Origin of the sequence: Acidithiobacillus ferridurans (assembly GCF_003966655.1) — a bacterium.
Lineage (GTDB): Bacteria > Pseudomonadota > Gammaproteobacteria > Acidithiobacillales > Acidithiobacillaceae > Acidithiobacillus > Acidithiobacillus ferridurans.
Genome location: NZ_AP018795.1, coordinates 1,677,169 through 1,734,839 on the forward strand (window position 1 = coordinate 1,677,169; position 57,671 = coordinate 1,734,839).

Sequence of the window (57,671 nt, forward strand, 5' to 3'; positions counted from 1 at the left end):
AGGTTTTGAATGGCCCGAAATCCTCGGGAGCGGGCTGGGCATAGCTCTCCAGCCCCGGACGCTCCGTGAAGGGCTGTTCCAGCACGGCGAGCAGCGCTTTGAACGGGGTGAGGTCCTGATCCTGCGTAGCGGCGGCCAGGGCTTCCTCGACTTTGTGGTTGCGGGGTATGTAGAGCGGATTGACCTGATCCATTGCCTTGGCGCGCGCCTCCGCGGTGGTGTTTTCGCGCGCCAGTCGGGCCTGCCATTGCGCCAACCAAAGATCAAACGGCGCCGGGTTGGTAAAGTGGGCGCGGACCTGCGCCGGATCACCGTGCACTGCCGCTGACAAACCGCGGAAGACCTGTGTGTAGTCGGCATTCTGGCCTTCCATGGCGGACAAAAGAGCTTGCGCCAGCGCGAGATCGCCGTCCTCCGCCGTGGCCAGGCCCATTCTGGCGCGCATGCCATCGAGCCAGTGGCGGGTGTAGAGCGTAGGAAACTCGTTGATCTGCTCGGTCAGCAGGCGCACGGCCTCATCGGGGTCGGGGTGAACCAGATCAATCAGGGTTTCGGCGAAGCGCGTGAGATTCCACTGCGCAATCAATGGTTGGTGGGCGTAGGCATAACGGCCCTGCGCGTCGATGGAGCTGAAAACGGTCTCCGGATCGTAGTGATCCATGAAGGCGCAGGGGCCGTAATCGATGGTCTCGCCGGCGATACTCATGTTGTCTGTGTTCATCACACCGTGAATGAAACCGACCAGCATCCAGCGCGCGATCAGGGCTGCCTGTGCGGCGGATACCGCCGCAAACAGCTCCAGATAGGGATTGTCCGCACTTTTCAGGGTGGGGTAGTGGCGGGCGATGGTGTAATCAGCCAGTTGTTTGACCCGGGCGTTTTCGTTGCGTGCGGCAAAAAACTGAAAGGTGCCGACGCGAATATGGCTGGCGGCGATGCGGGTGAGGATGGCGCCGGGGAGCGATGTTTCCCGACGGACGGTTTCCCCTGTCGTGACGGCGGCCAGCGCGCGGGTCGTGGGTATGCCCAGCGCATGCATGGCTTCGCCGATGACATATTCGCGTAGCACCGGCCCCAGTGCCGCCTTGCCATCGCCGCCCCGCGAAAAGGGCGTGCGACCAGAGCCTTTCAGTTGCATATCCCGGCGCCGACCATGGCGATCGACCAACTCGCCGAGCAAGAGGGCGCGGCCGTCCCCCAGTTGCGGAGAGAAGTGGCCGAACTGATGACCGGCATAGGCCTGGGCCAAGGGCAGCGCGCCTTCCGGGACCTGATTCCCGGAAAAAATGGCGGCACCCAGTTCATCGTCCAGCGTGGCACTGTCGAGCCCCAGCTCCTCCGCCAGTGCCTGGTTCAACAGCAGCAGTCGGGGCGCTGGTGCCGTGGCCGCCTGCCAGGGGGCGTAAAAACCCTCCAGATCGCGCGCATAGCTATTGTCAAAACGGAATAATGCCTTATCCATTCGTCAGTCTTGATGCACGGGCACCGGTATTTCCAGTTTCACCTCACCGTTCTCCAGGCGCGCGGTGATTCGCGTGCCCTTGGGTAGGTCGCCAAAGAGGATATGCTCCGCCAGCGGCTTCTTCAGGTGTTCCTGAATCATCCGCGTCATCGGCCGTGCGCCCATCTGCGGGTCGTAGCCCTTGTCCGCCAGCCATTGCCGTAGTTCAGCGCTGATTTCCAGGCTATAGCCTTTTTGCAGCAACTGCTCGTCCAACTCCATGACGAACTTGTCCACCACGTGTAGCACCGTCTCCTTAGAGAGCGGTGTGAAGGGTACGACGGCATCCAGGCGATTGCGGAACTCCGGCGCGAAGACCCGGCGGATGGTCTCCATTTCCTGCCCGCCATCACTCTGGGGGGCGTTCATGAAACCAATATTCGCTTTGCCGCGCGCCTCAGCCCCCGCATTGGTGGTCATGATCAACACCACATTGCGGAAGTCCACCGTGCGGCCGCCGGCATCTGTCAGCTTGCCGTGATCCATCACTTGCAGGAGCACATTGAAGATGTCCGGGTGTGCCTTCTCAATCTCATCCAACAACAGCACCGCATGTGGGTTACGGCTCACCGCCTCTGTCAGTTGTCCAGCCTGATCATACCCGACATATCCTGGCGGTGCCCCGATGAGTCGCGACACCGTATGCCGTTCCATGTATTCACTCATGTCGAAGCGCAGTAGCGGAATGCCGAGCAGGCTGGCCAACTGCCGACTGAGCTCGGTCTTGCCCACGCCGGTCGGGCCGGAGAAGAGAAAACTCCCCACCGGCTTTTCATGGTGGCGCAGGCCTGCCCGTGCCATTTTGATGGCCGCGGCGAGTTCGTGGATGGCCTTTTCCTGACCAAAGATGACAAATCCCAGATCCCGCTCCAGATTCTTCAGGGCCTGCCGGTCATCGGTAGAGACGCTCTTACCCGGAATACGTGCCACTCGGGCGACCATCTCTTCGATGTCATGCACACCGATGCTCTTCTTGCGTCGGGAGGCTGGCAAAAGCGCTTGCGCGGCGCCCACCTCGTCGATGAGATCAATGGCCTTGTCGGGTAGATGACGATCGTGGATGTGCTTGACGGACAGCTCCACCGCCGCGCGCAACGCCGTATCGGTATAACGCAGGCCATGATGCTGCTCGAATTGTCCCTTCAGTCCGCGCAAAATCTGCACAGACTCTTCCTGAGAGGGCTCCGGCACGTCAATTTTCTGGAAGCGGCGGGTTAGCGCGCGATCCTTCTCAAAATACTGGCGGAACTCCTGATAAGTGGTCGCCCCGATACATTTCAGTTCACCGGAGGCGAGAGCCGGCTTCAGCAGATTGGAGGCATCCATGGCGCCACCCGAAGCGGCTCCGGCGCCGATCAGGGTGTGAATCTCGTCGATGAACAGGATGCTGTTGGGTTTTTTGCGCAGTGCCTTCAGCACCCCTTTCAGGCGTTCTTCAAAGTCACCTCGGTAGCGAGATCCGGCGATCAACGCCCCCAAATCCAGGGCATAAATCGTCGCGTTTTCCAGCATCTCCGGCACTTTTCCAGCGACAACAGCACGCGCAAGACCCTCGACGATGGCGGTTTTCCCGACCCCAGGTTCACCGACGAAGAGGGGATTGTTTTTCCGGCGCCGTGCCAGCACCTGCAGGGCCCGGATCAACTCCTCCTGGCGTCCGATCAGCGGGTCCAGCCGTCCGGCCCGTGCCATGGCGTTGAGGTTGCGCGCATAAACTGCGAGCGGATCCTTGCTGTCTCCCTTCTTCTCCGTGGTGCGCTCGACTTCCTCTTCTTCCTCATCCATGACTTCATCCTTGCGCACGCCGTGCGCCAGAAAATTGACCACATCGAGTCGTGTCACATGTTCTTTCTGCAGGAAATAAACGGCGTGGGATTCCCTTTCGGCGAAGATGGCAACAATGACATTGGCCCCCGAAACCGCTTCCTTACCCGCCGACTGCACATGGTAGAGGGCGCGCTGAATGACCCGTTGAAAACCTATGGACGGCTGGGTATTGACGGTGCCCGCTGGACCCATGGCGGGCACTTTGCGTTCCAGAAACTGCCGTAGTTCCACAGACAGATGGGCGCGGTCGGCGCCACAGGCGCTGAGCACATCCATACCGTCGGGGTTGTCCAGCAGGGCCAGTAGGAGATGTTCCACGGAGGCATATTCATGTCCATACTGGCGAGCAATCTGGAAGGCTTGGTTGATGGACTGTTCCAGGGGTTTGTCGATCATGGTTTACTCCTTTTCCATGATACAGCGCAGTGGATGCTGGTGTTGCCGTGCGTCGGCGGTGACCAGGGCCACCTTGGTTTCCGCGAGATCATAAGGAAAAATCCCGCACAATCCCTTACCCTGCTGGTGGACGGTCATCATCACTGCCACCGCCTCATCATGGGGCTTATGAAAATACGCTTCAAGAATATGCACGACATAGTCCATGGGCGTGAAATCATCATTTACCAGTAGTACCCGGTACATGCGGGGCTCCTGTGCCTGCGGTTCGCGCTCCAGGATGGTACTGCGACGATGTTGCGTTCTACCCATGACCTACACTCCATAATGTTTGTTGTTCGCCGTCATTGTGGCGCCTGCCTTTTGCGCTGGCAAGGTATCCCATGAGGCAGTTCCGTATCAGCCGGTTCTTCGAAGGTGGGGGCGGTGGGCGGTAAAAAAAGCGCCGGGGAGATTCCCGGCGCTTTTTGTTGGGGCGATACCCAAAATTACTTGGTGATATTGATCTTCGCCTGGCTGCGCAGGTTGGAGACGAACTTGGCGGCCTCCTGCTGCTGCAGTTGCGCCTTGATGCGATCCTTCATGGCGCTTAGTGTCGGGGGGGTCAGGGCACGCGTTGCCTGCACCTCGATCACATGGTAGCCGAACTGGGTCTGCACCGGGCCAACGGGCTTGTCGATAGGAGCTGTCTCAATGGCCTGAGCGAAGGGCGGAACGACCATACCGGGGACAATCCAACCCAGCTCGCCACCATGAGCGGCGCTGGCCTTGTCGATGGAGTATTTTTCCGCCAGAGCGGAGAACTTCTGACCGGCCTTGAGATCGCCAATGATCTTGTCGGCCTCGGTCTTCGTCTTCACCAGGATGTGCCGCACTTCAAATTCCTTCTTGCCCATGGCCTGAACGAATTTGTTGTAGGCATTCTGAATATCGGTTTCCGGAATGGGGTGCCCTTTCACATACTGTTCGACCGCCGCATCGGCCAGAATCTGACGTTTGGCCATGGCTAAGCGTTCTTTCACGTCAGCGGACTGGCCTAGCTTGTGACTGACGGCGTACTGCGAAAGCACTTCCATGTTGACCAGATTCTGCACCACCTGCTCGCGGGCATTGGGCTCCTTGGCGAGCGCCGGGCTCATGGACATGATGGCCTGCACCTCGCTGTTATCAATGGTGGCGCCATTGACGGTGGCGACGGGGGCAGCAAAAGCGGGTATAGCAAAAGCGCTGACAGTGGCAGCAAGAATGACCACGCGAAGTTTCATAAATTTTCCTTCAGGTTAAGTGATGCTGACCCTATTATCCATAGTGGCGGACAAAGGGGAAGTCTCCGGGGTGCTACGTTGCAGTGGTGCCTCCGTTTCCTGACGTTTTTCAGGACCGAGGAGGAATTCCACCAGGGTAAGGGCAAAATCCATGGCCGTACCGGGTCCGCGGGATGTGATCAGGGGACCGTCGACCACTACGGCATCTTCCCGGTAGGTATAATCCCGGCTCTGCGGATCGAGGGTACCGGGATATGCGGTGACCTGACGGCCATCGAGCAGGTGATGGGCGGCTAGCATGCCGGGTGCGGCACAGATGGCGGCTATGATCTGCCCCTGCCGGGTTCGTTCCTGCAGAAGCCCGAGGAGCGGCTGATGCTTTGCCATGCGCTCCACACCCCCGATCCCACCAGGAAGCAGGATCACATCGATATCAGCGTCGGCCACATCGGCCAACAGTGCGTCTGGTTGCAGGCACAGCCCCCGTCCACCGGTGACCAAGCCGTTTTCCAGGCCGGCGAGGACCACTTGCAAACCCGCCCGCCGCAGGATATCGCAGGAGATCACTACCTCCATGTCCTCAAAACCATTCGCTACGGGGATCAGCACCTGTATCGCAGAAGTCACCGGCGCTTAGCTCCTTTCGAGAAAAAATACATCACCGCCTCCCCACTGACCAATCGGGAAATCACGTTGGATTGGACCACGTTGGCGCAGAATTTATCCATATGCAATGCATATCAGAACAAAATGGTGCTGGCCGGATCACTGTCCCACTGCCTTCGGAAGGGGGATCACCATGGGGACGCTATGCCCCTTTTCCTGCACCGGGACCGCTTGGTTTTGCAGAATGGCGAGCGCTTCGCGCAGAGGATAATCCTTCACCAAGTTCGGTTTCAAGGTGCTGCTGGCGGCTATGGCTTCGTCTGCCGCCGTGGATTCGGAAGCGTCGGTCGGTGTCGCCACCGTGGCGGAAGCCGGCAGGGCGATGGTATATCGGGGTGTAGCCTTGCGGCACTCGTCCGGCGCTTTCAGCACGCCATGTAGTTCCGACTCCTTCAGGAGATCCGCATCCAGTGCGCGCAGCCGCGCATTGGATGGCTGCACCTCGATGTTGGGGACGATGCCCTCGCTCTGGATGGAGCAGCCTGCCGGGGTGTAATAAAGTGCCGTCGTCAGTTTGAGGGCGCCGCCGTTGCTCAGTGGTATCACCGTTTGTACCGATCCCTTGCCAAAGGTGCGCTGACCCATGATCAGGGCGCGGTGGTCATCCTTGAGCGCGCCGGTAACGATTTCCGCCGCCGAAGCCGAGCCGCCATTGATGAGTACGATCATGGGGGCGCCGTGGAGATAATCGGGTCCGTGGGCGGAGAAACGCATGTCGCTGTCGTCGGTGCGCCCTTTGGTATAGACGATCAGCCCTTTGTTGAGGAAGGTGTCCGCTGTTTCGACCCCTGCTCCGAGCACGCCCCCCGGATTGTTGCGGAGGTCAAGGATCAGACCTTTGAGGTGCCCGCCAGCTTCCTGCTCCAGATGCTCCACCGCCTTGCGGGTTGCGCTGCCGGTGTTTTCCTGAAACTGACTGATGCGGATGTAGCCATAACCAGGCGCCAGCATGGCAGAACGTACGCTCCGCACCTTGATGATGGCGCGGGTGAGGGTCAGAGTCAGGGGTTGCGCCTGATGCGGCCGCAAAATAGTCAGGGTTACCTGTGTTCCGGGTTTGCCACGCATCATGTCCACGGTTTTCTGCAGAGGGATGCCCTGCAGGGCCTTATGGTTGATTTTGACGATGATGTCGCCCGATTCGATACCAGCCTTGGCGGCCGGCGTACCGTCAATGGCGCTGATGACCTTGAGCACGCCACGCTCGCCGGTCACTTCGATGCCCAGCCCGCCAAACTTGCCGTCGGTGAACACCTGCATTTCTTTGAATTCTTTAGGCGTCAGATAGGCGGAATGGGGGTCCAGGGCGCTGACCATGCCGTTGATGGCGCCATTCATCAGTTTTTTGTCGGAAGTGGGGTCGACGTAATGAGATTTGACGATCCCGAAGACCTGGCTAAAGGTTCGGATCTGTTCCAGAGGGATACTATCCTGATCCTTTGCAGCATGAACGGTGACGGCAAAACTGGCGCTGACACCCAGAACGAGCCCGACGCTGACGCCCAGCAGGATACCGGAGCGCGGCTTGGGGAAGCGGGGAACGGACATAAGATAAGTCTCCAAAAGTGTGGGTCCAGCGCAGGACGCTTGGCTGAACCGGCAGCATGATTCTCAGTTATGGATGTAATCCAGCGGATTGACCGGGCGGCCAGCATTCCGCATCTCGAAATAGAGACCATCGTTCCCCAGTTCGCCGCCGCTGCCCACGCTGCCGACCTGGCGTCCGGTAGAAACCTGCTCTCCAACGTGGACATCGGTAGCGCCCAGGTGCCCGTATATGGACAACAAACTATGTGCGATCTGCACGATGACAATCTGTCCATAGCCTCGCAAAGGCCCCGCATAAAGTACCATGCCCGGCGCGATGGCGCGAACCTTCGTCCCTACCGGGGCCTGAAAGGTGATACCCTGCCAGTCGAGTCCGCCAGTCACCCGGGGTGCGCCGAAACGCGCGGTAACCGGACCGGTTACCGGCGGGGGGTAATTACCGTGCCCGACGATGGGGGTTGTGGGCAATGCGGGAGCGGGGGCGATCACCGGCGGACGAACTACGGTGGTGGGTGGCTGCTTTTGTGCATTCGCCGCACGTTGAACCTGTCGTGCCCGCTCTGTTTCCTGCGCCCGCAGCGCCCGCTGTTCCGCTTGCCTTTCCTGGGCCAGATGATGTTGCGCGGCAGCTGCCCGTTGCGCGGAGATTGCCGCCGCCCGACGGGCCGCAGCGGCGGCAGCGGCCTTGCGTCGTGCTTCGGCGGCAGCTTTGGCGCGGGCGACTTCTTCCTGATGACGGAACTGAACCGTCAGACGGCTCACCAATCCATTGAGAATATTGGCATTCGCCTGTAATTCTGCGATCTTGGTCTTGTCGGCGGCAATGCGGGCTGCAAGCTGGTTTTCCAGTGCGGCGTGAACCTCACGCTGTTGCCGGAGCGTTTGTTCCTGCGCACTGACCTGTTGCGCCAACTGAGCGAGATGGGTTTCGTGGATTTGCACCTCGTGCCGAGTCTTCCGTATCTGTTGCGCGGTGCCTTGGGTTTTGACGATCAGTGCGCTGCGCGCCCTGGCCAGAGACTCATAAAAGACGCTCATGCGCCCCAGTTCTCCGGGGCGTTCCGTTTGCAGCCAGACGGCCAGTGGGGTAACTCCGCCGAGCATGTATGCGCCGCGAAGCTGCCGGGCGAGGATGCCTTTCTGTTGACTCAGTTCCGCCTGCAGTGCATGGATTTTTACCCGCAGTTCGGCCAATTGTGCCTGTGCCGAGTGTTGTTGCTGCTGGATTCCGGCCAGCTTTTTTTGCGTCGCAACAACCCGCTGATCGAGTGCGCTGATTTCTACGCGCAGTTGCGCCTGGGTTTTCTGCCCCGCCGCGAGATGCGCCTGTATCTGCCCTAGATTCTCGTGTATATGCTCCAGTTTTTTCTGGCTATTTTGTATTTTTTCCTGAAGCGTTGCCGCTCCCGCACCGGCCGGGAGGAGCAAGATCAAGGCAAGCAGCGCGCCGACGCGGGGACGGGACAGAAGGGGCATGGGTCAGAGGAACTGCACCAGGTTTTTGCCGCCCATTTCAGGGGGCACCGGCAAGTCCATGAGCCGGAGCAAGGTGGGCGCCAGGTCCTCCAGCGCCCCCCCGGATAGGATCTCTGCAGGGCGTCCGATGTAGAGCAGGGGCACCGGGTTACAGGTATGAGAGGTGTGCGCCTGGCCGCTCCCGACATCCAGCATCTGCTCGACATTGCCATGATCGGCTGTGATCAGCGCTTCGCCGCCTACGGCGCGCACGGCGCTGACAATACGCCCGAGGCTGCGGTCTACCGCTTCGACCGCAGCAATGGCGGCGGCCAGTTTACCACTGTGGCCGACCATATCGGGATTGGCGATATTGCAGATGATGGCATCGTACTGGCGACTTTCAACGCGGGCGACCAGGGCATCGGTCAGTTCATTCACGCTCATTTCCGGTTGCAAATCGTAGGTGGTGACCTTGGGAGACGGAATCAATACGCGATCTTCGCCGGGGAATATCCGTTCGTCACCGCCACTCAGGAAAAAGGTGACATGGGCGTACTTTTCGGTTTCGGCAATGCGCAACTGATGCAGGCCGAATTGGGATATCCATTCGCCAAAGGTATTTTTCAGACGAGCGGGGGGGTAAGCGACCCGTGCATCAAAATGCTCACTGTATTCTGTGAGGGTGACGAAATCTGCGAGTCGGGGTTTGACCTGTCGGGCGAAGCCGTCGAAGTCTGCCTCGACAAAGGGCCGGGTGATCTGGCGGGCGCGATCGGAGCGAAAGTTCATGAATAACACCGCATCGTGATCGCCGATGCAGGCGGGGTTGGCACCAATCCACGATGGGGCGACAAACTCGTCGCTTTCGCCACGGAGGTAGGCGGCAGCAAGCGCCTCTAAACCCGTGGCATAGTGCTCCCCCTTACCGAGGGTAAGCAGATCATAGGCCTGCTGGATCCGATCCCAGCGGTGGTCACGATCCATGGCATAAAAACGGCCGATCACCGAGGCCAGAGCGCCACCGTAGGTACTTATCTCGGCATTCAGTCGTTTCAGAGATGACTCCGCGCCGCGTGGCAGGGTATCGCGGCCATCCAGAAAGGCATGCACATAGACTCGTTCAGCGCCCCGGCCCCGCGCCAGACGTAGCGCGGCGAGGATATGTTCTTCGTGAGAATGCACCCCACCCGCTGAAAGCAGGCCCAGGATATGGACGGCACCGCCCTGAGCCCCGGCGGCATCCACCGCTGCACAGAGGGCGCTGTTGGAGTAGAAACTGCCGTCGGCGATGGCAAGATTCACGCGCTCGTACTCTTGGTACACCACGCGGCCTGCTCCGATATTGATATGCCCGACTTCGCTGTTGCCCATCTGTCCGCCGGGAAGCCCCACAGACGCCCCGGAAGCGTTGATGAGACCATGGGGATAATTTTGCCACCAGCCATCCCAGTTTGGCGTGCGCGCTTGGGCAATGGCGTTATCTTCAGAATCCTCCCGGTAGCCCCATCCATCGAGGATCAGGAGCAACACCGGACGTGGTTTTTGAATCATCAGTTTCCTCTGCACAGCGAACGCACCCCGTTAATGATGCGCATTAGAACAGATCAGGCGAATGCTGTCATGGGGTCATGACCAGAGGTGTGAGGTGCCAGATGTCCGCGTTGTACTGAGCAATGGTCCGGTCGCTGGAAAAAATCCCGCTCGCCGCAGTGTTGAGAATGCTCAGCCGTTGCCATTCGGTCTGATCATGCCAGACATCTGCCGCCTCCCGTTGCTTGACTTTATAGCTGGTGAAATCGGCGAGCACCATCCACGGGTCATGGGGATGGGTGATGGCGTGGACGATGGGGTCGAAAATGCCCGGTTCGAACGCGTTGAAATAGCCGCTCTGCAACAGGTCCATGACCCGTGCCAAATCGTGGTCCGCCTGGATATATAGCTCCGGATGGTAATGCCTGCGCAATTGGCTGACCTCTTCGGCATTCAACCCGAAAAGGAAAAAGTGCTCGGCGCCTACCGCGTCGCGGATCTCGATGTTGGCGCCGTCCAGGGTGCCAATGGTCAGGGCCCCGTTCATCATAAACTTCATGTTGCCGGTGCCGGAGGCCTCCTTGCCTGCCGTGGATATCTGCTCGGAGAGGTCGGTTGCCGCGCAAATCTGCTCCATGAGGGAGACTCGGTAATCCGGTAGAAAGCTCACCCGCAACAAGCCTTCCGTATCCGGATCATGATTGATGACATTGGCGATATTGTTGATGAATTTGATGGTGCGCTTGGCCATGAAGTATCCTGGCGCCGCCTTGCCCGCAAACAGGACGTTGCGGGGAGTCACCTGGTTCGCTTCGCCGCGCTTGATGCGGTCGTAGAGATGGATGACATGCAGGGCATTGAGCAGTTGCCTTTTATATTCATGGACGCGCTTTACCTGCACGTCCACCAGGGCATCGGGGATGAAAGTGACGCCGGTATGCTGATGCACCAGTGTCGCCAGCCGTTCCTTGTTGGCGCGGCGTACCTCCGCCCAGCGCTTGCGGAACTTCGCATCGTCCGCTGCCGGCTCCAGATCCCGCAGCCGTTCCAGGTCGTGCTTCCAGTCCGGCCCGATGCGCTCGGTAATAAGATCGCGGAGCCCGGGGTTGGCCCATTGCAACCATCGTCGCGGTGTCACCCCATTGGTTTTGTTGTTGAATTTCGTCGGCCAGAGGTGGTGGAAGTCGGCGAAAAGATCCTCACAGAGGAGCTTGGTGTGCAGTGCCGCAACCCCGTTTACCGAGAAGCTGCCTACCACGGCGAGGTGCGCCATGCGCACCATCTGCTCGTCGCCTTCTTCGATGATGGACAATCGTTGCAGCAGGCCGGTGTTGCCCGGTGCGCGCCGTGCCACTTCCTGCAGAAAACGTGCGTTGATTTCCATGATGATTTCCAGCAGGCGCGGGAGGAGCTGCCGGAATAAACGCACCGACCACCGTTCCAGTGCCTCGGGCAGCAGGGTGTGGTTGGTGTAGGCCATGGTATGGCTAGTGATGTCCCAGGCTTCCTCCCAGCTCAGACCGTGTTCATCCATCAACAGGCGCATCAGTTCCGGCACGGCACAACTGGGATGGGTATCATTGAGTTGGAAACAGTGATGTTTGGCAAAATTGCGGAAATCTTCACCGTGGATGGCAACCCAGTCCGCGACCACATCCTGAAGGCTCGCGGAAGCCAGGAAATACTGCTGGCGCAGGCGCAGTTCCTTACCGTTTTCACTGCTGTCATTGGGATAGAGCACCATGCTGATGTGCTCGGCGTTGTTTTTGGCGGCGACGGCTTCCGGGTAGGCGCCGGCGTTGAATTCGCCGAGATCAAAGATGTCGGTGGCCGTCGCCCGCCAGAGACGCAGGGTATTGACCACCTCATTGCGATAACCGGGGATGGGAATGTCGTAAGGTACGGCAAGCACGTCGTGGGTGTCGACCCAACGCTGATGGAACCTCCCCTGGGCATCGTGATATCCGTCGCTGCGCCCGAAAAAGTGAACGCGGCGTATCCGTTCCGGTCGTTTCAGCTCCCAGGGGCACCCATTCCTCAGCCAGTGGTCAGGTTCCTCCACCTGCTCGCCCCCGCGAATTTCCTGACGGAACATGCCGTAGCTGTAGCGAATGCCATAACCCGTGACCGGCAGACCGAGAGAGGCGCAGCTATCGAGAAAGCAGGCTGCAAGACGGCCCAGCCCACCGTTACCCAGACCAGCGTCGGGCTCAAGTTCCATGATGTCCACCAGCTCGCGATGCTCCCAGGTCAACGCCTCGCGCGCCGCGTCTTCCAGACCCAGGTTCAGCAGGGTGTTGCCCATGGCTCGCCCGAGCAGGAACTCCAGAGAAAGGTAAAAGGTGCGCCTGCCGCTTTCGGCGGCCACCTTTTTCTGGGTGTTTTTCCAACGTTCGACCAGGCGGTCACGCAGGCTCATGGCCAGCGCCGTATAAACGCTGTTGACAGGCTCCGCTGTTTCTTCGGCGCCCAATGTGCGCAGCAGATAATGGCAGGTGTCCATGCGCAGACGGAGGGCGTCCATGCCCAAGGGCGGTAGGGGGCAGGCGGTTTTGCTGAGGGGTTGGGAGGGCACTGTTGGAGATTCCTCAAGGACAGATAGCAGACGGGTCCATCATAGAATGATTCTACAAATCAGGGAAGAAAAAACCGTTGCTTGTTTTTTATCATTGCCGTATCCATCTATGTCAGGGATCATTCGAAAAAGGAGAATGTGAGATGGCTACGGTGACTTGGGTACTGGTGAGTAACGCCGCAGAGGCGCGCCTCTTTAAAAGTGAGGGCTGCAATACCGGGCTGCATCTGGTACAGGATTGGCAGCATCCCGACAGCCGCAAGCACCAGGACGAACTGGTGACGGATGCGGGAGGGCGCGTTCAGCAGAGCTTCGCTGCGGGAGCACGGCCTGGTATCGAATGGCAAACCAGTCCTAAGGAGGCGGAAATGCTGCATTTCGCCAATGAGCTGGCGACCTATTTGGGCGCGGCGCGAAAGCAGAATGCTTTCCAACACCTGGTGCTCGTCGCTTCTCCGCATATTCTGGGTTTGCTGCGCGAAAAACTGGATGCACCCACTAGCGCAATGATTTCAGGCACCTTGAGCAAGGATTATACTTATGTCGGTATCGAGGAGCTCAGTAAGCATCTCGCCGAAGTCATGTGTCCATGAGGGCGGGCCGCTTTTAGTGCGATGGGGAAGGTCATGGGGAAATCTCTTGCAGACTTTATACGGGCGGCGCGCCATCAGATTCGCGAAATAGACTGCGATACGTTGGAGGACTGGCTGCGGAGCCGGGACGATGTGCTGGTGGTGGATGTCCGGGAGTCCAGTGCCTTTCTGGAGGGGCATCTGCCGGGCGCTATCCATGTGCCTCGCGGTTATCTGGAGGCACTGGCGGACCCCGATTACGGCCATTGCCATCCGGAGTTGGCCGCTGCGCGCGATGGGGTCGTTGTCCTTTACTGTGACAGCGGAACACGTTCGGCGCTGGCAGCGGTGACCTTGCAGGAGATGGGCTTCACCGAAGTCTATAACCTTGGTGGCGGTATTAATGTCTGGGATGCCGAGGACAAGCCGGTCGTTTCCTGAGCCAGCAGGGCCTAGCCGATCGTCTCGCCGAAGTTCTCGCGATAGCGGGCCTGGAATTCCGGCCAGGTAAAGCGGTGATTCTGGGTGCCTGCTTGTTCAATTTTGTAGGCGCCCATCAGTGAGGCGACTCTGCCGCTGGTTTCCCAGCCGAGTTCGTGTTCCAGGCCGTACAGCAGCCCCGCGCGATAGGCGTCCCCGCATCCGGTGGGGTCTGTGACCGCTTTGGGCCTGGCCGCTGGAATGGTCGTCTCCCGGCCGTCATGATAGATCACCGAGCCGTGCTCGCCGCGGGTGACGATCAGGGCCTTGAGGCGCTGGCGAAGTTCGTTGAGGCCGAGGCCGGTGCGCGCCTGTACCATCTGGCATTCATAATCGTTGATCGTAAGGTAGTCTGCCCGGTCAATCAGGCGGGTCAGAGTTTCCGCATCGAAGAGCGGCAGACCCTGGCCCGGGTCAAACAGCGTGGGAATGCCGGCATTCGTAAGGTCTTCCAGATGCTGCACCATGGCGCCGAGTCCATCCGGTGCGACAATGGCCCAACGCACATTCTCGGGGATACGCCCGGCCAGGTGGTTTTCCTGGGCCTGAAACATCGCGCCGGGGTGAAAGGCGGTGATCTGGTTGTCGTCCAGATCGGTAGTGATGAAGGCTTGTGCGGTGTAGTGGTCCGGGAGAATCCGCAGCAGGGTGGTGTCTAATCCCTGTGCCTTCAGGTGATCAAGATAAGGCGTGAAGTCCTGGCCTGCTGTGCCGACGATCAGCGGATTGGCGCCCAGCAATTTGAGGTTATATGCGATGTTGCCGGCACAGCCGCCGAAGTCGCGCCGCATTTGCGGGACAGTAAAGGACACGTTCAGCATGTGTACCTGATCAGGCAGAATGTGCGCCTTGAAGTGGTCCTGAAAGACCATGATGGTATCAAAGGCCAGAGAACCGCAGACGAGAGTGGACATGAAAGCTCCTTGTTGGTTTTTCGGCAAAACGGACAGAGATTTGTGGTAAATGTATCTAAACTGGGCTATGATCATAACAGGTTTTATTGGGCAGTGCTGCCATATACGAGGTGCAAGGACATGAAGTGGGGGTTGCGCGCGGTGCTGGTGTTCATCGGGCTTGTCCTCGCCGTTCCGGCGTGGGCGGCCGGGCGGCCCGTGCGTGATGAAACCTACATCAACCTCTTTGGAGGGAATACCTTTTATGATGCCTCAAGCGGTCTGGACAACGGTGGCAATGCCGGGGTCGTCGGCTTGCGCATGGGGCGTCGGATAGATGCGCACGTGGGAGTGGAGGCGCAGGTGGCAGCAGCCTTTGCCCATCTGCAGGGCCCTGCACATGCTGTCGGTGCCAATCAGTACAGTGGTGCGATCCTCGGTAATCTTTACGCGCTTGGCAGCCCTGACACCCCCTATCTCTCCCTGGGTTTGGGGGCATCCAGCGACTTGTTTAACCACCAGCTCGGCCGGGGAACCTCGTTGATGGGCGTCTTCGGTGTAGGCTATCAGTATCTCGTAAATGATCACTTGGGGCTGCGCCTGGATGTGCGGGATCAACTGCTCTTCAATACCCCTACGCCGAATGCTTCCAACCTCAACGATGTCCAGGTGACCGGTGGTATTTCCTATTTTTGGGGTGGCGGCAAGAAGTCCTCCTTTCCGGTAGTTGGTCCGGCGCGCTCTTGAGGCCGCACCTCCGCTCCGCTTGAGCCAATTTTGCTTTTGCGGTGAGCGCGTTTCACTTCGCTTGTGGCGCTTTCCTTTGATATAGTGCGCGCTGTCCCTGTCCGCTGCGACAGGTCGGCCTAGCTATTGAGGAGCCCAGTGCATGTCCAAAAGTCATCTTTTCACCTCTGAATCCGTTTCCGAAGGTCACCCCGATAAAGTCGCGGATCAGATTTCCGATGCCATCCTCGACGCGATTCTGGCTCAGGACCCCCGCGGTCGCGTGGCGGCCGAGACGCTGATTACCACGGGTCTGATCGTGCTCGCGGGTGAAATTACCACCACCGCGGTGGTGGACTATGCGGATGTGGCGCGCCAGACCGTGCGCCGGATCGGTTACAACTCCTCGGACATGGGTTTTGACTGGGCCTCCTGCGCGGTGGTGCAGACCTTGGACAAGCAATCCCCAGATATCGCTCAAGGCGTGGACGAAGGTGCCGGCCTTGATCTCGATCAGGGCGCTGGTGACCAAGGCTTGATGTTCGGCTTTGCCTGTGACGAGACGGACGTGCTGATGCCGACGCCCATCTATTTTGCCCACCGTCTGACCGAGCGGCAGGCGATGGTGCGCAAAGATGGTCGCCTGCCCTGGCTGCGTCCCGACGCCAAGAGCCAGGTGACGGTACGCTATGAGGATGGTCGCCCAGTCGCCATTGATACCGTGGTGCTCTCCACCCAGCATGGCCCGGATATCAGCCATGCCGATCTCGTCGAAGCCGTGCGTGAGGAAATCATCAAGCCCGTCCTGCCTCCCGAGATGATCCATAAGGATACCAAGTACCTCATCAATCCCACCGGCCGTTTCGTGATCGGCGGACCCGTAGGTGACTGTGGTTTGACCGGGCGCAAAATCATTGTGGACACTTACGGCGGTCAGGGCAGTCACGGCGGCGGCGCGTTCTCCGGCAAGGACCCCTCCAAGGTGGACCGTTCTTCCTCCTACGCCGGACGCTATGTGGCGAAGAATATCGTGGCCGCAGGCCTCGCCAGGCGTTGCGAAGTGCAGGTGGCCTATGCCATCGGCGTCTCGCAGCCGGTGAGCCTGATGGTGGATACTTTTGGTACTGGCGTGATCGATGACGACCGGATTGCCGCCCTGGTGCAGGAGCACTTTGACCTGCGCCCCAAAGGTATCATCCAGATGCTCGACCTGTTGCGGCCCATCTATACCAAAACGGCTGCCTATGGTCACTTCGGTCGCGAAGAGCCTGAATTTACTTGGGAGCGGACCGACAAGGCCGCCGTCTTGCGCGACGCTGCCGGACTACGGTAAAAATGCCTTGGCGGGGAGTCGTCCCCGCTGGAAGATCGGGTCGAGGGGCGCTGCAGTCGTCATGCCTCCTGCGCTGATCCGGCCGGATGATTCCCCGGCCGGGAAGGTGTCGGAGTGACGATCAGGCTCGGCCTATGCTTCCCATCTGTAAAACTGCGCTCGCTTTCATGCTCAAGGAATGACTTACATGAATGCTGTGCTCAAAAATTCTGCTGATCACAAAGTCGCCGATATTTCCCTCGCTGCCTGGGGACGTAAAGAAATCCGCATTGCCGAAACGGAAATGCCGGCACTGATGACCATTCGCCGCAAATACCAGGCGCAACAGCCCCTCAAGGGTGCGCATATCGCTGGCTGCATCCACATGACCATCCAGACTGCGGTGCTCATTGAAACGCTGGTGGCGCTCGGCGCGGAAGTGCGCTGGTCCTCCTGCAACATTTTCTCCACCCAGGATCAGGCGGCGGCGGCCATCGCGGCGGCGGGCATCCCGGTTTTTGCCTGGAAAGGTGAGACGGAAGATGAATATTGGTGGTGTGTCGAGCAGACCATCACCGGCCCGGATGGCTGGCGCCCGAACATGCTGCTCGATGACGGTGGTGACCTCACTGGCCTGTTGCACCAGAAACATCCGGAATTGCTGACTGGCGTCCACGGCGTCTCCGAGGAAACCACTACCGGTGTGCATCGCCTCTGGGAAATGGCCCGGGAAGGGAGCCTGAAAATCCCCGCCATCAACGTCAACGACTCTGTGACCAAGAGCAAGAACGACAACAAGTATGGTTGCCGCCATTCTCTGAGTGATGCCATCAAGCGGGCCACCGATCATCTGCTCTCCGGTAAGCGCGCGTTGGTGCTGGGTTATGGCGATGTGGGCAAGGGTTCGGCGGCGTCCCTGCGTCAGGAAGGGATGATCGTCCGCGTCACCGAGGTGGATCCCATCTGCGCCATGCAGGCCTGCATGGATGGTTACGAAGTCGTATCGCCCTATAAGAACGGCATCAACGATGGCACGGATGCCTGCATCGATCGCGGCCTGCTCGGCCAGATAGATTTGCTGGTGACCGCGACCGGCAACTTCAACGTCTGTGATGCCGGTATGCTCAAGACCATCAAGAAGGGTGCCGTGGTCTGTAACATCGGCCATTTCGATAACGAAATCGATACCGCTTTCATGCGTAAAACCTGGGCCTGGGACGAAGTGAAGGCGCAAGTGCACAAGGTCTACCGTGATACCGCCGCCGGTAAGGCCTTTGATCCCGATAGCGATGATTACCTGATCCTGCTTTCGGAGGGGCGTCTGGTGAACCTGGGCAATGCGACGGGTCACCCCAGCCGAATCATGGATGGTTCTTTCGCCAACCAGGTGCTGGCGCAGATTCATCTGTACGGCGAGCGTTTTGCCGATCTGCCTGCTGCGGAGAAGGCCGGTCATATCTCCGTTACCGTTCTGCCCAAGGCGCTGGATGAAGAGGTGGCCCGCTATATGGTGGAAGGTTTTGCGGGGGTATTGACCCGTCTGACCGACGCGCAGTCCAGGTACCTCGGCGTGTCTGTGGATGGCCCCTTCAAAGCGGATGCGTACCGCTACTGATGGCGCATTCCGTCGAGTTCTTTCCCCCCAAAAATGCCGCGGGTGAGGAACGTCTGCGGGAGGCGATAACCGCGCTTCTCCCCCTGGATCCCGAGTATGCTTCGGTGACCTTCGGGGCGGGCGGGTCCACCCGTGAACGTACTTTTGCGACAGTGACCATGATCCGTCAGGATTATGATCTGGAGGCGGTGCCGCATCTCTCGTGCATCGGGTCTACGGAAGCGGGGATACGGGAGATTCTCGAAGATTATCGAAAGCAGGGCATACGCCGTATTGTGGCCTTGCGCGGTGATTTGCCGGAAGGTATGGAGAATCCCGGCCACTTTCAGCACGCTGCGGATCTGGTTGCATTTATCCGTCATTTCGGGGGCTTCGAGGTGTATGTGGCGGGCTATCCGGACATCCATCCCCGGGCGACTTCCGCCCGGAATGATGTGATGCACTTGGCAGCCAAGGTGCGAGCCGGGGCGGATGCGATTATCACCCAGTACTTTTTCAATCCCGACGCCTACTTGCAGTTGCGCGACGAGTTGCAACGAGAGGGCGTTGAAGTGCCGTTAGTGGTCGGCGTCATGCCCATCACCAATTTTGAACAGATTTCCCGTTTTTCTGCCATGTGCGGCGCCGATATTCCCCAATACCTGCGGCGGCGGATGGATGCGTACGCCGCCGATCCGCAATCCCAATATCAGTTGGGAATCGAGTTGCTGAGCAGGCAGTGTCAATTACTGCTGCGGGAGGGGGCACCTAGCCTGCATTTTTACACCCTGAATCAGGCCGAGGCGACGGCGGCGATCTGGCGTAATCTCGGTTTTTAGACAATATTGACGAGACGGCACCCTTTGTTACACTGGCGCGAAGGATGTATTTATCCACAGCCCGGGTCGCTGCAGGTTTTCTTCACCAAAGAGGTTATATTTCCATGTCCAAAAAACATCCCGTCATTGCCGTGACTGGTTCCTCAGGGGCGGGTACCACCACCGTCAAACATGCCTTCCATGACATTTTTCGGCGCCTGAAAATCGACCCGGTTGTCATCGAAGGCGACAGCTTCCATCGTTACAACCGCAACGAGATGCGCGAAGCCATTGCCAAGGCGGCGGCCGATGGTAAAACCATCAGTCATTTCGGCCCGGAAGGCAATGATTTTGAGTCCTTGGAGCGCCTGTTCCGCGAGTATGGCGAGAGCGGCCATGGGCAGATGCGCTACTACGTCCACGACGAAGCGGAGGCAGAACTGCGGGGTAGCGCGCCGGGCACCTTCACTCCCTGGCAGGATATCCCCCTGGGGACCGACCTGTTATTTTACGAAGGATTACATGGTGGTGTAAAGACGGGCGCTGTCGATGTAACCAATTACGTCGACCTGCTGGTGGGTGTGGTGCCGGTGGTCAATTTGGAGTGGATTCAGAAGATTCACCGTGACAATGCCCAGCGCGGCTACTCCGCCGAGGCGATTGTGGATACCATCCTGCGCCGTATGCCTGACTATATCCACTACATCACCCCGCAGTTCTCCCGTGCGCACATCAATTTCCAGCGTGTACCGCTGGTGGATACCTCCAATCCTTTCATCGCCCGCGACATCCCGACCCCGGACGAAAGCATGGTGGTCATCCGCTTCCGGGATCCCAAGGAAGAGAATTTCCCCGCCCTCCTGCAGATGTTGCCGGGTAGTTTTATGTCGCGTTCCAACACCCTGGTGATCCCAGGGACGAAGATGGGCTATGCGATGGAACTCATTCTCGGCCCGCGTATCGAGCGGATGCTGGAGGATATGCATCTCACCATTTAGGGCTGCAGGCTTCCTGGCTTTTGAACAATGATCCCGTGGTGGCTGTAGCCGCCGCGGGATTGCTGGTTCTGGCAGGAATATATTGGTGCCCCGAGTTTCCACTAACCACCAGTAATGAACCGATATCTCCTGGAGAAGAAGCCTTGAATGAAAACAATCGGGAGAGGCCATGGTACCGTCAAGCTGCAGAGGTGATACCCAGGCATGCGTATCTCAAATTTGTCGGAACGACGACGTTTATCAGCGTATTTTTCGTTGCTTACTTCTATTTGCTCAAAGATCCGGCATACCCGGTAACGGTGATGCCGAGAATCTGGCTGGATCACCTGATCGGTTTTCAGCCACTCTCATTACCTTTCTACCTATCGCTGTGGTTTTATGTTTCCCTTCCCCCGGCATTATTGGCCACGCGGCGCGAACTTGTTGACTATGCCATGAGCATGGCGGGAACCTGCCTTGTGGGGTTGATCATCTTCTACTTTTGGCCCACCGCGGTGCCCGTGGCCCATATTGATTGGGCTCTGTATCCAGATGTGGATTTCCTCAAAAACATGGACGCCTCTGGCAATGCCTGCCCTTCGCTACACGTCGCCACAGCGGTTTTTTCAGGTATCTGGCTACATTATTTGCTGCGACGCTTCGGTGCGCCGCTGTGGATAGTCCTCTGCAATTGGATTTGGTGTGCGGGCATCGTATATTCCGCCCTGGCCCTACGCCAGCACGTGGCCCTAGATGTGTTGGCGGGACTGGTGCTTGGGGGGCTGGCTGCTTACCTGTCGTTGCGGAAGTCGCAGAGCAGAGACGTCTTTTATTGAATGTCTCTCTCAGGCATGATGCCGGTCAGCCGTCGCGGCGCACTCGGATGCTCTGAAAGTGGCGGTAGGTCACTTGTCCGGGTCCGCCGCCCGATTTACGTTGGACATGGCGGATTTCCGTCCAGTCCACCTCCCCGCTGATGGCGCGGGACTGGCTTTGCTGCAGGGCGATGCGTGCGGTGGCGGCGAGCACCGGCTCGGGCACCGGGGTCTGGCTGTTCTCCCGGCGCAACACCACATGGCTGCCGCCTAAATCCTGAATGTGAAACCACAGGTCCCAGGATTTGGCTGCGCGGAAGGTCAGGCGGTCATTCTCCCGGGCATTTTTACCCCAGAGGACCGTAAAGCCGTCGATGACGGTTTGACTGAATGTGGCATCCTCCGGTTTCCCTTTTTTTGCCGGGTTTCTGGACGTGGGCGACGTGTGGGTTGCCGAACCGTCCACGGATGGTGCATATGACTCGCTACCCGCAAGGCGTTCCAGCAGCTTCTCTGCCTCCTGCAGGCGGCTGGTGATTTCCCGCTGTGCGCGCTGACTGCGTTGCGCCTGCTGCATATACCACTGCGCCTGCTGGTGCAGAAATTTGCCTGGTGTTACGGCAATAGTCAGGAGCGTACCTGCTGCGCTGGTGTGGTCTGGGGCGCTGATCTGCGTGTCTGACGCCATCGTGTCGGGCAGGGCGAAGAGGGCGTAGGCCTGGGTACGATACACCTCCGGGTCCTCCCAGCGCGCCATATCCCGGCGCATGTGCCGGATGCGGTGTTGCAGACGTTCCCGCTGCAAGGCGAGCGCCCGTTCCTGTGCTGAGGGTTGCGGGTGTGCGGCGGGGAGCACCAAGCGCAGCGCCTCCTGTGCCGGGATCTCCTGCATCGGTGCCCAGTCGGGCAGGGGCACGGGGTAGAGGACGGATTTGTCGACCTCCGCCGAAGATCGCCACCAGGACGCGCACGGATCTAACCGCTGCAACCAGACCTCCTGCATGGCCTGCTGCTCGGCCGTGTGCTGCGGGCGATAACGGGGTGCGACGCGGTGCAGCCAGGCGGCGGCACTCGGTAAGGGCTGGTCAAAGGGCAGACTGTCTTCCGGCGGTACATACACCACGCCGGGCAGGAAGCGCGGCGTGGCCTTACTGTCGAGGCTATCCCAGCGCCAGGCCCAGCGAATATGCTGCGTCTCGTCGAGCAGGGCGATATTGCCGCGTCCACCAAAGCATTCGGCAATCAGGCTGACCTGGTCCACCCGCTTGCTGATATGGACACGGCGGCAATCCATGCGCACGATGCGATCCGCCCAGGGCACGCTGATGCGCTGAATGCGAAAACCCGCTAAACGCTGGTTGAGTGGGCTGGTCCAGGTGGTCAGGGCGCCTGGCTTATGGAATGCCTGGTCCTGCCAGAGCCCCAGAGGGGCACGCTGCACGATGAGCGCGATATGCGCCTTGGCGGTATGTAAATAAATCCCGCCCGGCGCGTCGCTGATGCCCTGGATGGCTTGCTGCGCGAGCTCGCGGTCCAGACACTGGGCGGCGGCGGCGAGTTGCAACGTGTCCATCTGTCGAAGCTAAACCGCGCGCACTGGCAACGTGCTCACGCCTCTTTGCGCGCCGCGTTCACGACCGGCTTATCCGTCACCGCGCCCAGTTGGCGCAGCACGCCCATCAGTGCCGCCAACGCTGTCGGCGGCTTTTGCAGGCCGGCGTCCAGTACACACTCCGCCTGCTCCGGCGCTTCGTAGGGGTCGTCCACACCCGTAAAGCCGGTGATTTCGCCGCGCATGGCCTTGGCATAGAGACCTTTGGGATCGCGCTCGGCACAGACTTCCAGCGGGGTGGCCACATGGACTTCGATAAATAGGCCACCCGCTTCTTCCACCAGACGACGCGCATCAGCACGGGCCTGACGATAGGGCGAAATGGCAGCGACCACCGCAATGCCGCCATGGCGTGCCACCAAACTGGCGACGAAGCCGATGCGGCGGATATTCTCGTCGCGGTCTTCGCGGCTGAAACTCAAACCTTTGGACAGAAAACGCCGCACCACATCGCCATCCAGCAAGGTTACGGCGCGCTCATCATCCGCTTCCAGAGTGCGGGCCAGCATCCCCGCCAGAGTGCTTTTGCCGCTGGCAGACAGTCCGGTAAACCAGATGACCAGTCCGCGCCGGTCCGCACCGCGGTAGGCCTGACGCAATATCTGAATGACCTCCGGCGGGGAGAACCACTCGGGGATATCCTCCCGGCTGGCCAGTCGCCGCCGCAATTCCGTACCGGAAATGCCCGCCAGGGCCTCGCCGTTGGCCTCTTCCACCGGCACATAACGGCGCCGGGTGCGGGAATACGCATACTCGGGCAGAAAAATGCCGGCAATACCCATCTCATCGGCGTGCCGGGCAAAAAGCTCCTGTGCCGCAAAAGCCGGGTAGAACAGACCGCCCGCCGCCGCGCCAGGGTCGGCATGGCCACGACCGATGATGAAATGGGTGGCGCCATAATTGCGGCGAATCAGCGCGTGCCAGAGCGCCTCCCGCGGGCCGGCCATACGCATGGCCAAGGGTAGGGGCGAGAGCAGGGCGGTCGCCTGGGGATAATGGCCCAGCACCGCACGATACACACGCATGCGGTAGGATGCCTCCACATCACCGGGCTTGGTGGGGCCGATAGCCGGATGCAGCAGCAGACGCGCGCCCGCACCCGCCCGTTCCAGCCCCGCCTGAGTCACGGCAATGTGCGCGTGATGGAGAGGGTTGCGGGTCTGAAAGGCGACAACCGGGTGCGTTCCGCTCCAGTACCTTTGCAGCATGGCCGGGGTCTGATATTCGGGCGGAAATTCAACGGCGGCGGCGCGAGTCAGGGTGTCTGCATCCCAAGCCGACACGCGCCCTGCCACATAGTAGGGGCCGCGCGCCAGCAACTCGGCTACACCCGGATGGCTGGGGTCGGTCGTTCCATAAACCGCCGAGGCCTCCAGCAGTTTATCGGGACGATAGCAGGCGCTGACGGCAACGGCACCGAGGGGGGTACCGTCACTGCGCTCCAGCCGCAAAGTAACCCCTGCCGCCAAGGACCGGCCGAGTGCCTCGCTGACATCGAGCACCACGGGAATGGGCCAAAGCGTGCCGTTGCCCAGACGCATATCCTGTAGCACGGACTGCCAGTCCGCTGCATCCAGGTAACCTTCCAATGGGGCAAAAGCGCCGGTCAGCAACAGCTCCAGGTCGCAGCGCTGGCGCGCCGTCAGCACATGAATCGATGGCATGGACATGGGCCGGTCCTTACGCGGAGAGCGGAAAGAGCGGCAGGTGCGCCAGGGCAATCACTTCCGCCCATTGGGCTATATCGCCTTCCGTACAAATGGCCGCGACGGCGGCGATCTCTGCCTCGGCTTGCACCATAAGCGCGCGCATGGCCGCCAAGGTCGAGCCAGTGCTGACCACGTCATCCACCAGCGCCACCCGCCGGCCGCTGATCGCCGCGCGATCCTTGGCATCCAGATACAGGGTCTGGGGCTTGCCGGTGGTGATGGACAGAGTCTCCGTGGACAAGGCCTCGCCCATGTAGGACTTGTAGTTCTTGCGCAGGACGATATACGGGCGCCCACTGTGCACCGACAGGGCGTAGGCCAGGGGAATACTCTTGGCCTCCGCAGTGACGATCACATCGTAGGAGATGCCCGCCATGCGCCCGTTCAGCGCATGGGCTGCGGCCTCCGTCAGTTCCGTATCGCCGAGGATGTTGAGGACGGCGATGGCCAGGTCCGACTGCACCTTGAAGAGGGGGAGGTGGCGCTCCACTCCGTTGATGTTGAGGGGGTAGGTGCTGCTATGGCTATCGGTGTGGGTCATGGATGCTCCTTTTACGCGCATTCTGCCACAGGGGAAGGGGGGTGGGTAGCTTGGGGCGGGTGTCTTCCAAGAAAAGTTGTTTGCTGGGGAATCACGGGTTGGATGCCACCTTTACCTCTACCTTAACGTTGGCCATCAGCACCGTGAGCTTTGCGTTTGGATGGCGCGGTTTAGCTGACACCCATGGAACATCATGTTTGCGAACAGATTCGGCCCAACGAATCAAGTTAGATCGTGTGTAGCCCCGATCTTGCTCTGAGGATTGCATATATCTCTGCAGTGGCACTGAAGACCCATAAAAAAAGCCGGCCCCGAAGGGCCGGCTTTCTGACGCTACAGGCGTGAGGGGGTAAGGGCTTAGAAGCCGCCCATTCCACCCATGCCGCCCATACCACCCATGTCACCACCCATATCGCCGCCTGCCTTGTCGTCTTTCTTCGGCAGTTCGGTGACCATGGCTTCCGTGGTAATCATCAGGCCAGCAATGCTGGAGGCCTTCTGCAACGCGGTGCGGGTGACCTTGGTCGGGTCGATGACGCCCATCTCGAACATGTCGCCATATTCGTCGGTGGCGGCGTTGTAGCCGTAGCCGTCTTTACCGTCCACAACCTTGTTCAGAACCACGCTGCCTTCACCGCCGGCATTGGCGACGATCTGACGCAGCGGCTCTTCGATGGCGCGACGGATGATGGCAACACCCATGTCCTGGTCGTGGTTGTCGGTCTTGAAGCCTTTCAGCGCCTGACGGGCACGGACCAGCGCCACACCGCCGCCGGGGACGATGCCTTCTTCGACGGCCGCACGGGTAGCGTGCAAGGCGTCTTCGACACGAGCCTTCTTCTCCTTCATTTCCATCTCGGAACCGGCACCGACCTTGATGACGGCAACGCCACCGGCCAGTTTGGCCACGCGCTCCTGGAGCTTCTCGCGATCGTAGTCGGAGCTGGCATCTTCCATCTGACGACGGATCTGCTCAACGCGCGCCTTGATCTCGCTCTGCTGACCAGCACCATCGATCATGGTGGTGTTTTCCTTGTCGATGACAATCTTTTTGGCCTGGCCGAGATCGGCGAGGGTGGTGCTTTCCAGCTTCATGCCGATTTCTTCGGAGACCACGCGGCCGCCGGTCAGGATGGCCATGTCTTCGAGCATCGCCTTGCGACGATCACCAAAGCCCGGGGCCTTGACCGCAGCGACCTTGATGATGCCGCGCATGGTGTTGACGACCAGGGTGGCCAACGCTTCGCCTTCGACATCCTCAGCCACGATCAGCAGCGGACGACTGGACTTGGCGACCTGCTCCAGGATGGGCAACATGTCGCGGATGGAGGAAATTTTCTTGTCGTGCAGGAGGATGTAGGGATTCTCCAGCTCGGCAACCATCTTGTCCTGGTTGTTGACGAAGTAGGGGGAGAGATAGCCGCGATCGAACTGCATACCTTCGACGACGTCCAGCTCGTTGGCGAGGCCGGAGCCTTCTTCCACGGTGATGACGCCTTCGTTGCCGACCTTCTCCATGGCTTCGGCAATGATCTTGCCGATGGAGTCGTCAGAGTTGGCGGAGATGGTGCCTACCTGGGCGACTTCCTTCTGGGTCTTACAGGGCTTGGACTGCTTCTTCAGCTCTTCGACGACGACGACGACCGACTTGTCGATGCCGCGCTTCAGGTCCATGGGGTTCATGCCGGCGATGACGGCCTTGAGGCCTTCGCGGATGATGGCCTGGGCCAGAACGGTGGCGGTGGTGGTGCCGTCACCGGCTTCGTCGGAAGCCTGGGAGGCGACTTCTTTCACCATCTGCGCGCCCATGTTCTCGAACTTGTCGGCCAGTTCGATTTCCTTGGCGACGGAGACGCCGTCCTTGGTAATGGTGGGGGCACCGAAAGACTTGTCGAGTACCACGTTACGGCCCTTGGGACCCAAGGTGACCTTGACGGCATCGGCGAGTACGTTAACGCCACGCAACATCTTCTCGCGGGCATGTTCAGCAAAGGCTACTTGTTTGGCTGGCATAAATACTCCTCAAAATAGGTGAAATGGTTGGGATATTCAGCAATGCTTACTTTTCGATGACCGCCATGATGTCGTCTTCACGCATCACCAGCAGTTCTTCACCTTCGACCTTGATCTCGGTGCCGGCATATTTGGCGAAGAGCACCTGATCACCAGTTTTGACGTCGAGGGCACGCACTTTGCCGTCTTCGAGAATTTTGCCATGGCCGGCAGCGACGATTTCGCCCCGTACCGGTTTTTCTTTGGCGGTGTCGGGAATGATGATCCCACCGGCAGTCTTCTGCTCTTCTTCCAGGCGACGAATGACGACGCGATCATGTAAAGGACGCAGTTTCATTGAGCATTTCCTCGTTATTTACAAGTGAATGGATGACTTCATCCTGGGTGTTGTTAGCAGTCACACCCATCGAGTGCTAATCATAGGCGCTGAGAATGTCCTGTCAAGGGGCGGGTGTTACAAGGTACTCAGGAGATGCGGTTCCAGAGAGATTGCAGGCTGCGCAGGAGCGTGGCATCGGCGCCTCGTAGGCGATGATCGACGCCCGGTAAGGGGCGGATGGCCAGTTCTGGCGCATGGGTGCGGGCGGCGAACCGATAGCTGAGGGCGATGGGCACGGCTTCATCGGCGCTGCCGTGCAGAATCTCCACCGGGCAGTGCAGGTGCGGCGGAAAGCGCAGCAGGTCGTAGCGCCAGCTGTCCGCGACCAGATCGAAGCGCATGTGCAACTCACCGAGCCCGTAAGGATCCTCCCAACTGCGCAGATTGCTCTCCTCCCACGCTTGCCTTTCGGCAGCGGGCAAACGTCGGAAAATTTCCTGAATGAAGTTGTAAGCGGGGGCAATGAGCAGCAGGGCGCGGATCTGCTCCGGCCATCGGGTGGCGGCGATGGTGCCCAGCCATCCGCCCATGCTGGAACCTACCAGCAGCACCGGGCGATCCTGCAGCATATTATGTAGAATCAACCGGAGGTCGGCCAGGTAACGGGACAGGGTCAGCGCCTGGAAGGGTCCATCGGAGCGACCGACGCCACGTGGATCAAAGCGTACCCAGGACCAGCCTTGCGCCTGCGCGTTGCGGGCGAGGATCTGCGATTTGGTGCCTTCCATATGGGAGGCGAAGCCAGGGAGGAAGATGCCGACGGGGTCGGTGTGGTTTTCGTGAATGAGTCCGCAGACGCGGTCGCCATTGGGGTGAACCAGAGTAAAAGCTCTTTCGGCCGACGGGGACACTGGCTGCTCCATGTAAAAAAGGGCAACCCGGAGTCGCCCTAAAACCACAAAGGAGAAAAGAAACATGCGCTCGCAACCAGCTACTGGCTGCAAGCGAAATATTAGCAAAAGGTGGAAGGACTGGCAAGTTACATTCCGACCGGTCGGATAAAAAGAAAGGGCGGACCAAACGGCCCGCCCAAAACCACCAAAGGAGGAAGAAACATGCGCTCGCAACTATCACAGCCGCTTGCAAAGGATTAGAGAACAGGGGCAGCAGAAAGTTCCATGCGTCTGTGATTTCTTTCCCGAACCCCGTATCCTCAGTGTGGTAACGTAGGCTCAGTGGTCTTCAGGAACGAATCGGCTGTGGAACCTGTCTCTATGGGTGAGGACAAAATGGCGAGGAGCGACGTGGGTATGAGAGCCGGAAACGGGAGAAGGGCCGGTTGGGCCATGGGTGTCCGGTTATGGAGCGGAATTTGCGGTGTCCTGCTGTTGTCCTGGCTGTCTCTCGGCTATGCCGGTACATTTCTGACCCCGGACCAGGCATTTCATTTTGAAGCGCGGCTGAGTGGCCGGCACCAGTTGCAACTGCACTGGGATGTGGCGCAGGGATACCACCTGTACCGCGACCGGATCAAGTTCTCCGTGACGCCGAGCAATGTGCTGCTAGGGCACTATACATTGCCCGCAGGGGTGGAGCTGAACGACCCGGTTTTCGGCAAGACACGGGTATTGGAAGGGAAAAATACCCTCACGGTACCTTTTACCGTTCAGGGAACCGCCCCTGCTTTCATTGAACTGAAATCCAGCTATCAGGGCTGTGCCAATGCGGGTGTTTGCTACCCGGAGCAGGTCAAGACGATCACGCTGGCCTTGACCCGGCAGGCCGTGCCGCCCCAGCGGCGGCGCCTGTCGTGTCCCCGCCGGGGGGGGCGGCTGTCCCGGCTGCGGTGACCAGCCCCGTGAATGATGCCGGGGCGCTGGCAAGGGCTTTGCATGACCGCTTCTGGCTCACCTTGGGTCTCTTTTTTATCTCCGGACTGGGGCTGGCCTTTACGCCCTGTATTTTTCCCATGATTCCTATCCTCTCCGCCCTGATCGTCGGTAAGGAGGCAGGGCGTGGCCCGCAACGGTCACGCGCCTTTGGGCTTTCCGTCGCCTATGTGCTGGGAATGTCACTGACCTACAGTATTGCCGGGGTGCTGGCGGCGGTGAGCGGCGCCTATATGCAGGCGGCCTTCCAGAGTCCCTGGGTGCTGGGGGCTTTTGCCTTTGTTTTTGTGCTGCTGGCGCTGTCCATGTTCGATTTTTACGAGCTGCAAATGCCGAGTGGCATTCAGACACGTCTGGCCGGCATGGGACGGGGTGGGCACCTGATCAGTACCTTTGTCATGGGGACGCTTTCGGCGCTGATCGTCGGGCCCTGCGTGGCCGCCCCCCTGGCCGGCGGGCTGCTCTTCATTTCCCAGACGGGAGATGTTTTTCTTGGCGGGTTGTCACTTTTCGCCTTGAGCCTGGGGATGGGCGTGCCTTTGCTGATCATCGGCACTTCCGCCGGCCATTTTCTGCCGCGGGCTGGTGCCTGGATGAATGCCGTTAAGGCGGTTTTCGGGGTAGTGTTGCTGGGCGTCGCCATCTGGTTGCTGACACGGGTTCTGCCGGGGTCCGTCAGTCTGGCCTTATGGGCAGCGCTGGCAGTCATCAGTGCCATCTATCTCGGGGCTCTGGATGCAATCCCGGCGGGTGCTTCGGGCTGGCGCCGTTTTTGGAAAGGCCTCGGAGTGCTCATGCTGGTGTACGGCCTGGTGATGGGGGTGGGGGCGCTGGGCGGCGGCAGCGATCCCCTGCAACCCCTGGCAAGCTATACTGCGGCGGCGGTGCCGCCCGAAAACCGGGCCGAGGCCCTGCATTTTACTACCGTGAAAACCCCCGAGGCCCTGCAGACCGCACTGGCACAGGCCAGGGGCAGACCGGTGCTGGTGGATTACTGGGCAAGCTGGTGCGTGGAATGTCTGCGCATGGATAAAGTCACGTTTGTCGATCCGCAGGTGGTGGCCGCCCTACGCAAGCGGCGGCTGATCCGCGTGGATGTGACCCAGGATGACGCCGCCAGCCGCGCCCTCCTGAAGCGTTACAACCTGGTGGGACCCCCGGCTTTCATCGCTGTAGCCGCAGATGGCAGGACGACGGCACAGCAGGAGGGATATCTGGGGCCGGAGGCGTTTATGGGGTGGTTGCACAAATCCTAGAGAAGCCAGCGCGGGTTTTTCAGTGCCCGGCCGCCTGCTGCAGCGGCCCGCCCTTCAGCACATAAAGCGTTCCGCAATATGGGCAGCGGACCTCCCCGGTCTCTTCGATTTTGAGGAAAACGCGGGGATGCCCGTCCCAGCGGCTCATGCCGGGTGTGGGGCAGCAGAGGGGGAGGTCTTTGGCTTCGATCTCTGTGTAGTTGCGGTCACAGCACTTGCCGGGGCTGGTCATACGGTCAGCCTACGTGGTGCAACCATTCCGGGTGGTCCTCGCGGCGCCCGGCAACGGTGTCGAAATAGCGACTTTGCAGCATTCCTGTGATCGGGCCGCGACGCCCTTCGCCAATGACCCGACCATCGATTTCGCGGATGGGGGTGACTTCGGCAGCAGTACCGGTAAAGAAAGCCTCGTCGGCGATGTAGAATTCATCACGGGTCAATTGCTTCTCGACGATGGGAATGCCGGCATCGCGGGCAAAACGCAGGATGGTGTCGCGGGTGATGCCTTCGAGGGCGCTGGTCAGCGTTGGCGTATAAAGAACGCCATCACGAATCATGAAAACATTTTCACCGGAACCTTCAGACACATAACCCTCGCGGTCTAGTAACAGGGCCTCGTCGTAGCCGCAGGAGGCCGCCTCACGCTGGGCCAGCATGGAGTTCATGTAGTTGCCGGTGGCCTTGGCCTTGCACAGATGTATGTTGACGTGGTGACGGCTGAAGGAACTCACCTTGACGCGGATGCCCTTTTCCAGTGCCTCCTGGCCCAGATAGCTGCCCCAGCTCCAGGCGGCAATGAGCACATGGACCTTGAGCCCCTTGGCGGACAAGCCCATACCTTCGGCGCCATAGAAGAACAGGGGGCGGATATAGGCGGATTCCAGATGATTGGCGCGGATGACTTCCTTGGTGGCGTCGTTGATCTGGTCCTGCGTAAAAGGGGTATCCATCTGCAAAATCTTGGCGCTGTTAAAGAGACGGTTGGTGTGCTCCGGCAGACGGAAAATAGCGGTACCTTGCGGCGTGGCGTAGGCACGTTCCCCTTCGAAACAGCCCATGCCGTAGTGCAGGCTGTGGGTAAGACCGTGCACGGTGGCCTCCCGCCAGGGGACCATCTTGCCGTCAAACCAGATAAAACCGTCGCGTTCCGCCATGGACATCGTCACATCTCCTTAATCGGTATAACTGCCAATGAGTTCCTGCCAAATCTTTCGCACCCCGTGCGCGGCGGCTTGCAGCATATCCCAGTCGGGGATTTCCGCGGCACGGACGACGGGATCCTGTAAGCCCAGCCAGCGTCGGTTTTCCATCTCTCGGTACAGATGCCAAGCCTGTCCGAGCGCAACGCCCTGCTCCGTGCCCCAGGTGCCGACGCGGGTCAGTGCGGCTATGCCAGCGGCTGTCCCGATACCCTGGCACAGGACGGGCTGCTGCGAACAGGCCCCTAGCATAGCAAATTGTACGAGAAACTCGATATCCGTGAGGCCGCCCGGGCTGAGTTTCAGATGAAAGGTGTCCCGGGCGATGCTTTTGCTCTGGTAAATGCGCCGCCGCATGCTGCGGATATCTTCTCTCAGTTGCCCGGAGTCGCGTGGCCGGCCAAGGATTTCTGTGCGCAGGTCCGCGAAACGAGCGCCGAGTTCGGCATCCCCTGCGACCCAGCGGGCGCGGGTGAGGGCCTGATGTTCCCAGGTCCAAGCCGATTCGCGCTGATAGCGGCTGAACGCATCCAGCGTGGTGACCAGAGGGCCGGATTGACCGCTGGGGCGCAGGCGCATGTCGATTTGATAGAGCAATCCGGCGCGGGTGAGGGTGCTGAGGATGTGGATGAGCCTTTGTCCGAGGCGGGCGAACCAAGTGGGGGCCGGGATCGGGGCGGGACCATCACTTTCGGCATCGAGGGGGGCATCGTACAGATAGACGAGGTCGAGGTCGGAGGCGAACCCCATTTCCTGGCCACCCAGCTTCCCGAAGGCGATGACCGCGAAGCGGGCTACTTGGCCGTTGCCGGCGCGCACGTTGCCGTGGCGACGCTGCATCTCTGCTTCGGCCCAGTCCAGCGCGGTTTGCAGGGTAAGCCGGGCGAGCCCGCTGAGTTGGGATAGCAAGGTTTCCACGGGCATCTGCTTTGTCCAGAAGACGGCGGCGAGACGCAGAACTTCCGCATTTTTGAAGCGGCGCAGTGCATCCATGCGCTCTTCCATATCTGCTGCGAGCTGTAATTGTGCCGCGAGGGTTTGTGGCCAGTGCTCAGGACTGACAGGCGTATCGCTGAGCACGTCATCCAGCAGGATGGGGAAGCGTGCCAGTTCCTGTGCCAGCCAGGGACTGTGCAGTAACCGCGCGATGCGGACGAGATAGGGCGGGTTCTCGGCGAGCAGCGCGAGGTAGTTGGCACGCCCGAGAACGGCCTCGATGAGGGTCAGGAAGCGCTGTAACAAGGCGTCGGTGTCTGGCTGTGTGCTGCACAGGTCGAGGATCAGAGGGAGCAGGCGGTTGAGCCGTTGCCGTCCTTCCGTGGAGAGACGGCTGGCCACATCGCGGCTGTGGGCAAAGCGCCACAGGCTCGTCCACGCGGTTTCCGGGGCGGCAAAGTGCAGGACTTGGAGCAGGTCGCCGGGCGCCGCTTCCATGGCACCGGTCTGGGCGAATTGCCAGAGTCGGTTGGCGTTGTCCTCTGCAGGCGAATGTGGTGTGGGCTTCGGCGCCAGTGTGCGCTGGAAGATCGTGTGGGTCTGCAGGCGGAGTTCGCTCAGGGTCGCACGCAGGGCTGCCACATCCATAAAACCCATAGCGCAGGCCAGGCGCTGCCATTCCGTTTCGCTTTTTGGTAGTTGCTGGGTCTGCTGATCATCGACCATTTGCAGGCAGTGTTCGATGTTACGCAGGAAAAGATAGGCGTGGCGGAGCAGGCCGATGTCCTCAGCGGGCAGGAGTTCGGCTTGGGCGATAGCCGCGAGGGTGTCCAGGGTGTTGGTGCTGCGCAGGGCAGGCTGGCGGCCACCGTGGATGATTTGCAGTGACTGGCAGACAAACTCGATTTCGCGGATGCCGCCACGGCCTTTTTTGATGTCGTTGCCGCTGCCTGCCTGTTCCGCATCCATGAGGGCTTTGACTTCCCGTAGGCCGGCGAGGGCGGTGTAGTCCAGGTAGCGGCGATAGACAAAGGGGCGCAGGGTGTCGAGGAGGGATTGGCCAAAGGCGACGTCACCCGCGACGGGGCGCGCCTTGATGAACGCGTAGCGCTCCCAGCCGCGTCCATGCACCTGGTAGTATTGCTCCATGGCCGCGGCGGAGATGCAGAGTGGGCCGGCATCGCCGAAGGGGCGCAGGCGCATGTCGATGCGGAAACAGAAGCCATCTGCGGTGCGCTGGTCGAGAGCCTGAATCAGCCAGCGGCCGAGGCGCAGGAAATACTCGCTATTGTCGATGGCGCCGGGGCCGTCTGTCTCACCGCCTCCACCGTGGCAGAAAATGAGGTCGATGTCTGAGGAAAGATTGAGCTCCCGCCCGCCCAGTTTGCCCATGCCGAGGATGGTGAAAGGCACTTCCAGGCCGTTCTTGTTGCGGGGGATGCCATGGCGTTGGCGCAGCGTCTGCACGCCGTAATCGTAGGCGTGTTGCAGGCAGGTTTCGGCCAGCGCGCTGAGGGCGGCTACCGTTTCCGGGTAATGCTCTCCGGGTTGACGATCCTGCCAGATGATTTCCACCATGCGCGCATTGCGGTACTCCCGCAGTCCGGCGAGGAAGGTATCGACCGGGACCGCTCCGACGGGCATAAGGGCGTGTCCTTCCCGCCGCGCGAGGTGCGGCAACCAGCCCGGATGGCGCTGCAGAAGGTGCCGTGCAAAGGTGCTGACGCAGGCTATCCGCACCAGATGTCGGGCAAAAGAAGGACCAAGGCGGACGAGTTCGGCCTGTTCTTCCCCGGAAAGAGCGGGCCAGATCGCCGCAAGTGATGCGGCGATGGCCTCCGCTTCCATGGGGGATTGGCGGATGGCCTGTAGGATCTCTGCGGGTAAATCGGACGCTGGCATACCGCGCTCCCTCCGGAGGGGCCTCTCGCTCTGTACATGGGGAGTGTAACTCATCCCCGTTTTGCAATCCGCATAGGGCGATGCGGCGTTTTTGTGCTAGGATTTTGCCCAATATCGCGCGAGTGAGTGTGACGCGGATGGTAACACAGCAGAAAATATCGTAGCAGGGAGCATGTTCATTACCTCATGGTTGTTTACCGGCGTTGACCGGACGGATTGATTGATGCTCCGGATTCCCGGGAGGGGCGTGCCTTGTCGCGTTTGCGCCTGATCCTTGCCGGTCTCCGCCGTTTCGGAGGTTGGTTGCTGGCCGTCGTGCCGACGCTGCTGGTATTGCTGGCAGGGGCTTTTTATCTCCTGGTGGTTCCCCGGCTTGATCTTCTGCGGCCCTACGTTTCACAGTTTTTGTCGCGGTCTTTGGGAGCGCCGGTGTCGGTACAGGGCATGCACCTGGGCTGGAATTGGGGACCATCGCTGGAACTGGCGGCGTTGCGGGTGGGTACGCCGTCCCGGCCCGAACTGACGCTGCAAGGGGTGCATCTGCGCCTTTTCGCCTTGCCCCTGCTTTGGGGGGACTGGGTAGCCCAGTATTTTAGCGTGGCAGACGGGGTGGTGTCTGTCGTTCAAACCGCCGATGGCTGGCGGGTGGCCGGGCAGAAGCCAGGACCCAGTGGAAGGGCGCTGCCACTGGATCTGAACTGGGCACATGTGGATGTCCGACACCTGACCGTGCAATGGCGCTCCCAGCCTCAGGCCAACCCTGTCCCCCTGCATGTACAGTGGCAGAGCAGTGGCGGTTTGCGCCCGCAGATGCAGGTGCAGGTGCGCTGGTCACCCCAGGGTCTGTTGCGTTACACCGGCGCAGTGCGCGGCATCTTCACGCGTCCGGGACGCTCCTCGGGCAGCGGTAAGTGGGTGTTGGAGTCGTTGCCTTTGTCCTGGCTCCATCCATTGGATACGCATCTGCCGGCGTTGACCGGAAGCATGAGCAGCCACGGGTATCTGCAGTGGCGTTATGGCGTGCCGCGCCTGGTCAGCGGGCAATTTGTCCTGCACGACGCCGGACTGGACGCCAGACAGGGGACACAAATCCATGGCCGCTTGGGCTGGAATGGAACGGGTTCCTCCGGAACATTGCAGCTTGCCGACGTAACAGGGCTTGCTGCACAACCCCTGGCCGCGCGATTGGGACTCGACTGGCGCCGTCGCCTGCAATGGCAGATTGAGGCGCCGCTGCTTCCCGCCGCACTCCTCCGGAGCGTGCCGGAAACGGCCCTGCCCGCTTCATTGCGCTGGATACCCCGGCAACAGTGGCGGGGCAGCTTGCGCAACCTGCACTTCCGCTCCCGCGGTACTGGACACCAGGCTGCGGCCTGGCAGCTTCAGGCGGTGCTGCGTGACGTCGCCGTCTCGCCCCATGGAAACTGGTTTGGCGTGCAGGGTCTCAGCGGTGATGTCAGCCTTCGTCCAGAAGCCTTGCAGTTTCATCTAGCGAGCCGGCAGTTCACGCTGGATTGGCCGCAACGTTTCGCGGCACCGCTGCGCCTGCGTGAAGTGTCCGCCCGGATCGTTGCCCAGAAAGCCGGTACCGACTGGTCGATTCGGGCCGATCCCATCGTGCTACAGGGGCCTGGTCACCTGCATGCCAGGGTGGCGGTGCAAGGGCGGGAACTGCGCCTGAGAGCCCGGCTCAACGATATGCCGGCGACGGCGATAGCTGATTTCGTACCCCGGACCGGCATCAGCCCGGCCCTGCGCCAGTGGCTGTTGCAGGCCTTTCAGGCGGGATCCGTGCAGCATGCCGATCTGCAATGGCAGGGGCCATGGAACCACCTGCCGCGCCAGGCGCCGGGTGAGCATTTTTCCCTGCGGGCCGATTTTCGCCACGTCACGCTGCGTTATGCCCCGCACTGGCCAGTGGCATCGCGGATGAACGCACAACTCCTCTGGAGGGGAGACCACCTTTCCGTCCGGAGTCACCAGGGTGACATTTTCGGGGTGCCGGTGGCTTCCGCCAGTGCCGATCTGGACCATCTGTTCGCGCCGCATACCTCGCCGTTGCAGATCACGGTGAATACGCCGGTCGCGCTTGAAAAAGTGCTGCCTTTTTTGCGCGCAACCCCCGTACTGGAAGGCAAGTCCGTGGCGGATATCCCCCTGCGCCTGACGGGTCAGGGGCAATTGCAATTGGCCCTCAGCATCCCTTTCGGGCCGGAAAAGACTGCGGTGAATGGCCGGGTCGATGTCCGTGACATGGGGGTCGGCTGGGACGCCTGGCGGGCCACGGGTTTGCAGGGACCAGTTTATTTCCAGCGGGACAAAATTCAGGCCGGTGCGTTGAACGGCATTTTTGCCGGTGGCCCGGTGCAGGCGAGTTTACGGGCCAGTCAACTGGAAACCGCGCCGCGGCTGGATTTTTCGCTGCGGGGTGCATTGCAGGCGGTGGATCTGCCCGTGCCGCAGCCCTGGCGCGCGGCTTTCCGTGGTGCTGTGCCATACCAAGGCAGTGGTACTTTGCTGAACAACGAGTTACGTTTCAGGGGTGGTGCGGATTTGGGCCAGACGCGCAGTGCCTTGCCGCAGCCTTTGAGCTGGGCATCGGGCAAGGGCGGAAACCTGACCTTCCGGGGTCAGGGGGATGTGACCCGTCATCTGCAGGCCGATTTGAGACTGCCGGTGGGGTCTGCCGCCCTGGCCTGGCAGCGGGGGCCATCGGTCTGGCGATGGCAGGCAGGAGCCGCACGCCTGGGTGGGGGAACCACGCCACCGCTGCCCAAGACCGGATTTTCTCTTCAGGGCAGTGGCAACAGCTTTGCTGTATGGCCGTGGCTGAGTCTGCTGAAGAGCGAAAAGGATCGTGGTACATGGCCGGAAATCCGCATCGACCTGCATTGGCGGCACCTGCTGCTTTTTGAACAGGATTGGCCGGACGTGCGGATGCGCGGTCAGGCTGCGGCGGAGAAGCTGCATCTGCAATTGACCGGTCCCCAGATAGCGGGTGCCCTGCAATATACGCGCGCGGTACCGCCGGCGGGTTCGGCGCAATTGCGCCTGGATATCCAGAAATTAAGCATCGCGGCGCCGTCATCTCCCAAAGTTCCGCCCTCCGGTTTTCCGCAGACGCTGGGGGGAGCAACTGGCAGCCCGCTGGCGCTCCACGCGCATATCGCCCAACTCGATTGGCGTGGCCACAAGGTGCAGGACGTGCTGCTGGATGCCGGGCGATCGGCGACGGGCTGGAAGATCGCCATGATCAAAGGCGACTGGGCAGACAGCCGATGGGATTTCAAGGGATCGTGGCAGGGCGCAGGGGCAGGTCAGTCGGCCTTTCAGGGGAAAGTCCGCAGCGACAATATTGCCCCCGTTCTGCAGGACATCGGCATGGAGACCCTGGACTACGGTCGCGCCGATTATGCGGGACAACTGTCCTGGCCGGGCGCGCCCTGGGATTTTTCGGTGGCGCACCTCAGCGGCAATATCCAGTCGAAGCTGTGGAATGGTCGCCTCCGGCAACTCGGTGCAGATATTTCCTGGCTCGTATTTCTCAATCCCACCACATTGTTCAAAGATGTGATCACCTTTGATTATCGCCCGCTCTTTGGCAGAGGACTGTTCTTTTCGAAGCTTTTTGCCGATTTTCAGATACACCATGGTGTCGCCCGTACCCGCAATATGCTTCTTGAATCCAGCGCTCTGGAAATGACAGGGCGCGGCGCCATCGATCTGGCGCATCAGTCCCTGAATATGGAACTGCAAGTCTACCCGTTGCAGAGTTTCGACCTGCTCCTCGGGAGTTTTCCCATACTGGGCCCCGCCCTCTTTGGGAAATCGGGTAAGGTGTTAGAATGGCATTATCAGGTTGACGGACCCTGGGGGCACCCCGAGGTGCACGAGGTGCATGCACCGGCCACGGCCGGGAAGGACTGAGACCATGAAGGTGCGGGTTGCCGTAGTGCAGATGGTGTCCTCGGATGTCGTGGCGGATAACCTCGCCCGCGCCGGATCCCTGCTGGGGGAGGCGGCGGCGGGTGGCGCGGAGCTGGCGCTCCTGCCCGAAAATTTTGCCCTGATGGGGCGCGATGAAAATGCCAAACTGGCCATCATGGAGAAGGATGGGGATGGCCCGATCCAGTCCTGGCTGGCGGCACAGGCACAGCGCCTGGGCTTATGGCTGGTCGGGGGCAGTATGCCTCTGGCCGCCGCTGACGGACGCTGTTATGCCGCCTGCCTGGTTTTCGACCCGACCGGACAGCGCCGGGCACGTTATGACAAGATGCACCTCTTTGACGTCGATCTGGCGGGCGGCGAAAGTTACCGGGAGTCTCGTACCATCGCCCCCGGCAGCAGTCCGGTGGCCGTGGCCACGCCCTGGGGGCGGCTAGGTCTCTCCATTTGCTATGACCTGCGTTTCCCGGAGTTGTACCGCAGCTACGCTGGAGCCGAACTGCTCGTCGTCCCCAGCGCCTTTACCAGGCAGACCGGTGCCGCGCACTGGGAGTGTCTGCTGCGAACCCGCGCCATCGAGAACCAGGCGTATGTGCTTGCCGCCGACCAGGGTGGTTTGCACGAGAATGGCCGCCAGACCTTTGGCGGCAGTATGATTGTCGACCCCTGGGGGCAGGTCCTGGCCCGTCTGGATCAGGGCGAGGGGGTCGCGCTGGCCCAGGCGGACGGAGAGTTTTTGCAGCGTTGCCGCAGTAATTTGCCCGCCTTGAGGCACGCTCATCCGGCATTTTACGGCGCCTGACAGGCAATGCCCGTGTAACCCTGCTGAAGGGTGACAGGATCCACCGCAGCGCAGTGCTCCCCGTTTTGCCCTGGGCAAACAGGCCGGCTTACCAATTTGAGTGTCTTCAAAGCGCATCCGCGGCAAAAGACCACGGATGGCTGGGCGGGCTTTTTATACCTGTCTGGGGAGCCCCATGCTATCCTCTCGGGCTTTACGGGCGGTGGTGATTGCCCGAGGACGGGTAAAATTTGCGGTAGCGGGCGTTGGCAGATGTTGTCAGATGAGGAGCGCATGAATGCTGAACAGGACTTCTTTGGAGATGGTGCATGAAGCAGTTTAACGGAGCATTCTTTCGTGACCTGTGGCGGATGGTCAAACCTTACTGGTGGCACTCCGAGGAGCGTTGGGTGGCGCGCGGGGTCTTTGCCTTCATCATTCTCCTCAATCTGTTCATGGTGTTTATTTCTTATCGCATCACGGAGTGGTACGCGGTGTTCTGGAACGCCCTGCAGCGCTTTGCGGTGAACGCCGCCTGGCACCAGATGCTGATTTTTCTGGGACTGGCCACTCTCTATATCATCGCCGCGGTCTCCCAGACCTTTTTTACCCAGATGCTGGAGATTCGCTGGCGACGCTGGCTGACGCAGCATTATCTGGATTCCTGGCTCGCCAAAAGTACCTTTTACCATATGCAGGTGCTGGGCGATGGTACCGATAACCCGGATCAGCGTATCAGCGAGGATCTGGCCAGTTTCACCGGGCAGACACTCAACATCGTGATAGGCCTGCTCAGTTCCGCCACGACCCTCGCCGCCTTTGTGTTCATGCTTTGGAATTTGTCGGCCATGATCACCATCCCCTGGCAGGGGAGTGTCTATACCATCCCCGGCTATCTGGTCTGGGCGGCAGTCATTTATTCGGTGCTTGGGACCATCCTCACCGCCCTCATCGGGCGGCCGCTGATCAGTCTGAACTTCAACCAGGAGCGTTATCAGGCGGATTTCCGTTTCAGTATGATGCGCCTGCGGGAGAATAGTGAAAGCATTGCCCTGTATGGCGGGGAAACGGAGGAGCGTCACCACTTTCTGCAACGGTTCGCCAACGTCTATGCCAACTACTGGCGGATTATCTGGCGGTCCATGCGTCTCAACTGGTGGGTGTCCGGTTATGGTCAGGTGGCGATCATTTTCCCGATTCTGGTGAGCCTGCCCGCCTATTTCGTCAATAAAGCCATCGGTATCGGTGGGTTGCAGCAGATTGCCTCGGCTTTTGCCCAGGTGCAGGGTGCGCTGTCTTTCATTGTCAGCAGTTATGGCAGCCTCGCCAACTGGCACGCGGTCGTCGATCGTCTGCGTTTTTTTGAACAATCGATGGACGAGGTACGGGTCATCCGGGAGACCCATTACCAGATCGAGCGCAAGGATGGTCCGCGGCTCATTGTGCAGGCCCTCAACGTGCGCCTGCCCGATGGCCGGGAATTGATTCATCACCTGGATCTGGATGTGCGCCGTGGTGAGCGCCTGCTGATCATGGGCCCGTCAGGCGGAGGCAAAAGCACACTGGTACGCGCTCTGGCCGGTATCTGGCCTTTTGGTGAGGGGGAGGTGAAACTGCCCCGGAGCGATCGCCCGCTCTTCCTGCCGCAGAAGCCGTATCTGCCCCTGGGTACCTTGCGCGATGTGCTGGTCTACCCCTTCGGGGTGCCCGGCGTCGGAGACGCCCGCCTGCAGCAGGTGCTCCATCTGGTTGGCATGGAGGCGTTGGCCGACAAACTGGATGACGCCCGTTTGTGGTCTCATGTATTATCTCTGGGGGAGCAGCAGCGTCTGGCCTTTGCCCGTATTCTATTGCAAAAGCCGCAGTGGGTGTTTTTGGACGAGGCCAGTTCGGCACTGGATGAACCTGCCGAGGACGCGCTCTACCGCATGCTTGTCGAGGAACTGCCGGAAACCGCCATCATCAGTGTCGGTCACCGCTCCAGCCTGTTGCGGCATCATGAGCATTGCCTGCATCTGCTGGGTGACGGATCCTGGCGTTTGGAGGCCGTCGTCCATCCCGTTCCCGGGGGGCAGCAGCCGGCACTGGCCTGATGATTCGAAAGGAGACCCAACATGGCTATGACCGCCAAAGAATTACCCATCGGGAGTAAGCTGCCCGAGTTTTGTCTGCCCGTCGGTGGTCAGGCGGGGCAGTGGTGCAGTGTGCAGGCGCAGGGCAAGCCCCTGCTGGTGCTTTTCATCTGTAATCACTGTCCCTATGTGATCCACATCAGCAAACGCCTGGGTGAGCTGACGCGGCAATGGCAGCAGCAGGGTGTGCAGGTGGTGGGTATCAACAGCAACGATGCCCGAACCTATCCGGAAGATGCGCCGGAAAAAATGCCCGCCGAAGCCTTGCGCGCCGGGTATCATTTCCCCTATTTATTTGATGCAGAACAAGAGATTGCCAAGGCTTTTAACGCGGTGTGCACGCCGGATCTTTTTCTTTTTGATGCTGCGGGCGGGCTGTTCTACCACGGTCAGTTCGATGCGAGTCGTCCTAGGAATGATCTGCCGGTGACCGGTGAAGACCTGTCTGCAGCCGTGGCGGCAGTGCTGGCAGGTGCCCAGCCCCCGGCCGAAGTGCTGCCCAGCATGGGCTGCAGTATCAAGTGGCGGCCGGGCAACGAGCCGGAGGGCTGGGTATGAGTTGGACAGAGGTCTCGCGCTAATCAGTGAAGAATGGTCTGTAGCAATCTGCCGGGTGTTTCCTGCCGCTTTGTGGCAAAGTGGTTAAGCTTGTGGCTTTGGCGCTGCCGGCGTAAACGCAGTAGTCGCTTTTGCAGTTCGCGTTTGATGCGTTGCCGCTCGTGGCCAGCCATAAAGGATGTGTAACTCGGGAAACTGCGTACCCGGCGTAAGGCGGCCAGAAGATTGGCGGTACTGTCCATGTCTGTCTCCATTGTGTTCCGGTGATGAATATCAATGGATAAAGCAATAGTTGTGCCACAAAAATCATCCATTAAAAACAAGGTGACGGCGTTCTTACGCGGGTCGCCGGAACAAAAACCTGTCTCGTTTGGACGACAATCCCCCGTAGCGGATGTGCCAGGGCACGGGTATGTTCTCTGGCAGCGTTGTTTTTGCTGCCCTAATCCTTGTTGCAAAAAGTCCCCATGGTGGTGGTTTGCCGTTACTCTGGATCAGCGGCGCCGGAAAGCATCGAGGACCAGTATCACGGCACCGATGGAGATGGCGCTGTCGGCGACGTTGAAGTAGGGCCAGTAGAGGCTGCCCCAGTGGGCGCCAATAAAATCGATCACATAGCCGAGGCGGATCCGGTCGATCAGGTTGCCGACCGCACCGCCGAGAATCAGGGCAAGGGATATGGCGGTCCAGGTGGCGCCGGGCTTGAGTCGACGCAGGATGGCGACGATGACTGCCACCACCAGCAGGGCGACGCCGATGAGCAGCCAGCGTTGCCAGCCGCCGGCCCCCGCCAGGAAGCTGAAAGCGGCACCGGTGTTGTGGACGAGACGAAAATTGAGCAGCCCCGGAATGATGACAAGGCCCTGCCCCACCCGCCAGATATGGCTTAGCCAGAGTTTGACGCCCTGGTCCAGCAGGATGACCCCGAACGATAACCATAAATAGCGCAGCATCAGCAGAACTCCCGTGTTTCTCCGGGTAAGGCGAGATTCTCTACACAGCGGTCGCAAATGTCCGGATGCCCCGCATGGAGACCGATGTCCGGGCGGTGGTGCCAGCAGCGTGCGCACTTCTGGCCATCACTGGGCAGGACCTGTATGGCGATGCCCGGAAGCGCATCGTCGCAACCCTCCTGGCGCTCTTCATAGGGGCGCAGGGCACACGCGGAGCTCAGCAGAAAAAAGCGCAGCTCCTCACCGAGTGGCGCAAGAAACTCATGCCATTCGCTGTTGGCGTAGAGGGCGACTTCCGCATCCAGGCCCGAGCCAATCTTTTTCCCCTGACGCAGGGGTTCCAGTGCGGCGTTGACGGCGTCCCGCAACTGACCGAGCCGTTCCCAGCGTCCCATCAGGACTTCACTGTCGGCAGGCAGTGGTATTTCCGGATATTGCGCAAAAAACACGCTGGAGAACGGGCGATTGCCCATCCCCTCCCAGATTTCTTCCGCAGTGAAGCTCAGGATGGGGGCCATCCATACCACCATGGCTTCGAGCATCTGCCAGAGCACCGTCTGCGCCGAACGCCGCGCCCGCGAGGCTGCGGGGGTGGTGTAGAGGCGATCTTTCAGCACATCCAGATAGAGTCCCCCGAGCTCCACCGAGCAAAAGTGGAGCAGACGTTGCTGGACGCGGAGGAATTGATATTCACTGTAGGCGGCACGAATTTCTTCCTGCAGGAGCGCGGTGCGGGCCAGCATCCAGCGATCCATTTCCAGCAGGTCCGCCGTGGGCAGGGCGTCCGTGGCTGGATTAAAGTCGTGGGTATTGCCCAGCATATAGCGGGCCGTATTACGGATGCGCCGGTAGCTGTCGCCCAGTTGCTGGAGGATGGTGTCAGAGATGGGGATCTCGCTGCGGTAGTCTTCCGATGCCACCCAGAGCCGCAGGATGTCCGCACCGTAACGGTCGATGATCGTCTGTGGGGCGATGACGTTGCCCACGGACTTGCTCATCTTCCGGCCTTCGCCATCGACGGTGAAGCCGTGGGTCAGCACCGCCCGGTAGGGCGCCCTTCCTCGACTGGCGACGGATTCCAGCAGGGAAGACTGGAACCAGCCGCGATGCTGATCGGAGCCTTCCAGATAAAGGTCGGCGGGGCTGTGCAACTCAGGCCTCTGCTCCAGTACAAAGGCATGGGTGCAGCCGGAGTCGAACCAGACGTCGAGAATGTCCGTGACCTTGTGAAAGTGATCGTGGCCGCAGCCGCCGCAGCGGGCGTCCGCTGGCAGAAAATCGCCGTCCGGGTGGTTGAACCAGGCATCGACCCCACCTGTTTCCACCGCACGGGCGATACGTTCGAAGGTGTCGGCATCGCGTAGGGGTTCGCCGCACCGGGTACAGGAGAAGATCGCGACGGGCACGCCCCAGGCCCTTTGCCGGGAGATGCACCAGTCCGGACGCTGGTTGACCATGCCGGTGATGCGGTCTTTGCCCCAGTCGGGAATCCACCGGGTGGCGTCGATGGCGTCGATGGCCTTCTCACGCAGGTCATTGGCGCTCATGCTGATAAACCACTGAGGGGTGGCACGGAAGAGTAGCGGTGTCTTGTGGCGCCAGCAATGGGGGTAACTATGGCGGATCTTCTCGAAATGGAGCAGGGCGTTGCGCCCGCGCAGGAGTTCTGGGATCCGCTCATTGGCCTCCTGTACGGTGATGCCTCCCAGCCCCAGCGGCAGTTCGTCCTGAAAACGACCGTTGCCGAGCACGGGGCTGTCCACCGGCAGGTGATAACGCCGGGACGCTTCATAATCGTCCGCGCCGTGGGCCGGGGCAGTATGTACGCAGCCGGTGCCCGCCTCCAGGGTCACATGCCGACCGAGGATGACCGGCACTTCATAATCCAGGAAGGGGTGTTTGAGGCGGAGGCCCTCCAGTGTCACACCGGCGAACTCGGCCAGCACCTCCGCTTCCGGGTGACCATAGCGGGCGAGGGCGCTTGCTGCCAGATCTGCGGCGAGGATCAGATGCCGGTTGCCGGAGCGCAGCAATACGTAAGTGTATTCCGGGTGCAGGGCTACCGCCTGATTGGCGGGCAAAGTCCATGGCGTGGTCGTCCAGATCACCACGCTGGCCTCTATGGGTTCAGCGACGCCAAGGCGTTGGCTCAGATCGGCGGCGTCAGCGACGACGAAGGCGACGTCGATGGAAGGATCGCTGCGATCCTGATATTCCACTTCCGCCTCCGCCAGAGCACTGCCGCAGTCCACACACCAGTGTACCGGCTTGGCACCGCGTACCACTTGGCCGTTCACGGTCAGGCGACCGAGCTCCCGCAGGATATTGGCCTCAGCCTGGAAGTGCATGGTCAGGTATGGGTTTCCCCAATCTCCGATGATGCCGAGGCGCTCGAAATCCTGCCGTTGCCCGACAATCTGGCTTTCGGCATAAGCACGGCAGGCATTGCGGAAGGCCTGGGCACTGACTTTTTCGCCGGGACGCCCCAGTTCCTTTTCCACCTGGATTTCGATGGGCAGCCCGTGGCAGTCCCAGCCCGGCACATAGGGCACCCGGAAGCCTTCGCTCAGCTTGCTTTTGTTGATGATATCCTTGAGTATTTTGTTGACCGCATGACCGATATGAATCTTGCCGTTGGCGTAGGGCGGGCCATCATGCAGGATGAACGCAGGGCTTGCGGCACGCGCCTTCTGCAACGCCCCGTATAGATCATGCTCCTGCCAGCGGGCCAGAGTCGCCGGTTCACGCTCCGGCAGTTTTCCCTGCATGGGAAAACCGGTTTTAGGAAGGTTGAGGGTCTGCTTATAGTCCATGATTATTCAAAGTCCTGGGGATGTTCGGCGAAAAAGTTCCGAGTGTTCACGACGTCGCTGTCGATGGCCGCCTTGAGGGTATCGAGATCCATATATTTCTCTTCCTCCCGCAGCTTGTGGTGCAGTTCTACGGAAACCTGCTGTCCGTAGAGGTCGGGGCTGTCCGCATCCAGACAGTGGGCCTCCAGTACCATCTGTTTGCCGCCGACGGTGGGGCGCAGACCGATACTGACGGCGGCGATCCAGTTTCCTTTCGGACTCAACAGGCGTCCGGCAAAGATACCTTTGACAGGCACCGGGCGACGATTCAGAGGGATATTGGCGGTCGGGAAGCCCAGTTCCCGACCTAGATGGTCGCCATGCACGACCCGCCCGCAGAGGGCATAGGGACGTCCCAGCCAGGACGCCGCATGGGTCAGGTCGCCGCTCTGCAGAAAGGCGCGGATGCCGGTGCTGCTGACCCGTTGGCCGTCGAGCAGAAAGGGGGGCTGTTCTTTCACCGAAAACCCATACTGTCGCCCGAAGCGGCTGAGCATGTCCAGATCACCGCGCCGTCTCGCCCCGAAGCGGAAGTCATGACCGACGCTCAGCAACCCGCAGCACAATTGCCTGACCAGTATCTGAGCAATGAAATCCTCGGCGGGCAGGTTGGCCAGCGCCTGATTGAAGGGCAGGCAGGTGATGCTCTGTACCCCATTGCGGCGGAGTGCCACCACCTTCTCGCGCAAACTGCTCAATCGTGGTGGCGCGTCCGTACCCCGGAAAAACTCCCGGGGAAGGGGCTCGAAGGTGAGCACCGCGGTGGGCAGGCCGCTATCCTGCATGGTCTTCAGCAGCGCCTGATGGCCGCGATGCACCCCATCGAAATTGCCGATGCTGACCGCCTGAGGCAGGTCAGCGGCGCGGTTGCTGCGGTGGTGGAGGAAGGAATGCATGCGCTTCGGTGTGTCCGGGTCTGCTGAAAAATGCGGTCATCTTAGCCTAAAAATGTGGATTTCCCTAGGTTGGGGCAGCGTCCGCCCATTCTTCCTCATCATTCCGCAGCTTCGCTGGCCGTCGCCCAACCGGGCGGATGTTCCCGCAGTACGTCCAGCAGGGGGCGGCGCTGGCCAAATCCCTGGTCGTGGCCATTCCGTGTGTCCATCTGAATCAGACATGCAAAGACCTCCGTCTGTATAAGTCGCGCAGTTCCCCGATGCCGAGCCACCATCCACCCATAAGGTATAAAACGGCAGCGAGAATCACCAGGCCGAGCACCCGTAACAGCCGTTCCCAGAGTGGCAGCGACAGCCAGAGGGTCGTGTCCCCCGCAGATACAGCAGGACGATCCCCATGAGCAAGGCTAACCCTCCGGTTTTCAGCAGGAAGACTCGCCAGCCCGGCTGCGCCTGAAAAATCCCGTCGTGCCGCAGGCGACGCCAGAGCATCAAGGCGTTGACCAAGGCCGCCGTACTGGTCGCCAGAGCCAGACCCAGTTGCTGCAACGGCCAGGCCAGGATAAGACTGATACCCATATTGACAGCGACGCTGATCATGGCGAAACGCACCGGTGTGCGCGTATTTTGATGAGCGTAGAAGGCGGGTGCGAGTACCCGTGCCGCAATGATCGGCAGGATACCAAGGCCATAACCTGTGAGGCTCAAGGCGCTTTGCCGAGCATCTTCCGCCGTGTAGGCGCCATAACGAAACAGACTGATCAGCAAGGGCTGCGCCAGAATGAGCAAGCCGACGGTAGCGGGCAGTCCGATGAGCCAAGTGAGACGCAGTGCCCAGTCCAGCGTTTGCGGGAAGCGCGGCGAACGCTCTGCCGCCTGGCGGGAGAGCAGCGGCAGCACGACTGTCCCCAAGGCCACCCCGAAGACGCCCAAGGGAAACTCCACCAGGCGATCGGAGTAATACAGATAGGACACTACATTGGCCCCCACCAGGGAGGCGAGGATGGTGTTCAGAAACAGGTTGATCTGCGCTACCGAAGCGCCGAAGGCCGCAGGCCCCATCAACCGCAGTAGCTGGCGCACGCCGGGATCGCGGCGCCGCAGGCGCGGCCAGTGCAGGTGCCCGACCCGCCTGAGCGCGGGTAGTTGAAAAAGCAACTGCGCCACCCCGCCGATAAGCACCCCCCAGGCCACCGCTATGGCGGGTTGTTGCAGGTGCGGCGCCCAGAATACGGCTGCGGCGATGATGCTGAGGTTCAGGAATACCGGCGTAAAGGCGGGTACCGTAAAATGTCCATAGGTGTTGAGTACACCGCCGGCCAGCGCGACCAGCGAAATAAAGAAAAGGTAGGGAAAAGTGATGCGCAGCAGTTCTACGGTGAGGTGAAACTTGTCCGGATTGTCTGCGAAACCGGGGGCGATGGCATAGACAACGGCGCTGGCCCCCAGCATCCCGACGATGGTAACGATCGCCAGGGCAAGGGCCAGCCACCCGGCCACATCGGCGACAAACGCCCGGACCTCGCTGGCCGGGCGTGTAGCCCGATATTCCCCCAGCACCGGGATGAAAGACTGGGAGAACGCCCCCTCACCAAACAGGCGCCGGAACAGGTTGGGAACGCGGAATGCCACGAAAAACGCATCCGCCATCTCCCCTGCGCCAAAGAGTCGCGCCAGAATCACGTCGCGGGCAAAGCCCAACAGGCGTGACACCATAGTGTTACTGCCGACCTTGAGCACGCTGCGCAGGGGGTGGTGGCCGCTCATGAGGGCGGGGGATATGGGGGATTGGGCATCATCGCTGGATGATGGCATGTGGGCGGGAGGACGCCAAGAGCATCGCCCTGACCACACCCAGGATACCGGTAGGGTTCGCCGTCTTTTGCCCTGCACGTTCGGTACGACAGGTCCGCCGGTTCGGCAGCGCTGCGCCGGGGCACGGTACCCGTGCGTTTCGCTGGGCGGTATGGTGTGGTGACCGTCAAACCCGGCAGGCGTCGGCGCTGGCTGACGGATCCGCCGCCATTACCTCGGCGCGATTGCCCCGCCCGTCATCTTCTGGCATCAGCTCCGGATGCGTCCGTAGGTGTTAAGACCGACGCGCTTGCGCTTCCCGCTTCGGGGTGCCGAATCAGTAACGGCACGGGAGCCGACACGATGGCCTTATCACTCCGATGGAGATCTGTTTCCACCGGGCAGGCAGGCCGACGATGATGGCGCGCATACAACCGCTCCCAGTCGCGGCGGGTCTCAGCGGGTTTGGCGCGCGCCAGCGCCAGCATGGCAAAGCCATCGTCATCCCAACCGCAGTCGCTCAGCACATCCTCTGGCCAGCGTTGCATGTACGCGTCGCGCATGATCCTTCTGCCCAGTTGGGCGAGATCCTCCGGCACTCCCTGAGCTACAGCCCGCGCTTTCCATTCATCCCATTCAAACAGCATCTCTTCAGAATCTGTCATGTGGCACGCTCCTGTAGTTACATCGATACCCTGGCCCGCGAAACCGATGCGTCGACCACTCCGGTCAGGCACCCCGGTTTTTTCGATATAGCCGTGTAGGTTTAGTTCGGGATTCCGGCGGCGTCAAGGTGACTTGCGCCTATTTTGTACATGGCAAGCCGGCGGGGATGTCGCCGGACGGGCGGCCGTATGCTAACTTTACCGAAGGAAGCCCGCTTTCCGCGGGATTGTGCTGGAGATCCGTCAAAATGATACGCAGTATGACCGGGTTCGCCCGCTGTGAAAGTCGTGGGGCTTGGGGCACACTGGCCTGGGAGTTGCGTACTGTAAATCACCGTTTTCTGGACGTCGGTTTGCGCCTTCCCGAGGGCTTGGGCGCCCTTGAAGCAGCGGTGCGGACCCGTCTGCAAAAAACGCTGGTGCGCGGCCGGGTGGATGCCTGGTTACGTTTTCAGCCTGCCGCCGGCGGGTCGTTAAGCCTCAACACGGCACTGGCGACGGAGTTGCGCGGACTTTACGGGGAATTGGCGGATATATGGGAATTTGAAGAAACCGCCTTCAACCCTTGGGATGTACTGCGCTGGCCGGGCATGGTGCAGGCCTCCGGCATCGATACGGAGGTGCTGGAGGCGGAAGTGCTTGCGCTGCTGGACAGTGCGCTGACCGGATTGCAGGAGGCACGCGAGCGGGAAGGCGCCGCCCTGACGCAACTTCTGCTCAGTCGCGTGGATGCCATTGCCGGGCAGACTGCTGCGCTGCGCGATCACCTGCCACACCTGGAAAAGGCGTTGCGCGAACGTTTGCAGGCCCGCTTGCACGATTCGGCGCAGCAGGTGGATGCAGGGCGCTGGGAGCAGGAGTTGCTCTTCTACTTGCAACGTCAGGATGTAGCCGAGGAGTTGGACCGTCTGGACACCCATCTGGCGGAGTTACGGCGTGTTTTACAGCGGCGGGAGGCGGCGGGACGACGCCTCGATTTCCTCATGCAGGAACTCAATCGCGAGGCCAACACCCTCGCTTCCAAGGCCGGAGACAGCCAGGTAACCTTTGCCTCGGTAGAGCTGAAAGTGCTCATCGAACAGATGCGGGAGCAGGTGCAGAATGTGGAGTGAAAGTCAATGACGGGGGGAGCGGAACGCGGTATCCTATGGATTATTTCGGCACCCAGCGGTGCGGGAAAGACCAGTCTGGCCCGGGCGCTGGTGGCGGCGACCCCGCAATTGCGCACCTCCGTCTCTTACACCACACGGCCTCCGCGACCGGGCGAGGCAGACGGAACGGACTATCACTTCGTTCCCATGGAGACCTTCACGGCCATGGCGGAGCGGGGCGAGTTTCTGGAGTATGCCCGGGTGCATGGCAATGGTTATGGCACTAGTGAACCTTGGGTGAAGAGTCAGCTGTTCGCCGGGACCGACTGCCTGTTGGAGATCGACTGGCAAGGTGCGCGGCAGGTGCGGGAAAGACTGCCAGGGCAGGCGGTCAGTATTTTTATTCTGCCGCCGTCTGTCGCCGCTTTGGCGGAGCGTCTGCGTGGCCGTGGCCAGGATTCAGAGGCGGTCATTGCGCGCAGGTTGGCGGCAGCACGTGAAGAGCTGTTGCATTATGACGAGTTTGATTATCTGGTGGTGAATGACCACTTCCAGGATGCGTTAGCCGACTTGCAGAGCATTGTCCATGCGGAACATCTGCGGCTGGGTTATCAGCAGCATGCCCAGCATCAACGATTAAAGAATCTCCTCGGTGTTAACAGTTAAATTGATAAAAGGGTGAATAGACGATGGCACGAGTAACAGTAGAAGATTGTCTGGATCATGTGGACAATCGTTTTGAATTAACTCTGATAGCGGCGCGACGGGCGCGGCAATTGGCCTCCGGCGCTACGCCGGAAGTGGAGCCGGGACGTGACAAAAATACGGTCATAGCTCTGCGCGAAGTGGCTGCCGGCAAGGTGAGCCGGGCAATTCTGGACGAGCAGATGCCGCCACCATTACCTAACTTCCCCGGTGCAGCGAACCGCGAAGCGGCTGGAGCTGAGGATGCCGCTGGCGACTGAAAGCGAGCTAGGCACCATGGTGCCGACCCTGCCCCTGACCACAAGGGTGGGCGATGTGCTGCGCCTGCCGCCGGTCTCTCCGTCTCTGGAGGACCCCTGCGCGCCGCTGCGGGCGTTGCTTCAGCAATACATGACGCCGGAAGAAGTGGCACGTGCGCGTGATGCCTACGAATTGGCCGCCAACGCACATGGCGCACAAACCCGGCGCAGTGGTGAGCCCTATATCCATCATCCCGTGGCGGTCGCCTGCATCCTCGCCGAGCTGCAACTGGATATTTTCACTATTCAGGCCGCCCTGCTTCATGACGTGATCGAGGATTGCAATATCAGCAAGGAAAACATCACCGAACGCTTTGGGTCGGAAGTAGCGGAGATGGTGGATGGGGTCAGTAAGCTGGGGCAGGTACGTTTTGAAACCCGTGAAGAGGCACAGGCAGAGAATTTTCGCAAAATGTTTCTGGCCATGTCGCGGGACATCCGGGTCGTGCTGATCAAGCTGGCGGATCGCTTGCACAACATGCGCACCATGGGGGTGATGACGCCGGAGAAGCGGCGGCGTATTTCCCGGGAAACCCTTGATATCTACGCGCCCATTGCGCAACGCCTGGGTATTCATGCCATTCGCATCGAGCTGGAAGAGCTGGCCTTCTCCCATCTTTACCCCAAGCGTTGGCACACGCTCAATGAGGCCGTAAAGGCAGCGCGTGGTAACCGTAAGGAAGCCGTGCAGAAAATTGAGCACGCCCTGGAGGACCGCCTCCTGCAGGAGGGTTTCGCCGCCCAGGTCAGCGGCCGTGAGAAACACGTCTACAGTATCTACAGAAAAATGCAGAAGAAGGGTATGCCCTTCGGTGATATCCATGACCTCCATGCCTTCCGGATTATCGTTGCTGATGTGGATACCTGTTATCGCGTCCTGGGCCTGGTCCACAGTCTGTATCGACCGATTCCCGGACGTTTCAAAGACTACATCGCCATCCCGAAATCCAATGGATATCAGTCTCTGCACACCGTCCTGCTGGGCCCTTTCGGGCATCCGGTAGAGGTGCAGATCCGCACCGAGGATATGCACCGGGTCGCCGAGGCGGGGGTGGCGGCACACTGGTTATACAAGACGGGCTCAAGTAATGCGCATGCCGAAATGCAGGCGCGCGCCTGGTTGCAGCGTTTGCTGGAACTGCAGATACAGGGGGGAGATTCCCAGGAATTTCTGGAAAGCGTCAAGCTCGATCTTTTTCCCGATGAGGTCTATGTTTTTACCCCCAAGGGCAAAATTCTCAGCTTGCCACGGGGTGCGACGGCGGTGGATTTTGCTTACGCCGTGCATACGGATATCGGTGACCAGGCCGTGGCGGCCAGGGTCAATGATATGTATGTGCCCCTGCGCAGTCCTCTGAACAACGGCGATAAAGTGGAAATCGTCACGGCGGCTTCGGCGCACCCGCAACCTGGTTGGCTGGATGTGGTGGTGACCGGCAAGGCGCGCAGTAGCGTTCGCGCTTATCTCAAGACCATTCAGCGTGGTGACGCGGAAGTGCTGGGCCGCAATTTGCTGGAAAAAGCGTTGCAGAGTCTGGGTGCCGACCTCCAGCAGATCGAAGCGACTGATTTTCAGCGGGTGCTGGTGACGTTCAACGTGAAGGATGAGAGCCAACTGCTGGCGGCCATTGGCATGGGTGAGGTTTTTCCGCTGGTCGTAGCGCACAAGCTGCTGCCCGAGGAGAGCGATCGCGGGCGGCTGGCGCAGACTGCCCGCCGTCTGGGCCATGCCGTCAGCCATCTCCTTCCAAGTCGCCTCACTCGCGAGGAGGCCACGAAAAAGCCCTTGCTGATTCGCGGGACGGAAGGTATGCCAGTGACCCTGGCTCGCTGTTGTCGACCCATCCCTGGCGACCCGATTTTGGGTTTCATCAGTGTCGGCAAGGGTGTGGTGGTACATACCCATGATTGTCACAATATCCGTGAGTGGCGCAAACGCCGTGACCGCTGGGTGGACGTGCAGTGGGATCCCGCAGCCCAAGGCGAGTTCCCGGTAGCGATTCGGGTGGTTGCGGAAAGCGCCCGTGGCGTACTGGCGCGTGTCGCCACCCTGATTTCGGATGAAGATTCCAACATCGATCATGTGGATATCGAGCCGCAGGATGGACTCTACACAGGCATCACCTTTACCATAGAGGCACATGACCGCGACCACCTGGCCAGAATCATGCGGAGTTTGCGCAGTTTGCCCATGGTGTCGCGGGTACAGCGGGTCAAAGGCTAACAGGGAGTTCAATCCATGCCGGTACCAGTAGAAAGCAGTTCCGCACCCCAGGCGATCGGGGCCTACAGCCAGGGTATGATGCATGGCGGCCTGCTCTATCTCTCTGGCCAGATTCCCCTGGATCCCCGCACCGGGCAGATGGTGGAGGGCGACATCGCCCTGCAGATCCGGCAGGTGCTGGATAACCTGCAGGCGGTCTGCAATGCTGCGGGCGGACGTCTGCAGGATGCCATCAAGCTTCAAGTCTACCTCACGGATCTCGGCCATTTCGCACAGGTGAATCAGGCCATGGAGGCAGAGTTTTCCATACCCTATCCGGCACGGGCGGTGGTGCAGGTGGCCGCGCTGCCGCGAGGGGCGCAGGTGGAGATAGATGGCATCGTCGCCCTGGGCAAGGCGGGCTGAGATGGAACGCTCAGAAGCGCTCGCCCAGCCCATGCGCGTACTGCTGCAGGCGCATCCGGTTTTGGTTTCGCTGCTGGAGGAGCGCGGTATTCATTGCGGCGAGTGTTTTATTGCCGAGCGGGAAACCCTGGCGGGGGTAGTTACCATGCACCATGTCGACCTCGACGAACTTCTCGCAGAATGGGCACGTCGCGAGGCCCTGCCGCGCACGGAATAGCATGGCGGGAGTCAAGGCGGGACTGTATCTGCAAAGTTCCGTCTCGGCGTTACGGGGGGTCGGTCCGGCGCTGGTTTCGCGTCTGCAGCACATGGACCTGTGGCGGGTACAGGATGTCCTGTTCCATTTACCCAGCCGTTATCAGGACCGCCGCCATATTGCATCCATGGCGACGCTTCAGGCGGGCCAGGAGCGTGCGATACTGGGCGAGATCGTCCGTGTCGACCACCAGCGCGGAGGACGTGAACAATGGCTGGTGACGGTGAGCGATGGCAGCGGGTGTCTGCAGATCCGGCTTTTTCACATGGCACTGGCGTTGCGTGCGCAATGGCAGGTCGGGCGGCGGCTCTGGTGTTTCGGAGAGTTGCGCGGTGGTTTTCACGGCCTCGAAATGATCCACCCCGAATGGCAGATGGCGGATGTCCCGCAGTTTCAGGCGCCGCATCACCTCACCCCCTTTTATCCCAGCAGCGAGGGCATCACTCAGGCCCAGTGGCGACGCTGGATAGCGCACGCGCTGACTCTCCTCGATCAGCTTCCCGACTACCTTGAAAACCGGCTGCCTCCACAATGGCCCGGTTTGCGCGAGGGGCTGCGCCTGCTGCATGAAAGTGCAGACGAGATTCCCTCCCCGCAACATCCGGCGTGGCAGCGGCTGGCGTTGGAGGAACTGCTGGCGAATCATCTTGCGGTACGCCGGATGCGGCAATCGGGGATGATGCAGAACGCCCCTTGTCTGCGGAGTAAGGGGCAGATGTGGCAGCGTTTCCTGGCGCATTTGCCGTTTTCGCCCACCATGGCGCAGGAACGGGTGATTGCGGAGATCAATGCCGATCTGGCGCGTCACCGGCCCATGCGTCGTCTATTGCAAGGGGATGTAGGCTCCGGCAAGACCCTGGTCGCGGCGGCGGCGACGCTGACCGCGCTGGAGGCGGGATATCAGGTGGCGATGATGGCGCCGACCGAGATTCTCGCGGAGCAGCTCCATGCTCGGTTCCAGCAATGGCTGGAACCGCTGGGTCTGGAGGTGGGCTATCTGGTGGGCAGCCGTTCACCGCGTGTCCGTCGCGAGACGGCGGAAGCGCTTGCTGGTGGCCGCCTGAGCTTGGTGATCGGCACCCAGTCGCTGTTCCAGGAAGGGGTGGCGTTTGCATGCCTCGGACTGGTCATCATCGACGAGCAGCACCGCTTTGGCGTGGAGCAGCGCCGTCAGTTGCTGGAGAAGGGCGCCATGCCCCACCTGCTGGTCATGACCGCCACGCCGATTCCGCGAACCCTGGCGATGACGGTGCATGCGGATCTGGAGGTATCGGTGATCGACGCGCTGCCGCCGGGGCGCACCCCCGTGGAAACCCTGGTGATGCCGGACAGTCGTCGGCCCGAACTGATCGGCCGGATGCAACACATGCTGGAGGCGGGGCGGCAAATCTATTGGGTTTGTCCCCTGATCGAGGAGTCGGAGATTCTCGAATTACAGGCGGCGGAGGCAAGTGTTGCGGATCTGCAGGCGGCCTTGCCGGGCGTGGCCGTCGGTCTGATACACGGGCGCATGCGCAGCGCGGAAAAGGCGGAGGTGATGGCCGCGTTCCAGTCAGGCGCGGTACGCATTCTGGTGGCGACGACGGTGATCGAGGTGGGGGTGGATGTCCCTGGAGCCAGTCTCATGATCATCGAACATGCGGAGCGTCTGGGTCTGGCACAATTGCATCAGTTGCGTGGCCGGGTAGGGCGGGGCGCGCAGCGGAGCAGTTGTATTCTGCTCTATCATCCGCCCCTGAGTGGCAAGGCGCGGGAGCGTTTGCGGGTGATGCGCGAAACCTATGACGGTTTTTCCATTGCGCGCAAGGATCTGGAGTTGCGCGGGCCGGGCGAATACCTGGGTACGCGGCAGGCCGGCATCCTGCAGATGCGCGTTGCGAATATTCTGCGTGACGAAGCATTGCTGGCCATGGTTCCGGCATTGGCGGAACGCCTGCTGCAGGAAGACCCCGAGGCGGTGCAGGCCATAGTGCAGCGCTGGCTGGGGAACCGGGTGGACTACGGGCAGGTCGGATAGTGAAACTCTGTTAGAAAATCATGGATCTCGCGCCCGGACTTCGGGTATATTATGAAACGCCGTGAGTACGAGTATTGGGGAGAAGTAGGGTGATGCGCAAATTCGGGGTATGGGAATTGTCGGGGGCGGTGCTGGGTGTTCTGGGATTGGCGGGTTGCGCCACGACACCTGTGGCCACCGTGCCGGTGCACTCGGTAGCTTACTATGCCGCACAGATTCCCCCTCCGGTCGTTCAGCCGGTAGCGCCCGTGGTCTCTCCGGCAAGTCCCGCGCATGTGGTCCGGTCGGTGCATATTGTCATTTCGACCACTAGTCATTCCCTGAAAATCTTCAAGGGCGGTACCGTGCTGGCGACCTACCCGGTCGCCATCGGCTTCAATGGCGCAGCTCCCAAGCGGATGCGGGGGGATGATGTCACCCCCCTGGGACGTTATCGCATCGGCTGGGTCAGTCGGGGTACACGCTACGGCCCCTTCATGGGTTTGACCTACCCCAACCGGGAGAATGCGGAGTGGGGATTGCGGGAGGGCATTATCAACAAGGCGCAATATCGTGCCATTGTCGATGCCATCGACGCCGGGCAAACGCCGCCGCAAAATACCCCCCTGGGCGGTGAAATAGGCATTCACGGCATGGGCCCGCAATTTTCGGATGACCCACAGGGCAAGGTATTCCCCGGGCGCTGGACGGCTGGCTGCGTGGCGTTGTCCAACTGGGATGCACAGCAGATCGCCGCGCTGGTGCGGGTGGGGACACCCGTGGAAATCGTGGGGGACGCACATGGATTCCGGGGTGGTTTTGACCGGGTCAGCACGGGCTCCCGGTACAAGTCCAATGCCGCCTTCGATACCATGGCGACGCCGAGGGCCGTTGCGAAATCCCAGAATACCGCCATGGACACTCTGGTGTCAGCGCTCGCCCCGATCGCCGCACACTGATATCCCGGATTCAGTGCTGCCAGTGGGCGGCCTGACTGAACTCCCAGGCCTGTTCGATGCAATCTCCCAGGGCGACGCCCCCCTGCCAGTTGGCACGGAAGTGCAGCCCAGGGTGCCCGGCACTCAGGGTGTCGATCCGCTTCATCCGGTCCAGGTGTCCGACCTCGTATTGCGGGATGGCTTTCGGCCAGACCCAGCAGCGACTGAAAACGGGATCGCCACTGATCCCCAGCAGTGGGCCGATCTCGCGTAATACCGTTGCCAGCAGGTCGTCATCGTCCCGTCCGGCAAGGACATTCTGACTGCCACCGATAAAGGCCGTCAGCAATACCTGCCCCGCCGGTGCGCGCCCAGGGAAAAGGGTGGAGGAGAAAAGCACCCCCAGCGTTTCCAGCCCCATGACCCGCGGAATCAGCATGCCGAAGCCATCCAGTGGATGCCCTACCTGTGGGCGCTGAAAACCTATGGACAGGCTGCCTACGGCAGGATAAGGGATGGCGTCCAGTTCCCGGGCAAGCGTAGCGTCGGTTGGCGCGAGCAGTCTGGCCGCGGCGCCTGCGGGCAGGGCGAGAACGAGCCGTTTGCTTTGCCAGGTCTGGTTACCGCTGCCGACCTGCCACATATCGTCGCTATAGGCCAACTGGTCGACCGGAGTATCGCAGCGCAGCGTATCGCCGAGTGTGCCTGCAACCCGCAAAGGGAGGGCCTGCAGACCTTCGCGAAAGGACACGAGGCGGGTTTTGGGGGTGCCGGGCAATTTCTTCTTCCGGGCCCGCAGCGCACCGCGCAGGAGCGAGCCACCATCCTGCTCCAGCGCGGCCAGGCGAGGAA

48 protein-coding genes and 1 riboswitch (2 of these 49 only partly in view) are annotated in these 57,671 nt (G+C 60.6%); of the genes, 22 read left to right on the forward strand and 26 right to left on the reverse strand.

All coding sequences use genetic code 11. The features are described 5' to 3' along the window. The 9 genes from AFERRID_RS08720 to AFERRID_RS08760 form a co-directional block, all read right to left on the reverse strand. A protein-coding gene (locus tag AFERRID_RS08720; protein ID WP_126604948.1) for a protein adenylyltransferase SelO crosses the window boundary here: on the reverse strand, window positions 1-1,462 show its 5' portion. It extends 14 nt beyond the left edge of the window; 1,462 of the gene's 1,476 nt are visible here — the first part of the coding sequence; it begins with the start codon at window positions 1,460-1,462; the stop codon falls past the left edge of the window. Between the two features lie 3 nt (window positions 1,463-1,465). Further along, window positions 1,466-3,724, reverse strand: coding sequence for an ATP-dependent Clp protease ATP-binding subunit ClpA (clpA, locus tag AFERRID_RS08725; RefSeq protein WP_126604949.1), 2,259 nt, complete (start codon window positions 3,722-3,724; stop codon window positions 1,466-1,468). Window positions 3,725-3,727: 3 nt separating this feature from the next. Further along, complete coding sequence (gene clpS / locus AFERRID_RS08730) at window positions 3,728-4,036, reverse strand: ATP-dependent Clp protease adapter ClpS (protein WP_113526848.1); 309 nt, start codon at window positions 4,034-4,036, stop codon at window positions 3,728-3,730. A 176-nt stretch (window positions 4,037-4,212) separates the two neighbouring features. Continuing rightward, window positions 4,213-4,989: a peptidylprolyl isomerase gene (locus AFERRID_RS08735; RefSeq protein ID WP_113526847.1), complete on the reverse strand. Its 777-nt coding sequence runs from the start codon at window positions 4,987-4,989 to the stop codon at window positions 4,213-4,215. Between the two features lie 15 nt (window positions 4,990-5,004). Then, window positions 5,005-5,616, reverse strand: coding sequence for a DJ-1 family glyoxalase III (locus tag AFERRID_RS08740; RefSeq protein WP_126604950.1), 612 nt, complete (start codon window positions 5,614-5,616; stop codon window positions 5,005-5,007). 138 nt (window positions 5,617-5,754) lie between these two features. Next, the gene (locus AFERRID_RS08745) at window positions 5,755-7,203 is read right to left on the reverse strand and encodes a S41 family peptidase (protein ID WP_126604952.1); all 1,449 of its coding nucleotides are present in this window, start codon (window positions 7,201-7,203) and stop codon (window positions 5,755-5,757) included. A 63-nt stretch (window positions 7,204-7,266) separates the two neighbouring features. Continuing rightward, entirely contained in the window at window positions 7,267-8,679 is a 1,413-nt protein-coding gene (locus tag AFERRID_RS08750) for a murein hydrolase activator EnvC family protein (protein ID WP_126604954.1), read from the reverse strand. 3 nt (window positions 8,680-8,682) lie between these two features. Continuing rightward, window positions 8,683-10,212 carry a 2,3-bisphosphoglycerate-independent phosphoglycerate mutase gene (gene gpmI / locus AFERRID_RS08755; RefSeq protein WP_126604956.1) on the reverse strand — a complete coding sequence of 510 codons (1,530 nt, stop codon included), beginning with the start codon at window positions 10,210-10,212 and terminating at the stop codon, window positions 8,683-8,685. A 67-nt stretch (window positions 10,213-10,279) separates the two neighbouring features. Continuing rightward, window positions 10,280-12,766 (reverse strand): glycogen/starch/alpha-glucan phosphorylase, encoded by a 2,487-nt coding sequence (locus tag AFERRID_RS08760; RefSeq protein ID WP_113526842.1) that lies wholly within the window; start codon window positions 12,764-12,766, stop codon window positions 10,280-10,282. Between the two features lie 143 nt (window positions 12,767-12,909). Here AFERRID_RS08760 and AFERRID_RS08765 point away from each other — a divergent pair, with 143 nt between their 5' ends. Together AFERRID_RS08765 and AFERRID_RS08770 are read left to right on the forward strand one after the other, a co-directional pair. Beyond that, window positions 12,910-13,359: a host attachment protein gene (locus AFERRID_RS08765; RefSeq protein ID WP_113526841.1), complete on the forward strand. Its 450-nt coding sequence runs from the start codon at window positions 12,910-12,912 to the stop codon at window positions 13,357-13,359. 33 nt (window positions 13,360-13,392) lie between these two features. After that, a complete protein-coding gene (locus tag AFERRID_RS08770; RefSeq protein ID WP_126604958.1) occupies window positions 13,393-13,779 on the forward strand; it encodes a rhodanese-like domain-containing protein in 387 nt (128 codons plus the stop codon). Window positions 13,780-13,790: 11 nt separating this feature from the next. On the opposite strand, the gene AFERRID_RS08775 is transcribed toward AFERRID_RS08770, so the two are convergent. Next, complete coding sequence (locus AFERRID_RS08775) at window positions 13,791-14,732, reverse strand: carbohydrate kinase family protein (protein ID WP_126604960.1); 942 nt, start codon at window positions 14,730-14,732, stop codon at window positions 13,791-13,793. A 120-nt stretch (window positions 14,733-14,852) separates the two neighbouring features. Here AFERRID_RS08775 and AFERRID_RS08780 point away from each other — a divergent pair, with 120 nt between their 5' ends. The 6 genes from AFERRID_RS08780 (at window position 14,853) to AFERRID_RS08805 (ending at window position 20,974) form a co-directional block, all read left to right on the forward strand. Next, window positions 14,853-15,458, forward strand: a complete 606-nt coding sequence (locus AFERRID_RS08780) for an outer membrane beta-barrel protein (RefSeq protein ID WP_113526838.1) — start codon at window positions 14,853-14,855, stop codon at window positions 15,456-15,458. A gap of 142 nt (window positions 15,459-15,600) precedes the next feature. Further along, a complete protein-coding gene (gene metK / locus AFERRID_RS08785; RefSeq protein ID WP_113526837.1) occupies window positions 15,601-16,770 on the forward strand; it encodes a methionine adenosyltransferase in 1,170 nt (389 codons plus the stop codon). A gap of 36 nt (window positions 16,771-16,806) precedes the next feature. After that, a riboswitch (S-adenosyl-L-homocysteine riboswitch) is annotated at window positions 16,807-16,938 on the forward strand. Between the two features lie 19 nt (window positions 16,939-16,957). Continuing rightward, window positions 16,958-18,364, forward strand: coding sequence for an adenosylhomocysteinase (gene ahcY, locus AFERRID_RS08790; RefSeq protein ID WP_126604961.1), 1,407 nt, complete (start codon window positions 16,958-16,960; stop codon window positions 18,362-18,364). Beyond that, entirely contained in the window at window positions 18,364-19,182 is an 819-nt protein-coding gene (gene metF / locus AFERRID_RS08795) for a methylenetetrahydrofolate reductase [NAD(P)H] (protein WP_113526835.1), read from the forward strand. Before ahcY ends, metF begins: the two co-directional genes overlap by 1 nt. Before the next feature lie 104 nt (window positions 19,183-19,286). Further along, entirely contained in the window at window positions 19,287-20,159 is an 873-nt protein-coding gene (locus tag AFERRID_RS08800; RefSeq protein ID WP_126604962.1) for a phosphoribulokinase, read from the forward strand. Between the two features lie 143 nt (window positions 20,160-20,302). Continuing rightward, the gene (locus AFERRID_RS08805) at window positions 20,303-20,974 is read left to right on the forward strand and encodes a phosphatase PAP2 family protein (RefSeq protein WP_113526834.1); all 672 of its coding nucleotides are present in this window, start codon (window positions 20,303-20,305) and stop codon (window positions 20,972-20,974) included. A 25-nt stretch (window positions 20,975-20,999) separates the two neighbouring features. On the opposite strand, the gene AFERRID_RS08810 is transcribed toward AFERRID_RS08805, so the two are convergent. The 6 genes from AFERRID_RS08810 to AFERRID_RS08835 all read right to left on the reverse strand — a co-directional run bounded on the left by AFERRID_RS08810 (window position 21,000) and on the right by AFERRID_RS08835 (window position 28,058). Continuing rightward, window positions 21,000-22,526 (reverse strand): NFACT RNA binding domain-containing protein, encoded by a 1,527-nt coding sequence (locus AFERRID_RS08810; protein WP_126604964.1) that lies wholly within the window; start codon window positions 22,524-22,526, stop codon window positions 21,000-21,002. A 35-nt stretch (window positions 22,527-22,561) separates the two neighbouring features. Continuing rightward, complete coding sequence (gene sat / locus AFERRID_RS08815) at window positions 22,562-24,235, reverse strand: sulfate adenylyltransferase (RefSeq protein ID WP_113526832.1); 1,674 nt, start codon at window positions 24,233-24,235, stop codon at window positions 22,562-22,564. A gap of 10 nt (window positions 24,236-24,245) precedes the next feature. Then, a complete protein-coding gene (locus tag AFERRID_RS08820) occupies window positions 24,246-24,815 on the reverse strand; it encodes a phosphoribosyltransferase family protein (protein WP_113526831.1) in 570 nt (189 codons plus the stop codon). 357 nt (window positions 24,816-25,172) lie between these two features. Next, window positions 25,173-26,828, reverse strand: a complete 1,656-nt coding sequence (gene groL, locus AFERRID_RS08825; protein WP_113526830.1) for a chaperonin GroEL — start codon at window positions 26,826-26,828, stop codon at window positions 25,173-25,175. 46 nt (window positions 26,829-26,874) lie between these two features. After that, complete coding sequence (gene groES, locus AFERRID_RS08830; RefSeq protein ID WP_009567579.1) at window positions 26,875-27,165, reverse strand: co-chaperone GroES; 291 nt, start codon at window positions 27,163-27,165, stop codon at window positions 26,875-26,877. A 128-nt stretch (window positions 27,166-27,293) separates the two neighbouring features. Beyond that, a complete protein-coding gene (locus AFERRID_RS08835; protein ID WP_225981925.1) occupies window positions 27,294-28,058 on the reverse strand; it encodes an alpha/beta hydrolase in 765 nt (254 codons plus the stop codon). 399 nt (window positions 28,059-28,457) lie between these two features. On the opposite strand from AFERRID_RS08835, the gene AFERRID_RS15600 reads away from it, so the two are divergent. Further along, entirely contained in the window at window positions 28,458-28,997 is a 540-nt protein-coding gene (locus tag AFERRID_RS15600; RefSeq protein WP_232027424.1) for a protein-disulfide reductase DsbD N-terminal domain-containing protein, read from the forward strand. Further along, complete coding sequence (gene dsbD / locus AFERRID_RS08840) at window positions 28,958-30,292, forward strand: protein-disulfide reductase DsbD (protein WP_232027435.1); 1,335 nt, start codon at window positions 28,958-28,960, stop codon at window positions 30,290-30,292. The genes AFERRID_RS15600 and dsbD overlap by 40 nt, the downstream gene beginning before the upstream one ends. Window positions 30,293-30,311: 19 nt before the next feature. On the opposite strand, the gene AFERRID_RS08845 is transcribed toward dsbD, so the two are convergent. From AFERRID_RS08845 to glnE, 3 genes are read right to left on the reverse strand one after another with little or no spacing between them, the layout of a single operon-like run. Beyond that, on the reverse strand, window positions 30,312-30,524 hold the full coding sequence (locus AFERRID_RS08845) for a zinc-finger domain-containing protein (RefSeq protein ID WP_113526828.1): 213 nt from the start codon (window positions 30,522-30,524) through the stop codon (window positions 30,312-30,314). A gap of 4 nt (window positions 30,525-30,528) precedes the next feature. Continuing rightward, entirely contained in the window at window positions 30,529-31,452 is a 924-nt protein-coding gene (locus tag AFERRID_RS08850; RefSeq protein WP_113526827.1) for a branched-chain amino acid transaminase, read from the reverse strand. 12 nt (window positions 31,453-31,464) lie between these two features. After that, window positions 31,465-34,329 (reverse strand): bifunctional [glutamate--ammonia ligase]-adenylyl-L-tyrosine phosphorylase/[glutamate--ammonia-ligase] adenylyltransferase, encoded by a 2,865-nt coding sequence (gene glnE / locus AFERRID_RS08855; RefSeq protein ID WP_113526826.1) that lies wholly within the window; start codon window positions 34,327-34,329, stop codon window positions 31,465-31,467. A 252-nt stretch (window positions 34,330-34,581) separates the two neighbouring features. Here glnE and AFERRID_RS08860 point away from each other — a divergent pair, with 252 nt between their 5' ends. The 4 genes from AFERRID_RS08860 (at window position 34,582) to AFERRID_RS08875 (ending at window position 41,745) form a co-directional block, all read left to right on the forward strand. Then, window positions 34,582-38,256: a YhdP family phospholipid transporter gene (locus tag AFERRID_RS08860; protein WP_126604966.1), complete on the forward strand. Its 3,675-nt coding sequence runs from the start codon at window positions 34,582-34,584 to the stop codon at window positions 38,254-38,256. A 4-nt stretch (window positions 38,257-38,260) separates the two neighbouring features. After that, entirely contained in the window at window positions 38,261-39,076 is an 816-nt protein-coding gene (locus AFERRID_RS08865; protein ID WP_126604968.1) for a carbon-nitrogen hydrolase family protein, read from the forward strand. Window positions 39,077-39,384: 308 nt separating this feature from the next. After that, window positions 39,385-41,148, forward strand: a complete 1,764-nt coding sequence (locus AFERRID_RS08870; RefSeq protein ID WP_113526823.1) for an ABC transporter ATP-binding protein/permease — start codon at window positions 39,385-39,387, stop codon at window positions 41,146-41,148. 21 nt (window positions 41,149-41,169) lie between these two features. Further along, window positions 41,170-41,745 (forward strand): thioredoxin family protein, encoded by a 576-nt coding sequence (locus tag AFERRID_RS08875; RefSeq protein WP_113526822.1) that lies wholly within the window; start codon window positions 41,170-41,172, stop codon window positions 41,743-41,745. A 23-nt stretch (window positions 41,746-41,768) separates the two neighbouring features. Here the strand turns inward: AFERRID_RS08875 and AFERRID_RS08880 are convergent, their stop codons facing one another. The 6 genes from AFERRID_RS08880 to AFERRID_RS08910 all read right to left on the reverse strand — a co-directional run bounded on the left by AFERRID_RS08880 (window position 41,769) and on the right by AFERRID_RS08910 (window position 48,905). Then, on the reverse strand, window positions 41,769-41,987 hold the full coding sequence (locus AFERRID_RS08880) for a hypothetical protein (RefSeq protein ID WP_113526821.1): 219 nt from the start codon (window positions 41,985-41,987) through the stop codon (window positions 41,769-41,771). Between the two features lie 252 nt (window positions 41,988-42,239). Beyond that, entirely contained in the window at window positions 42,240-42,698 is a 459-nt protein-coding gene (lspA, locus tag AFERRID_RS08885; protein ID WP_113526820.1) for a signal peptidase II, read from the reverse strand. Then, complete coding sequence (gene ileS / locus AFERRID_RS08890; RefSeq protein ID WP_126604970.1) at window positions 42,698-45,511, reverse strand: isoleucine--tRNA ligase; 2,814 nt, start codon at window positions 45,509-45,511, stop codon at window positions 42,698-42,700. Before ileS ends, lspA begins: the two co-directional genes overlap by 1 nt. Window positions 45,512-45,513: 2 nt before the next feature. Further along, window positions 45,514-46,446 carry a bifunctional riboflavin kinase/FAD synthetase gene (locus AFERRID_RS08895; protein WP_126604971.1) on the reverse strand — a complete coding sequence of 311 codons (933 nt, stop codon included), beginning with the start codon at window positions 46,444-46,446 and terminating at the stop codon, window positions 45,514-45,516. 306 nt (window positions 46,447-46,752) lie between these two features. Next, window positions 46,753-48,261, reverse strand: coding sequence for a murein biosynthesis integral membrane protein MurJ (gene murJ, locus AFERRID_RS08905; protein WP_232027445.1), 1,509 nt, complete (start codon window positions 48,259-48,261; stop codon window positions 46,753-46,755). A 236-nt stretch (window positions 48,262-48,497) separates the two neighbouring features. Further along, a complete protein-coding gene (locus AFERRID_RS08910; protein WP_225981928.1) occupies window positions 48,498-48,905 on the reverse strand; it encodes a hypothetical protein in 408 nt (135 codons plus the stop codon). Between the two features lie 248 nt (window positions 48,906-49,153). Here AFERRID_RS08910 and AFERRID_RS08915 point away from each other — a divergent pair, with 248 nt between their 5' ends. From AFERRID_RS08915 to AFERRID_RS08950, 8 genes are all read left to right on the forward strand, one after another. Beyond that, window positions 49,154-50,017 (forward strand): YicC/YloC family endoribonuclease, encoded by an 864-nt coding sequence (locus AFERRID_RS08915; protein ID WP_113526817.1) that lies wholly within the window; start codon window positions 49,154-49,156, stop codon window positions 50,015-50,017. Between the two features lie 6 nt (window positions 50,018-50,023). Then, entirely contained in the window at window positions 50,024-50,662 is a 639-nt protein-coding gene (gmk, locus tag AFERRID_RS08920; protein ID WP_113526816.1) for a guanylate kinase, read from the forward strand. A 23-nt stretch (window positions 50,663-50,685) separates the two neighbouring features. Continuing rightward, on the forward strand, window positions 50,686-50,961 hold the full coding sequence (rpoZ, locus tag AFERRID_RS15985) for a DNA-directed RNA polymerase subunit omega (protein WP_113526815.1): 276 nt from the start codon (window positions 50,686-50,688) through the stop codon (window positions 50,959-50,961). Then, window positions 50,945-53,224, forward strand: a complete 2,280-nt coding sequence (locus AFERRID_RS08930) for a RelA/SpoT family protein (RefSeq protein ID WP_172959357.1) — start codon at window positions 50,945-50,947, stop codon at window positions 53,222-53,224. The genes rpoZ and AFERRID_RS08930 overlap by 17 nt, the downstream gene beginning before the upstream one ends. 15 nt (window positions 53,225-53,239) lie before the next feature. Then, window positions 53,240-53,629, forward strand: coding sequence for a Rid family detoxifying hydrolase (locus tag AFERRID_RS08935; RefSeq protein ID WP_113526814.1), 390 nt, complete (start codon window positions 53,240-53,242; stop codon window positions 53,627-53,629). Window position 53,630: 1 nt separating this feature from the next. After that, entirely contained in the window at window positions 53,631-53,846 is a 216-nt protein-coding gene (locus AFERRID_RS08940) for a DUF1858 domain-containing protein (protein WP_113526813.1), read from the forward strand. Between the two features lies 1 nt (window position 53,847). After that, the gene (recG, locus tag AFERRID_RS08945; protein ID WP_126604973.1) at window positions 53,848-55,902 is read left to right on the forward strand and encodes an ATP-dependent DNA helicase RecG; all 2,055 of its coding nucleotides are present in this window, start codon (window positions 53,848-53,850) and stop codon (window positions 55,900-55,902) included. Window positions 55,903-55,994: 92 nt separating this feature from the next. Continuing rightward, window positions 55,995-56,840 carry a L,D-transpeptidase family protein gene (locus AFERRID_RS08950; RefSeq protein ID WP_126605699.1) on the forward strand — a complete coding sequence of 282 codons (846 nt, stop codon included), beginning with the start codon at window positions 55,995-55,997 and terminating at the stop codon, window positions 56,838-56,840. A 10-nt stretch (window positions 56,841-56,850) separates the two neighbouring features. On the opposite strand, the gene hemG is transcribed toward AFERRID_RS08950, so the two are convergent. Next, a protein-coding gene (gene hemG, locus AFERRID_RS08955) for a protoporphyrinogen oxidase (RefSeq protein ID WP_126604975.1) crosses the window boundary here: on the reverse strand, window positions 56,851-57,671 show its 3' portion. The gene runs 520 nt beyond the window's last position; 821 of the gene's 1,341 nt are visible here — the last part of the coding sequence; its start codon lies beyond the right edge, outside the window; it ends in the stop codon at window positions 56,851-56,853.

Excerpts from the sequence above, each read along its gene's own strand:
- clpA (WP_126604949.1), bottom strand. The coding sequence starts at position 3,724 with ATGATCGACAAACCCCTGGAACAGTCCATCAACCAAGCCTTCCAGATT.
- clpS (WP_113526848.1), bottom strand. The coding sequence starts at position 4,036 with ATGGGTAGAACGCAACATCGTCGCAGTACCATCCTGGAGCGCGAACCG.
- AFERRID_RS08735 (WP_113526847.1), bottom strand. The coding sequence starts at position 4,989 with ATGAAACTTCGCGTGGTCATTCTTGCTGCCACTGTCAGCGCTTTTGCT.
- AFERRID_RS08745 (WP_126604952.1), bottom strand. The coding sequence starts at position 7,203 with ATGTCCGTTCCCCGCTTCCCCAAGCCGCGCTCCGGTATCCTGCTGGGC.
- AFERRID_RS08750 (WP_126604954.1), bottom strand. The coding sequence starts at position 8,679 with ATGCCCCTTCTGTCCCGTCCCCGCGTCGGCGCGCTGCTTGCCTTGATC.
- gpmI (WP_126604956.1), bottom strand. The coding sequence starts at position 10,212 with ATGATTCAAAAACCACGTCCGGTGTTGCTCCTGATCCTCGATGGATGG.
- AFERRID_RS08765 (WP_113526841.1), top strand. The coding sequence starts at position 12,910 with ATGGCTACGGTGACTTGGGTACTGGTGAGTAACGCCGCAGAGGCGCGC.
- AFERRID_RS08770 (WP_126604958.1), top strand. The coding sequence starts at position 13,393 with ATGGGGAAATCTCTTGCAGACTTTATACGGGCGGCGCGCCATCAGATT.
- AFERRID_RS08775 (WP_126604960.1), bottom strand. The coding sequence starts at position 14,732 with ATGTCCACTCTCGTCTGCGGTTCTCTGGCCTTTGATACCATCATGGTC.
- AFERRID_RS08780 (WP_113526838.1), top strand. The coding sequence starts at position 14,853 with ATGAAGTGGGGGTTGCGCGCGGTGCTGGTGTTCATCGGGCTTGTCCTC.
- metK (WP_113526837.1), top strand. The coding sequence starts at position 15,601 with ATGTCCAAAAGTCATCTTTTCACCTCTGAATCCGTTTCCGAAGGTCAC.
- ahcY (WP_126604961.1), top strand. The coding sequence starts at position 16,958 with ATGAATGCTGTGCTCAAAAATTCTGCTGATCACAAAGTCGCCGATATT.
- metF (WP_113526835.1), top strand. The coding sequence starts at position 18,364 with ATGGCGCATTCCGTCGAGTTCTTTCCCCCCAAAAATGCCGCGGGTGAG.
- AFERRID_RS08800 (WP_126604962.1), top strand. The coding sequence starts at position 19,287 with ATGTCCAAAAAACATCCCGTCATTGCCGTGACTGGTTCCTCAGGGGCG.
- AFERRID_RS08810 (WP_126604964.1), bottom strand. The coding sequence starts at position 22,526 with ATGGACACGTTGCAACTCGCCGCCGCCGCCCAGTGTCTGGACCGCGAG.
- sat (WP_113526832.1), bottom strand. The coding sequence starts at position 24,235 with ATGTCCATGCCATCGATTCATGTGCTGACGGCGCGCCAGCGCTGCGAC.
- AFERRID_RS08820 (WP_113526831.1), bottom strand. The coding sequence starts at position 24,815 with ATGACCCACACCGATAGCCATAGCAGCACCTACCCCCTCAACATCAAC.
- groL (WP_113526830.1), bottom strand. The coding sequence starts at position 26,828 with ATGCCAGCCAAACAAGTAGCCTTTGCTGAACATGCCCGCGAGAAGATG.
- groES (WP_009567579.1), bottom strand. The coding sequence starts at position 27,165 with ATGAAACTGCGTCCTTTACATGATCGCGTCGTCATTCGTCGCCTGGAA.
- AFERRID_RS15600 (WP_232027424.1), top strand. The coding sequence starts at position 28,458 with ATGAGAGCCGGAAACGGGAGAAGGGCCGGTTGGGCCATGGGTGTCCGG.
- AFERRID_RS08845 (WP_113526828.1), bottom strand. The coding sequence starts at position 30,524 with ATGACCAGCCCCGGCAAGTGCTGTGACCGCAACTACACAGAGATCGAA.
- AFERRID_RS08850 (WP_113526827.1), bottom strand. The coding sequence starts at position 31,452 with ATGTCCATGGCGGAACGCGACGGTTTTATCTGGTTTGACGGCAAGATG.
- glnE (WP_113526826.1), bottom strand. The coding sequence starts at position 34,329 with ATGCCAGCGTCCGATTTACCCGCAGAGATCCTACAGGCCATCCGCCAA.
- AFERRID_RS08865 (WP_126604968.1), top strand. The coding sequence starts at position 38,261 with ATGAAGGTGCGGGTTGCCGTAGTGCAGATGGTGTCCTCGGATGTCGTG.
- AFERRID_RS08870 (WP_113526823.1), top strand. The coding sequence starts at position 39,385 with ATGAAGCAGTTTAACGGAGCATTCTTTCGTGACCTGTGGCGGATGGTC.
- AFERRID_RS08875 (WP_113526822.1), top strand. The coding sequence starts at position 41,170 with ATGGCTATGACCGCCAAAGAATTACCCATCGGGAGTAAGCTGCCCGAG.
- AFERRID_RS08880 (WP_113526821.1), bottom strand. The coding sequence starts at position 41,987 with ATGGACAGTACCGCCAATCTTCTGGCCGCCTTACGCCGGGTACGCAGT.
- lspA (WP_113526820.1), bottom strand. The coding sequence starts at position 42,698 with ATGCTGCGCTATTTATGGTTATCGTTCGGGGTCATCCTGCTGGACCAG.
- ileS (WP_126604970.1), bottom strand. The coding sequence starts at position 45,511 with ATGGACTATAAGCAGACCCTCAACCTTCCTAAAACCGGTTTTCCCATG.
- AFERRID_RS08895 (WP_126604971.1), bottom strand. The coding sequence starts at position 46,446 with ATGCATTCCTTCCTCCACCACCGCAGCAACCGCGCCGCTGACCTGCCT.
- murJ (WP_232027445.1), bottom strand. The coding sequence starts at position 48,261 with ATGCCATCATCCAGCGATGATGCCCAATCCCCCATATCCCCCGCCCTC.
- AFERRID_RS08910 (WP_225981928.1), bottom strand. The coding sequence starts at position 48,905 with ATGACAGATTCTGAAGAGATGCTGTTTGAATGGGATGAATGGAAAGCG.
- AFERRID_RS08915 (WP_113526817.1), top strand. The coding sequence starts at position 49,154 with ATGATACGCAGTATGACCGGGTTCGCCCGCTGTGAAAGTCGTGGGGCT.
- gmk (WP_113526816.1), top strand. The coding sequence starts at position 50,024 with ATGACGGGGGGAGCGGAACGCGGTATCCTATGGATTATTTCGGCACCC.
- rpoZ (WP_113526815.1), top strand. The coding sequence starts at position 50,686 with ATGGCACGAGTAACAGTAGAAGATTGTCTGGATCATGTGGACAATCGT.
- AFERRID_RS08930 (WP_172959357.1), top strand. The coding sequence starts at position 50,945 with ATGCCGCTGGCGACTGAAAGCGAGCTAGGCACCATGGTGCCGACCCTG.
- AFERRID_RS08935 (WP_113526814.1), top strand. The coding sequence starts at position 53,240 with ATGCCGGTACCAGTAGAAAGCAGTTCCGCACCCCAGGCGATCGGGGCC.
- AFERRID_RS08940 (WP_113526813.1), top strand. The coding sequence starts at position 53,631 with ATGGAACGCTCAGAAGCGCTCGCCCAGCCCATGCGCGTACTGCTGCAG.
- recG (WP_126604973.1), top strand. The coding sequence starts at position 53,848 with ATGGCGGGAGTCAAGGCGGGACTGTATCTGCAAAGTTCCGTCTCGGCG.
- AFERRID_RS08950 (WP_126605699.1), top strand. The coding sequence starts at position 55,995 with ATGCGCAAATTCGGGGTATGGGAATTGTCGGGGGCGGTGCTGGGTGTT.